This is a genomic window from Lampropedia puyangensis, from assembly GCF_004833285.1.
Classification (GTDB): domain Bacteria; phylum Pseudomonadota; class Gammaproteobacteria; order Burkholderiales; family Burkholderiaceae_C; genus Lampropedia; species Lampropedia puyangensis.
This window is the reverse complement of sequence record NZ_STFG01000002.1, coordinates 57672-115342: the sequence shown is the minus strand read 5'-3', so window position 1 is coordinate 115342 and position 57671 is coordinate 57672. Positions and strand designations below refer to the sequence as shown.

The following is a 57671-nucleotide window of genomic DNA, read 5'->3' as shown; positions in this document are numbered from 1 at the left end:
AGTGCGCGTTAAAACAAAAGGAAACCCCACCATGAGTCGATACCTTCCTTTCGCACTTTCCATCGTGTTGGCCACCCTCTCCTTCGTATTGGCCTGGACCTGGCCATGGTGGTGGGCTGCTTTCATGTTTTTTTCGGCCACATTCTTGCTGGGCTTACTGGACATGCGGCAATCGAGCAGCTCGCTACGCAGGAACTACCCGATATTGGCGCACTTTCGCTACGGACTGGAATCCATTGGCCCCGAGATTCGCCAATACTTTGTGCAAACAGACAAAGAGGAAGTGCCTTTTTCGCGGCTGGACCGCGCCATGATTTACCAGCGTTCCAAGAATCTCAATGACGTGGTGCCATTTGGCACACAGATGGATGTCTTCAGCACAGATTACGAGTGGATCAACCACTCTCTGGCACCAGCACACAACCCATCGCATGATTTTCGCGTGCTGGTAGGCGGCTCACGTTGCAAGCACAAATACTCAGCCAGTGTGCTCAATATCTCGGCGATGAGTTTTGGTTCGCTTTCAGCCAATGCCATTCGTGCGCTCAACAACGGGGCGAGAAAAGGCCATTTCTACCACGACACGGGAGAGGGTTCGATCTCGATGTACCACCGCGAAGGTGGGGGTGATCTGGTCTGGCAAATCGCCTCTGGCTACTTCGGTTGCCGCGATGAACAGGGGCATTTCAGCGAGGAGAGGTTCATTCAGAATGCCCAGCTTGAGCAAGTCAAAATGATTGAAGTCAAACTCTCACAAGGGGCCAAACCCGGACATGGCGGCATGCTGCCTGGACGCAAAGTGAATGCAGAAATTGCCATTACACGCGGCATTCCTCAAGGGGTAGATTGCATTTCGCCAGCCGCGCATTCGGCCTTTTCAACGCCGTTAGAGTTGCTGCAATTCATTGAAAAACTACGTACTTTGTCAGGTGGTAAGCCTGTGGGCTTCAAACTTGCCATTGGCCACCCTTGGGAGTGGTTTGGTATTGCCAAGGCCATGCAAGAAACCGGTTTACTGCCCGATTTCATTGTGGTCGATGGCGCAGAAGGTGGCACAGGAGCGGCACCGCCAGAATTTAGCAACAGCATTGGCGTGCCCATGAACGAGGCATTGCTGCTGGTACACAACACCTTGGTTGGATTGAATATTCGCGACCAAATTCGCATTGGTGCAGCAGGCAAAATTACCAGTGCATTTGGCATTGCACGCACGATTGCGATGGGGGCCGATTGGGTGAATGCTGCACGCGGCTTCATGTTTGCATTGGGCTGCATCCAGTCACTGTCTTGCCATACAGACAAATGTCCCACAGGGATCGCGACCCAAGACCGCTCACGCTGGAAACACCTGGATGCGACTGACAAGGCAACGCGGGTTTTCAATTTCCACGAAAACACCCTGAAGGCTTTGCGCGACATTTTGGGCGCCGCAGGTTTAGTTGACCCTAGCCAACTGGGGCCTGAACACATCATTCGCCGCATCAACCCGTACGAAGTGCGTTCCTTTGCAACGCTGTATCCCTTTCTGCAACCAGGAGCGCTGCTTTCCGGAGAGCCTGCGATCGCCCATGGCCTTTTTCGTACATTCTGGCACGTTGCTCGCAGCGACAGTTTTGCACCGCCCCCGCAAGTGGCAGAACTACAGCGAAGTAAATTATTTTGAGTTCGCTGGCTAACAGCGTATTCGCGCCAACGAACGCAAACTAACGCTGGCGCACCATGTGCGTGAAGACCCCCAACGCCAATGCGCTATAGACCAGCGCAGGCGTTGCTGCAGTGAGCAGCGGCGACCAACCGCGAATGTTCCCCACATAGCCTAATACGTTGTTCATCAGCAAATAGCTGATGCCCACCAAGATGCCAACAAAAACATAGCCCATGATGCCGCCTGAGCGAAAGTGCAGGTAAGCAAAAGGCAGCGCCAGCACCATCATGACCAAACACCCCAAAGGGTAAAACACCTTACGCCACAACTCCAACTCAAAACGCTGAGTAGACTGGTCATTGGCTTTGAGGTGGCTTACATAGTTGGCCAACTGCAAGGTGGACATGCCATCAGGCTTGAGAATCGCGGCGTTGATCATCTCTCTGTTCATCGAGGTTTCCCAACGCAGTTGAGGGTACTGGGTTACACGCAATGACTCCATCGTGCCAGTCAAGCTGCCATCAGATTCGCGCACCGGGGTCGCACTGGTAACGGGCAGAACCTCTTCACGTGCTTGCTCCAGCAGCCATGCACCACTGTCGACCTGTGCGCTGTTGGCATGAATCTGGCGAGCCAACCGTCCGTCGCGGTCGTATTCAAAAATCCGAATACCAACCACCTCACCATCTGTTTGTAACGCGGCAACACTCACAATCACGGAATGATCGCCTTGGCGCTCGCGCAGCCATGCACCAGTACCGCCTCCGGCCACAATCTGCCCCCCTACATGCTGCGCACGCAGCAGTTGGGCAGAGCGCTCGGCCCAAGGGGCCACATAATCGCCCACAACAAAGGTCAGGCCTGTGAACACGGCTCCAATCGTGAGCAAGATGCCCAATGCCCGTGAAGGGCCTAAACCTGCGGTACGCAAAATCGTGAACTGCGATGTCTTGGCATAGCGTGCCATGACAAACACCGTGCCAATGAGCACACAAATGGGCATCAGCTCGTATACATGCATCGGCGCAGAAAACGCCAAATGTGCCAACGCGTCAGTGATGCCGTAGCTGTCTGCGCCAGCACGGCTGGCAAAGCGGCTTTCGCTGATCAGATCAAAAAACATCAACAAAGCAAGAAATGCGCTGGTTGTCATAGCCACTGCGGCCATGATTTCCTTTTGCAGCATGCGTGTAACAACCTTCATACACGCACCTCCTGCCTGCGCGCCCACAACCGTTTGAGCGACCACTGGGCATTGCGCATCCACAGCCAAGCCAAGCCTACAGCGCACACACCACCGTGCAACACCACCAGCCAAACTGGAGCACTGACAACCCCGCGTCCAACCCAGCTCTCACCCAACGAAAGTAAGTTGAAATAGACCACAAAAACCAGCAACGCTGTCACGATGTGGGTCATGCGGCCTGAACGTGGATTACTGCTGGTCAACGCCAGTGCCAAGATCACGTAATTGATGGCCGCGAAAACCAGCCCCAGGCGCCAAGCCAGTTCAGAGGCATTGGCTAAATCATTGGATTGTTGCAACAAGTCGAGCGATGGCGTTGAGCGCACTGATGATTGCGCCGCCCCCACAGGGTCACGGTGCAGCAAAGCATCGTACTGGTCAAACTCCATCACGCGGATGGCTGGTTTAGCCCCTTGAATTTGCTCTACCCGCTGGCCCGAAGCCAATTGCACCCATGTCTGGCCATCTTGTTGAATCAGACTTGCCTCTTTGGCCACGGTCACAGAGCTTTCTTCACTTTGCATACGGGCAAAAAAGATTTGTTTGGCTTGCTCCAAAGAACTGCTATCACGGTCGACAAAAAACACGCTGTCACCGCTGGATGAGACCTGAAACTCGCCAGGCGCAATGCGGTCAATATCACTGCGTTGCTGAAACTGGTAGCGCAAATCCAGAATCTGTGCCTGCGACCAAGGCCAGCCCACCAATGCCAAGGCAGCAATAGCCACAATCAGCGGCCATGCAAAGCGCGCCAGCGTTGGCAAAATTCCTGCAATGCCCATGCCACTGGCAAACCAAATCACCATCTCGCTGTCTTGGTACATGCGCGCCAAGGTACCTATGATGGCCACAAACAGACTCAAACTCAGCACAATCGGCATATAGCCAAGCACGGTGTAGCCCATCACCAGCATAATGTCAGACGGACTGACCGAACCTTTGCTAGCTTGGCCCAGCGTGCGAATCAGCATTAGCGTGACGACCACCGTGAGCAACACGGTCAAGGTGCCAATGAAACTGCGGGATAAATCCTTGCGTAAAGAAGCATCAAACAACATGGGTTTGGACGAATCAATTGTTCTATTTATAGGCCGTATTGACCAAAGGAAAGCACATCATGCCAACAACGTTGGAACTCAAAAGCCTGAATTTACTGTCTGCTGCAAAAGAAAAAGTAGACCTTTTAGTGGTGTTACTGCCAGACGCAGACAGCGTAAAAACAGCCACAGGCAAAACCACATCGGGCTTGGAAACGGCCATTACACAGGCACTTGCTGCCAAAGACCTTGACTTGACCCAAACGGGCAATCATTTGTGGCTCTACAGTGTCGCACAAGTTGCTGCCCGCCGCGTTCTGCTGATCGCATCTGGTGCTGGCAGTGCAACCGATATCAGCAAAGCCCTGGCCAGCGCTACCAGCGCGTTGCGCCAAAGCACAACCGAGAAGGCCGCAGTTGTCAGCTTGCATGCGACCTTGGATGACTGCGCAGTGCATGCACTGGTACAAAGCTTAAGTGACAGTGGCTACCGTTATACCGCTACCAAACCAAGTGAGAAAAAAATCGCCTTGCAGAAATTGGTAGTTGGCGTAGCCGATAAAGCCAAAATCCAGCGCAGCTTTGTCCAGTCTGTAGGTATTGCTGCAGGTGTGGAATTGGCCAAGGAACTGGGCAACCTACCGGCAAACCATGCAACACCCACCGAGCTGGCAAAAACCGCACAAGAATTGGGCAAGGCCAAAGGCATCACCGCCAAAATCCACGGCCCACGCGACATTGCAAAACTCAAAATGGGCGCATTCCTTGCCGTAGCCCAAGGCTCCACTCAGCCCCCGCAGTTTATTGAACTGCATTACCAAGGTGCAGCCAAGTCAGAGCAACCGATTGTGTTGGTAGGCAAAGGGGTAACGTTTGACACCGGCGGCATTTCCATCAAACCAGCAGCTGGCATGGACGAAATGAAATTCGACATGTGCGGTGCTGCCAGTGTGTTGGGCGTCTTCCAAGCGCTAGCCAAACTACAACCGCGTGTGAATGTGGTGGGTTTGATTGCCGCGACCGAAAACATGCCAGGCGGCAAAGCCATCAAGCCAGGCGATGTGGTCACCAGCATGAGCGGCAAGACCATTGAAATCCTCAACACCGATGCCGAAGGTCGCTTGATTCTGTGCGACGCACTCACTTACGCCGACCGTTTACAGCCCAAAGCTGTGATCGACATTGCCACATTAACAGGCGCATGCGTCATTGCACTGGGCGGTGTGCGCAGTGGCGTATTCGCCAGTGACGACGCCTTGGCCCATGATTTACTGAAAGCTGGCGAACAAACGCAAGATCTAGGCTGGCGCATGCCTTTGGATGCTGAATATGGCGGCGGCCTGAAAACCAATTTTGCCGATATGGCCAACGTGGCCGGTCGCGAAGCTGGTGCAGTTACAGCAGCCAAGTTCTTGCAAAAATTCATTGGCAGCTGGCCCTGGGCCCATCTGGATATTGCCGGAACAGCATGGAAAAGCGGCGCCGCAAAAGGAGCAACTGGCCGCCCGGTTGGCTTACTAACCCAATATATCCTCAACCAAGCACTGCCGTTGCCTGCAGCAACGAAAACGTCTCGAAAAACCACCGGAACAAGCACCAGTAAAAAGGGATAACTCATGCGCCACGCATGTGCAGCGATCTCCTTCGCAAAGCATACGCGGCGCACTAGGGAAGGTCTGCAAAAGCTTAGCTTCCTGTACCCAAAAGGGGTGACAACGGCGCCAATAGGCACCGTTTTTGGAGTCATGAAGCATCAATCAAACTTCACACGCGGGTCAACCCACACGTAGCACAGGTCGCTTATTAGTTTGGCCACCAAGCCAATCAAAGTAAATAGATACAGCGTACCAAGCACCACTGGGTAGTCGCGCCGAATAATGCTTTCATAGCCCAACAGCCCTAAACCATCCAGCGTAAAGAGCGTTTCAATCAGCAACGAACCGGCAAAAAAAGCGCCAATGAATGCAGCAGGAAATCCCGTCACAATCGGAATCAAGGCGTTGCGAAACACATGGCGCCACAGCACCTGACGCTCGCCTAGGCCTTTGGCTCTGGCAGTCAACACGTATTGCTTACGAATTTCTTCCAATACGGCATTTTTGGTCAGCAAAGTGGTCACGGCAAAACTACCTGCCACCATGGACACGACGGGCAATGTGATGTGCCACAAATAATCCCACACACGCTGGGCAATGCTCATGTCCTCCCAACCGGAAGAAGTCAGTCCGCGCAGCGGGAACCATTCCAACTGCCCGCCAAAAACCACTAAGAGCACCACCCCCAGCACAAAGCCGGGCACGGCATAACCAATCAGCACCAGCAGCGTAGTCGCAAAATCAAATCGGCTGCCTGCTCGAACGGCTTTGGCCACGCCAAGCGGGACGGCAATCAAATAACTGATCAAGAACGTCCACAACCCTAAGCTGATAGAAACCGGGAGTTTCTCTTTGATCAGTTGCCACACGTCTTTGTTGTACATGAAGCTGCGCCCTAAATCAAAGCGCGCGAATTGACCCAACATTTGAAAAAAACGTTCGTGTGCAGGCTTATCGAAACCATACAAGGCCTTGATTTCTTCAAGGCGCTTAGCATCAATGCCTTCGTTGCCTCGGTAGCTGAGCCCGCCGCCCTCAATGCCGGCACCTGCGCGCGCTTCTGCCAAGTATTGCTCGACGGGCCCGCCAGGAACAAACTGCACAATCACAAACGTGATGAGCAACACACCCAACAGAGTGGGAACCATCAACAGCAGGCGTTTGAGGATGTATCCGAGCATGAAGGTGTCTCAATGGGTTGGCAAGAGGGCGCATCGCACGATGCGCCTCGCGAGGCTAGTCTTGCGTCTGCATGGTCACACGCGGGGCCACAGCACACATCAGTTCGTACCCGAGGGTTTGCGCATGGGCGGCCACCTCATCAATAGGCAACACAGTGAAGCCATGGCTAGCCGATGCCTGCCCCCACAAGGTAACTTCGCTACCAAAATCGGCAGGTTTACCCTGCGCTTTGGCCGCCGTCAAGTCCACAGCCAGCATATCCATACTCACGCGGCCAATGGTGCGTGTGCGTACACCGTCGACCAACACTGGTGTGCCAGTATCACAAATCCGGGGATAACCATCGGCATAGCCGCACGCCACAACGCCAATAGTCATAGGTGAATCAGCCACAAACCGTGAACCATACCCAACGGTATCGCCCGGCTGCAAGTGTTGCACGCCAATGATCGCGCTGCGCAAACTCATTGTTGGCAACAAATTCCAGTCCTGCACCGTTGCACTGGGGTAATTGGGTGAACTGCCATACAGCGCGATGCCAGCGCGCACCCAGTCTTGCCGTGCCTGCGCATCGCTTGCGGCAAACCGCAATGTCGCAGCACTGTTGCAAATGCTGCGCTCACCCGGCAAACCTTCTGTAGCGGCTTCAAACACCGCAAGTTGTTGGGCAATGCCTGGTGCGCCGTCTGCATCGCTGAAATGCATCATCAACGAAATTTCTTCGACCTGTGGCAAGGCATTCAGCCGCGACCATGCTGCGCGATAACTTTGAGGTTTGAATCCCAGCCGGTTCATACCGCCGTTGAGTTTGAGAAACACCCGGTGCGGCACATGGGTTTTGTGTGCCGCCAGCATATCAATTTGTGCATCGCAATGCACCGCATGCCAAATGCCTAAGCGCGAACACAGCTCTAAATCACGCAATTCAAAGACGCCCTCCAGCAGCACGATAGGACCGCGCCAACCCAATGCGCGTACACGCTCGGCTTCTTGCAGATCCAGTAAGGCGAAACCATCTGCCGCGCGAAACGCATCAAAAACACGTTCAATACCGTGCCCGTAGGCATTGGCTTTGACGACGGCCCACAATTTGGCATCCGCCGCTCGGGTACGCATGATGTCCATGTTGTGGCGAAGTGCCTGGGTATGGATCACGGCATGAATAGGACGAGGCATGGCAATCAGTCTGAATCAATTGGATGGGCTATTGTCTCACTCCGTAACAGGCTCGTGATATAACGACGCGTTTTGACCAAGAACACCAGTTCCCGCGCCTCATGAAACCCGGTTTTTCCACCATTATGTCTGCCCAGTTTTTCAGCTCACTGGCGGACAACGCTCTTTTTGTGGTGGCCGTGGAGTTGCTGCGGCGCAGCGGCGCGCCTGAATGGCAAAGCGCAGGCTTGGTGCCAATGTTCGCGTTGTTTTATGTATTGCTGGCCCCGTTTGTAGGCGCTTTCGCAGATGCCTACCCGAAAGGGCGCGTCATGTTTCTCAGCAACGCCATCAAGGTCATTGGCTGCGTCATGATGATCTATGGCTCACACCCCCTGCTCTCTTATGCCATTGTCGGCTTGGGTGCGGCCGCTTACTCTCCTGCCAAATACGGCATTCTCACTGAACTCCTACCGCCATCTCTTCTAGTCAAGGCCAATGGTTGGATTGAAGGTTTGACGATCTCATCGATTATTTTGGGTGTTGTTGTCGGCGGGTTGCTGGTCAGCGATGCCTTCTTCGAAGGGCTTCAAGCGCTTTCCATCCCAGGTTTGGACAGCGCTTTCCATACACCAGTGCAAGCGGCCTTGGGGTTGATTGTTCTGCTCTATGCCTTAGCCGCTACCATCAATATGTTCATTCCGCGAACGGCCGTACCCCTGCGCCCCATGTGGAAAGGCACCAACTTGGGGGCAATCGGTTGCACCAAAGCCCTGCTGCACGATTTCATCTCGGCCAACAGCTGCCTTTGGCGCGACAAATTAGGGCAAATTGCCCTGTCTACGACCACCTTGTTCTGGGGCGCTTCGGGCAATCTGCGCTATATCGTGCTTGCATGGAGTGCCGTGGTGTTGGGGCTGAACACCACCCAATCGTCTTCGCTGCTGGGTGTGGTAGCGATTGGCACAGCCATTGGCGCAGTGGCTGCAACCTTCATGGTCAAACTCGAACGTGCCACCAGCGTACTGGCAGTGGGTGCGCTCATGGGCGCCGTGGTCGTCTTGATGCATTGGGTCAATAGTTTGTTCTGGGCGGTGCCTATTTTTGTCTTTGTTGGTGTGCTTGGCGGTTACTTGGTCGTCCCCATGAATGCACTGCTGCAACACCGCGGCCACACGCTGATGGGAGCAGGTCGTTCCATCGCTGTGCAGAACTTCAATGAACAAGCTTGCATCTTGGCGCTTGGCCTGCTGTATGCCTATTCCACCAAAATGGGGCTGGGCGCTAAGGCTGCGATGACATGGTTTGGCATCATCGTTTGCGGCATTACGTTGCTGATCATGTTGTGGCATCGCCGTAATCTGCGCGCGCACGGTGACACCATTGCACGCGACTTAGATGCCATTTGCCAAGACCACCACCGCCAAGACTGAAACGAAAGGGCTGGCCATGACAACCACCTCCGCTGTTGCGGCGCAAGCCATGGTGTTGGCTGCAGGCCGCGGCCAACGTATGCGCCCGCTGACCGACCACACCCCAAAACCACTGCTTCAAGTGCAGGGAAAAGCACTACTGGAATGGCACTTGCAGGCACTAGCCCACGCAGGCCTATCGCAAGTAGTGATCAATACGGGATGGCTGGGGCCGCAAATACCAGCTCATTTAGGGCAGCGCTACCAAGCATCGGAACACGACAGCAGCACGGCATTGAACTTGGTGTATTCTCGCGAAGACTTGGATTTTGGCTCTGGCATTGAAACAGCAGGCGGCATTAGCCGTGCACTCCCCCAATTGGAGGAAGTATTTTGGCTGGTTGCAGGAGATGTGTTTACACCAGCATTTGTGTTCGACGACGCACAGCGCTCTGCCTTACAAGCATCAGATGCTCTTGCACATGTGTGGCTGGTCCCCAACCCAGCCCACAATCCTCAAGGCGATTTCACGCTTCATGGAAACCGGGCTTACCCAGCACTGGACAAGCTGGACGTCTGCAACCCGCAAGCAAAAGTCGCAAGCGAAGGGCCAAGTTATACCTACAGCACCATTGCCCTGCTTAAACGCAGCCTGTTTGAGTTGCCGTGGTGTGCGCTTGTGCCGGGTAATCCCACCGGAGTGGCCGCACCACTGGGGCCGTTGCTGTTCAAAGCTGCCGCCCAAGGGAAAGTCAGCGCCAGCCTGTACCTAGGGCCATGGACGGATGTGGGCACCCCTGAGCGCTTAGCGGCACTGAACCAGCTACGATAAGCACTCCACATACTGCATAGCGTGCAAAAAGTCAGCGCAAACTGCACCGAAATGGCATGAATACGTGAAAAATTGGCATTTGGTAACGTCTCCAAACGTCCGTATCGCACCAAGTTTGTCACATTCGATTAGTATTAGAGCCTGTTAACGGTTTCTTTGCAGGCCGTGCATTGACTGTTAACCGGCGCTTTGCGCTACAACGTTGGTTGACATTGCACAGCGTCGTATACCGCGACCTGCTTTGCACACACCATCGCTGCAGTCCATAACTCCTTCTGTTGTCACCATCGACGCTGTCTCCGAAAGAAAAGGCCACTGACCCATGTGGGATCGCATCAAAAAGCTCTGGCAAAAAGACCCTTCTGCATCGCAGCAAGCCCCGCTCTTGTCTGAAGAGGAGCAACGCCAAATGCTGGATCAAACCAATGAAGCGCTTCGTCAAGGGCAATACGACTCAGCGCAGCACTTAGCCCTGCAGCTAGCTGGCTCCCACTTTGATGATATCGCCATCAATGGCCAGCGTTTTTTAGGGCTGGTGCACTTTCACCAGCAACAATATGCCCAAGCATGGCCTATTTTTGAAAGCTTGGCCTTGCGTACCCACAGTGTGAGCGACTGGTTCAACGTAGTGACTTCTGCGACCTTAGCCGGTGCTATTGCACAAGGCACAAGTGCGTTTGAAAAAGCCATCAAAGCGCACGAAGAAAGTCTGGACACGCCAGGTTTGAGTGTTGCCTCCATGCATTTGTATTACGCCTGTGCCTTGCGCGACCAAAACGCCTTTGCGCAAGCCTTTGAGCACGTACAAATCTTGCGTGCTTTATACGAAAAATTGCCACAAACGGATGCGCGACTGCTGGACTTGCGCAATTTCCCACGGCTCGATGCCGTGCTGGATCTGATGGCCGACGTACTGGCCCAATCCGGCGACATTCCTGAAGCCCAAGAATGGTTGCTGGCATTTGGCTCCAACCTCAAAGGTACGCCCCCTGCCGACATTGACCGAGCCATTGAGCGCATGCTCAGTCAAGCGCCAGCAACTCCGCCCGAGTCAGCCGAAGAACCAGAGCCTTCTGTTCCTGCCGCGCTGACCACCCCACGTGACCGTAAGATCCCATTGCCCGTCGAACTACGTGAAGACAAAGATCCTCGTTTGGATTAAGAGATAACTGCCTGCACCTCTGGAATGACTGCCTGATCTGCTGCACCGATGTGTTATGCCTCAGCTGCGGCATAGCACATGGCCAAGCAGAAACCAATCACATGCTAAGCCTGCAGCGGCTCCCCATCCGGCTTTAACTCCTCCATAAGCACCTCAAATCAGCGTCTTTCCTGCCTGACTCAAATCTCACAAACCATACCTGTTCTTGTGCCCTCTCTTGAAAGGAGTTCCCATGAATCCATCGTTTAGTGAACAGCTTCAAGCTAGCCTCGGTGGCTACTTACCGTTGATGTTAGGAGCAATCGCGATTTTGCTGGTTGGATTGGTCATTGCCTTGCTTGTCAAGGCTGGCATACGCAAGGGACTAACCGCGTTGCGGCTGGACGAGCGGCTGAACCAGCAGGCAGAAACTCCCGTCAGCTTCACCAAAATTGCCGCCAACACGGGGTTCTGGTTTGTAGTACTGCTGACCTTGCTGGCCATGTTCAGCACGCTGCGTTTTGATGCCTTGTACCAACCCTTCTCCAGCCTGGCGTCTGAAGTCATGCTGTACTTGCCACGCATTTTCCTTGCAGGAATTTTGGCACTCACCGCATGGGTACTGGCTGTGGTGCTGAAATTGGGCATCAATAAAATGACTGCATCAACGCAACTGGATGAGAAGTTATCCGAATCGGCTGATGTAAAACCCATCGGGGCGGTCTTAGGCGACGTGGTGTTCTGGTTGATCTTGCTGTTATTTCTGCCCGCGATTGTGGCCGCCTTGCAAATTCAAGGTCTGACTGCACCGTTGACCGATTTAACCCAGCGGCTGACAGGCAGCTTGCCGAACATTTTTGCCGCAGCCGTTATTGGGTTTGCAGGCTGGTTGCTGGCCAAGGTGTTACGCGGCCTAGTCACAAATCTCTCTGGGGCTGCTGGTGCAGACCGTTTTGGTCAAAGTTTAGGACTACCTGCTGAAATTCGCGTCTCTCGCCTGCTTGGCACGCTGACATTCACCTTCATCATCATTCCCACCATCATTGCAGCCTTGGATGCATTGCAAATTTCTGCTATCTCCGACCCTGCCGTTGGCATGCTGTCGCAATTCATGGACGCAGTGCCCAATATTTTCGCCGCAACATTGATTGTGCTCGTCGCTTGGTGCGTCGGACGTGCTGTGTGCAACTTGATTGTTCGCTTACTGGACAATCTAGGCTTTGATAGGCTCCCCTCCCGCTTAGGTTTGAAGTGCCAGCAAGCCAATACACCGGCTGATAACAACCCGCGCTGCACACTGCGTCCCGCAACCCTCATTGGGCGACTGGCTTGGTTTTTTGTGATGCTGTTCGCAACAATGGAAGCTGCCAATCAACTCGGTTTCGATGGCTTGCGTGACTTGTTGATGGTCTTCATCGACTTTGGCAGCGATGTTCTACTGGGCAGCGTCATCTTACTGGTCGGTTATTGGCTTGCAGATGTGGTGGGCAAAGCGATTGTCCAAGCCAACGCTGGTGCAGGCCGCTTGCCAGCGCGCATTGCACGTGTCGCCATCATGGCACTGGTGCTGGCCATGGGCCTGCGCGCCATGGGCATTGCCGATGACATCATCAACTTAGGCTTTGGCCTTGTGCTTGGTGCTGTGGCTGTTGCCGTTGCGCTTGCTTTTGGTTTGGGTGGGCGTGAAGCAGCAGGCCAATTAGCCCAACGCTGGGTAGACAAGTACCTGAATAAAAAAGACGAATAAGCAAACACCCGCTTTCTTCACAAGCCCGGCCTAACACGCTGGGCTTTTTACTGTAAATCCGCAAGCCCAAACGCAGACTTGATGGCACCTGCACAATACAGCCTCCCAGACTACGGCGGGACTGTACTCTTACAGCGCACCACACACGAAAGACAAAGGAATGTGCATGGCCTCTGCACAAACCCCAACTGGTGCGAAGACCAACTCAGGCGCACAATGCGAGCTTTCATCGCACAACATCCATCGCAGCATTCACCGTGAAATTCTGGTCTTATTGGCGGCGCGCCCGGTATCTCTCGGGCCGCACACGTACCGCTCGCAATAATTTACACCTGAGCCTCATGCTGACTTTTGTAGCCGGGGCCACCAATGCAGGTGGTTTTTTAGCGGTGGCGCAATACACCTCACACATGACAGGCATCGTGGCGCACATGGCTGACTCCATTGTGCTGGGCGCGTATGACTTGGCCTTGGCCGCTTTGGGTGGGCTGCTGTCATTCCTGTGTGGTGCCGCATGCACCGCCGTGATGGTGAACTACGCACGCCGCCATCGGTTAGAGAGTGAATACGCCATGCCTTTACTGCTGGAGGCGGCGCTGTTGATGGTTTTCGGTGCCATTGGGAGCCAACTGCAACAAGTGCTCTCGCCCATGCTGGTGCCGATGACCGCCGTGCTACTGTGCTTCATCATGGGGTTACAAAATGCCGTTGTGACCAAGCTCAGCGGCGCACAAATCCGCACCACGCATGTGACCGGCACCGTCACAGACCTTGGCATTGAATTAGGAAAAATGCTGTATTGGAATCGCGCCCGTTTTCAAGATGACCGCGAAGCTGTTACCGTCAACAAGCGCCGGTTGGCAACCTTAAGCGCATTGCTCACTTGTTTTTTCACGGGCGGTCTTACCGGCGCATGGGCCTTCAACCGCATTGGCTATGGGTTTACAGTCGCGCTCGCGCTGATACTGGTTTTACTGGTCATTGCGCCACTGGCTTACGATGTACGAGTGGTCTGGCGACAGTGGATGCACACACACGCCAAATCGCGCTGAACAGCAACACGGACCTGCAAATTTCTCGCTCAAACCTCGCCATCTGGCGACTGGACTTTGCGTGCGGTCAGGTCAAAACGAAACAAGCGGCAATCGATCGGGCCGTTCCACATGGGAACCCGGCGCGACTCCTTCAAGCGCAGCTTGCCCGGCAGCTTCATATCAGGCGTCAACAGCCAAGCCGTCCAGCCGGCGTAATGGCTCTTCCAGTGCGCGGACAGCTTCTGAAAGAAAGCGCCACCATCATCACCATCTGCAAAGTCGCGCGCAGAAAACCCCACGTTGCGCCGCTCCTGCATATTGCGCCCACCCTCGCCTGCTGCAGCAATACGTGTGCCATACGGCGGATTCAATAGCATGACACCGGGCACGTCAGAAGGTGGCATACGCTGCAAGGCATCGCCTCCGCGCAATTGCACAGCATGGCCTACACCTGCACGTTCTGCATTGCGTTTTGCAAAGTCCACCATGCGGTGAGCAATGTCGCTGCCAAAAACAGGAGCCAACGGTTTTCGCTGCGCATCACGCGCCTCATTGCACAGCGTTTGCCAGGCTTGGCGATCAAACCCGAGCAGCTTTTCAAAAGCAAAACGACGCTGCAAGCCCGGTGCAATGCCACACGCCATCTGAGCGGCCTCCACCACAATAGTGCCGCTACCGCAACAAGGGTCGTACAGGGGCAAGGGTGTCGATCCCAGTGGGTCCCAGCCTGTGGCTGCAATCATGCTCGCAGCCAGCGTTTCCTTCAATGGCGCATCGCCTTTGTCCTCACGCCAGCCCCGCTTGAACAAAGGCTCTCCGCTGGTATCGAGCGAAATGAAGGCATGCTCTGCATCCAAGTGCAAGTGAATACGCACATCAGGCCTGTGCGTATCAACGCTGGGCCGACTGCCGCTGAGGGATCGAAAGCGATCTGCCACCGCATCTTTGAGACGCAGGGCCACGAAGTTCAAACTTTTAAGCGGGCTTTTGTGCGCGGTGACATCCACCTTGATGGTCTTGGCTACGTTAAACCACTGTTCCCAAGCAATGCTGGAGGCCAGCGCATAGACATCGTCCTCACTGCGATAGCTGCCTTGCGCCAGCGCCACCAAAACACGTTGCGCCATTCGGCTATGCAGGTTCAGACGCATCACCGCATTCATCAGCGTATCTGGCTTCAAGGCAATACGAATGCCACCACGCTGCACCTGGATGGCAGTATCAGGTGCAGTCAAAATACGCCGCACTTCATCGCCAAGGAACTCCTCAGTCTGAGCGGCGCATGGCAAAAACAAGGTCAAACCAGCAGTCTGACTGCCCGAGGCCATGGGGGATACCGAAGATAAACTCACAAACTCTTTCTCAAATTAGCGGGTGCGATGCGCATGGCTTCGCGGTATTTGGCCACTGTCCGGCGGGCGCACTCGATGCCTTGGTCCTTCAACAAATCAGAAATTTTGCTGTCGGACAACGGTTTTTGCGGGCTCTCAGCAGCAATCAATTGTTTGATCAAAGCGCGTACCGCCGTACTGGAGGTACTAGTGCCTGAATCGGTTTCCAAGCCCGACCCAAAAAAATATTTCAACTCGAACGTGCCATGTGGCGTATCCATATACTTGGCCGTGGTCACGCGGGAGATGGTGGATTCATGCAAACCTAATTCGTCAGCGATCTCGCGCAACACCAGCGGTCGCATGGCCATTTCGCCACGAATAAAAAAGTCTTTCTGCCGCTCCACAATGGCCTCGGATACCCGCAAGATCGTATCAAAACGCTGTTGGATATTCTTGATGAACCAACGCGCCTCTTGCAAGCGTTGCTGCAGTTCAGGACCACCATGGCTCTTGCGCATGGCATTGGCATATACATCATGTACGCGCAAGCGCGGCATCACATCGGGGTTGAGCCGAACAAGAAACTCACGATTTCCAGTAGTACGTTTGGCAGGCCTGACGATCACATCGGGCACGATGATGTTGCGATCCACATCGGCAAAGCGCCGGCCCGGTTTGGGTTCCAAACGCGCAATCAACAACAACACTTCGCGCATTTGGTCTGCACTGGCTTGCGTTGCCATACAAAGTTGCTTGATATCACGTCGCGCAATCAGCTCCAACGGCTGCGCGCATACCTGCGTTGCCAAATCCAACAAAGCCATATCGCCGTCATACTCTTCTGAGCGCTGCAACGCGCGCAGTTGCAGTTGCAGGCATTCAGCCAGATGGCGGGCGCCAACACCTGCAGGCTCCATCGTATGCAACAAATTCAGCGCCATTTGGAAATGATGGAGCAACTCATCGACCTCGTCCATATTGCGCGCTAAGGGCAAGGCCAAATCTTCTAGCGCATCTTCCAAATAACCATCTTCGTTGAGAGATTCAATCAGGAAATCCAACGCTGAACGCTCCACCGCAGAGAGAAAAAATTCCCCCGCTTGGGTGTGCAAAAAGTCGGTCAAAGAGATATGGGCACTGTTGATATCAGCGGCATCAACGTCGTCATCGGCTTGGCCACTACCGCGCCCAGGGGCATCCCCGCCCCACTCGCCATCATTGGGCGACAGATCAGAAGTACCATCGCCGTCCCAGTCGGTTGGCCCTGATTCAAATTCAGCAGTCTCCGCTGCGGGGTTATCTGCAGACTCTTCGCCAACACGACTTTGCTCATCGCGCTCAAGCACCCGATCGCCCGTTGAAATAGGGGTATCAGCGCGCTCAACGCCAAACTCCTCGGCCTCGGCGCCCTCTTCCTGCACTTCGAGAAAGGGGTTCTCGTCGAGCATCTGTTCGACCTCTTGTTGCATCTCCAGCGTAGAGAGCTGCAGCAGTCGAATCGACTGCTGTAATTGGGGCGTCAAAGCCAGATTTTGCGAAGTGCGCAGCGACACTCCAAGTTTGATACCCGCCATTACATTCGGAAGTTTTCACCCAGATACACACGACGCACATCAGGGTTGTCAATGATCTCCTGGGCCGAACCTTGGGCCAGAACGGAACCCTCACTGATGATGAACGCTCGGTCGCAAATACCCAGCGTCTCTCGCACGTTATGGTCGGTAATCAAGACACCGATGCCCCTGTCTTTCAAGAAAGCAATGCTGCGTTGAATCTCCATCACCGCAATCGGGTCCACGCCAGCAAACGGCTCATCCAGCAAGATAAACCGCGGACGTGTAGCCAGCGCTCTGGCAATCTCAACACGGCGTCGCTCGCCACCCGACAAGGCCAAAGCAGGCGAATGGCGCAAATGGTCTACGCGTAATTCAGTCAACAGTTGCTCTAGGCGTGCATCAATTTCAGTGCGAGGCAATGGTTTATTGTCTTCCCCCACTTGCAATTCCAGCACAGCGCGCACATTGTCCTGCACGGTCAAACGGCGAAAGATCGAGGCCTCTTGCGGCAGGTATGACAAACCCAAGCGTGAGCGCTTATGAATCGGCATATCGGCAATGGAATGTCCATCGACAAAAATATCGCCGCCATCGCTGCGCACCAAGCCCACAATCATATAAAACGATGTGGTTTTACCTGCACCGTTCGGGCCAAGCAGCCCCACCACTTCGCCTTTATTGATGTCCAGTGATACATCTTTGACAACTTTGCGCCCGCCATACGACTTTTGCAAGTGCTTGGCCTGCAGGCTCGATGTCTCGACCAATGCCGAGCCTGCAGCCTTGGCGCCTACCCTTGTCGCTACACCCAATCCCATAGCAACTCCCACCCTTACCGGTCCAGATCAGGACTGGTCTTTAACTCAATTGAACTGCGACCAGCAGCGCTAGGCGCAGAACTTGACGGTTGTGCAGTCGCCCCTTTGGAGCCACTAGTGGTATTGGCACCAATCACGGCGCGCACACGCCCTGACGATTTGGCTGATTCTGGCGCCTGCCTTGCCGCGCCATCCACCGTAAACATCCCTGTGGCGTTGTAATAGATGATCTCGCCACCTGTAATTTCATCGTTAAACTTGCCACCAACCAGCCTGCGCAATTGGGTTTGTCCCACCAATCGCACACGATCAGCCTTGGTATCGTACTCAATGCGCTGGGCCTGCGCCTCCATCGTTTCTTGTGGAGCCCCCTTGGCTGTGTCGCGCTCCTGACTGAAAAAGGCCCGCCGCCCATCTTCAGCCTGTGCCACGCCAAATTGGCTACCATCGGCGCGCTGTTCCACGGTAACTGTGTCGCCACGCAGCACCATAGAGCCCTTGGTCACCACCACAGCCCCGGAAAACACCGTGACCTGTTTGGCATCGTCGTGGCGCATCGTATTGGCCTCAATATTCATCGGCTGGTCACGATCGCTCTCAAGCGCATGGGCACTGCCCAAGCACAAAGCGAATACTGCAGCACAAAGGGCAAGAGTGGGAAAATTTTGTCGCATAACGGCATGATTCTTGCTGTATTGAGTCGCCCATTCTAGTATGGGAATGCCGCCCAGCAATGCGTTGGACATAAAAAAACCCCCGCTGGGGAGCGGGGGTGAGAGGGGATCTTGGATAGTTCTCGCAAATTTTCAAACGATTCTTTTAGGAATCCGTTACTCACTTAGAGTTCCGCACTGTACTGTCTCCACAATGGTACTTACATAAGCAGAACCTACGACAAAACCATTCGTGTAGGCACAGCAAACCATTCCTACACTGTCCAGTGACCACATTTTAGCCGACTTTAAACAATTTCGCACTATTTTTCTACAGAAACTTCCATTTGCGATTTTTTCAAATCACTGATGACCGTCTCCAGATGCGCCAAGCCTCGGGTTTGTAGCACCAACTCGATTTCGACGTTTTGCGCCGTCAGGGCAGTGAATGCTCGCTGGTGGATAACCTCTTCAATATTAGCTCCACTACCAGCAACAATCGTTGCAATTTTTGCCAATGCACCCGGCACATCGCGTGAACCGACACGAATTCGCGCCAAACGTCCTGTCTTGACCATGCCTCGCTCAATGATGGACGCCAACAACAACGGCTCAATGTTGCCGCCTGACAACACTAGTCCGATCTTTTTGTCTCTCCAATGCTCAGGATGTCGCAAAACGGCCGCCAGTGACGCGGCACCAGCGCCTTCCACAAGTGTTTTCTCAATTTCAAGCAGCATCAGCACCGCTTGTTCGATATCGGACTCCTCCACCAACAGCAAACGATCCACCAGTTGCGAAAGTACAACTCGTGTCATTTGCCCTGGCACGGCCACCGCAATGCCTTCAGCCATGGTATTTAGCCCTTGTGGGTGCTGCGTACCTTGGATGGCGTTGACCATGGCCGGAAACCGACTGGCCTGCACCCCCACAATTTCCAAATCAGGCTTGAGATGCCGTGCCGCCGTGGCAACGCCCGCCAACAATCCTCCACCACCTACTGCTGTAATCAACACATCCAGGTCTGGTTCTTCCTCCAGCATTTCCAGAGCCAACGTCCCTTGCCCTGCAGCGACTGCTTCGTCGTCATAGGGGTGAACAAAGGTCAGCCCTTGCTCTTGCGCTATTTGAAATGCTCTGGCACTGGCTTGCTCCAAGTCATCACCGTGCAAAACCACTTGTGCCCCAAAACCTCGGGTGCGCTCCACTTTCACACTTGGGGCAAATGTAGGCATCACGATGACAGCACGTATTCCTAAACGCTGGGCGTGGTAGGCCACCCCTTGCGCATGGTTGCCCGCACTCATGGCAATCACGCCACGTGCGCGCTCTTGCGCAGTCAGCATGACCATCTTGTTGCAAGCGCCCCGCTCTTTAAACGATGCCGTAAATTGCAGATTCTCAAACTTCAAGAACAGTTGCGCTCCCACGATCTGCGACAAGGTGCGCGACTCAACAAATGGTGTGCGTAACACCTGCCCTTGCAGGTTGTCTTTAGCCGCCAGGATGGCTTGAAAGTCAAGCATAGACGCTCTTTTGAAACGAATAAAACTGCACTGTAGCGCACAGTGTGGCAGCAAAGCCCTGCGCTATATGCTGCGCGAAGAATAGCTAGCCCGCGTTGTGTGCAGGTTATGGATGGTGATTTTGCGCACCTCCGCTTTACTGACCTCAATATGGGCTTTGAGCATGCTGCAAGCCTCTGCCTCTCGGCGTTTCAAAATCGCCTGCAAAATCGCCCCATGCTCATCGTATGTGCTATCGATGCGGGCTTGCTTGGTGAAATCCAAACGCCGCACGATGCTGATTTTTTCAGTCACATCGCGGTGCACTGCTGCCATTTCCATATTTCCGGTCGCCTCCACCAATGTGCAGTGAAATGCCTCATCCAACAGCGCGGCATCACGCCCAACCGGCAAACGCTGATGCGGTGCTACGCCCCAAGCTTGCAGCAAGGCTTCGATGGCAGGTGACTGCACCAACTCAGGCTGTTTGCACAAGCGCGCCACGGCCGCCAACTCCAACACAATACGCAAATCGTACAACTGCTCAAAGCGCTCAAAATCAAAAGGCCGAACACGCCAACCACTGCGACTGGTGACCTGAACAAATCCTTCACGTGCCAAGCGCTGCAAGGCTTGGCGTACAGGTGTGCGACTGACCCCGGTGACAGCCACAATATCTGCCTCTGCAAATGCATCGCCAGGCAATAGAGCCAAATCAAATAGCTCGTTTTTGACGTGCGTGTACACCTGATCAGCCAGGCTGGGCGGCACTGCGGCACGGGCTTGCGTTTTTATATGCATATTGCTGGCGAGACCGGTAGACATGCTGAACAACCAATAAAGAGTAGAAAAAGAAGAGTCGCCAACGCCACTCTCGCTTCACGAGAATTTGCACCCAAGGCGCTTACAAGCGCCCACGACGCATCCAACTCAGGCAGCATGGTCTTTGTGCCGTCAAGACCATGCACACAAACAAAATCAGTGCGGCGTCAAAACCAGTAATGCATCGCCACTGTTGACTGCTCGACCTGTTTGGCAAGCGATGCGATCGACCTTGGCAGCCGCTGGCGCGGTGATGTGCACCTCCATTTTCATGGCCTCCACGATCACCAAAGTCTCCCCTTCGCCCACGCTTTGTCCTGGCTCCACCAAAATCTTCCAAATACTTCCTGACAAATCGGCCTCCACCAGCAATTGCCCCTCTTGTACAGCGATGCTGGGCAGCTCTGGTGCCACGGGCTCTTGCGTAGCAACCACTTCGTCTTTCCAGAGTGCAACCTCAGCCTTAAACGCCTGTGCCTGCTTGTCTTTAAACGTACTGATGCTGTCGGCGTTGTCTTGCAGAAATTGCTGGTAAGCAGCGTAGTCAAACACCTCCTGCTCAATGCACACGGTGGCACGCCCTTCGCGAAAATCGTCCCGAAACTGGTTCAACTCAGCCTCGCTAACGGGATAGAAGCGCACTTGGTCAAAAAAGCGCAGCAACCACGGTTGCCCCTGATGAAACACGGGGTTCTTCAAGAACTTGTTCCAGATGGGCACAGTGCGGCCCACCAGTTGGTAACCGCCTGGCGAGTCCATACCGTAAATACACATATAAACCCCGCCAATGCCCACTGCACCTTCGGCCGTGTAAGTGCGCGCCGGGTTGTATTTGGAGGTGAGCAAACGGTGGCGAGGATCAAGCGGAACCGCACAAGGCGCGCCCAAATAAACATCCCCCAACCCCATCACCAAATAGCTGGTTTGGAAGAAAATGTCCCGCACCTCATCGCGATGATCCAGTCCATTGATTCGCTGAATGAAGTCGACGTTATTAGGCAACCATGGCGCCTGCGGCTTCACCGTCTCCTGGTAGCGCTGTACTGCACCCAGCGTGCTGCTGTCTTCCCATGCCACAGGTAAATGCACCACGCGTGTAGGCACTTTGACGGTACTCACATCGGGCAATTGCTGCTCAATCTCCAGCAATTTCTCCACCAGTTCTGTCTGGCTGATCACCAGACTGTCGTAGTGCACTTGCAACGACCGCACACCGGGAGAGAGCTCGGCCACACCTGCAATCGGATGGGCTTTGACATGTTGCATCAGCAAATGGATGTGCAAACGCGAGGCGATATCGAGCTCGTTCTCGCCATACTCCAACAACAAATAGCTGTCGCCCGCCTGGCGGTATGTGATCAGCGGTTGGTGGCCGTTGGCGGGGACTTGGGCCACGATCGTGCTGACCAAGGCCTTGGATGCGGCCACTGGCAAACTGGCAATCCCCTCAGCGGGCGCTTTGAGGCTCGCAATAGCCTCTTCCTGACGGTGCTGCAAAGCCAAGGCTTGCTCGTAGCTCAAGGCATGAAAACGGATGGTGTCACCCGGCTTGAGCTGCCCCACTTTCCACAATTCAGCCTTGACAATGGTGACAGGACAAACAAACCCGCCAAGGCTGGGGCCGTCTTTGGCCAGAATGATGGGCGTGTCGCCAGAGAAGTTGATGCTGCCAATCGCATATTCGCAATCGTGCACGTTCGAGGGGTGCAAACCCGCCTCGCCACCATCGCTGCGGGCCCAGGTTGGCTTGGGCCCCACCAGGCGAATCCCCAAACGGTTGGAGTTGTAATGCACCTGCCAGTCAGTGCCAAAAAACATCTCAATCGCTTCAGGCTGCAGAAAATCAGGCGCGCCATGTGGCCCGTACATCACACCAATATTCCAATGACTTGGGTAGGTTGGTACCAGTTGGGTGTCGATCTTGGCCGGTTCAGCAACCGGGGCTGGTGTGGTGCAGGCTGGCAACGCAGGTTGCGAAATCGCCAGCATATCGCCATTGCGCACGTTGCGCCCTGCATGGCCGCCAAACTGCCCCAACGCAAAAGTCGAACGACTGCCCAGATACACCGGCACATCCAAACCATTACGCACAGCCACGTAGGTACGGCACCCCGTGGTCACTTTGCCCAATTTGAGGATTTGACCTGCTTTAACGGGCACTGCGCTCCACATAGGAAACTGATCGCCATCCAGCGTGGCGGGCGTTAATGCCCCTGTAATGGCCACGATCGCATCGGCATGAAACTTCAATGTTGGGCCACTCAAGGTGCATTCCAATGCGGCCGCTTGCGGTGCATTGCCTACCAAACGGTTGGCGATACGGAACGCCAGATCGTCCATTGGGCCCGATGGTGGCACCCCGATATCCCAATACCCTTCGCGGCCCGGGTAGTCTTGCACGCTAGTGGCGGTACCTGCGGCCATCACTTCAATCGTGGGTGGCGCAAACACGAACGTATTCAGAAACTGGGTACTGACATCTCCTTGCAAGAAACGTGGTTGCGCCACAATCTGGCGCAGGTATTCCAGATTGGTCGCAATACCGTGGATGCGCGTTTCTGACAACGCTTTTTGCAAACGGGCCAGCGCATCGGCCCGGTCAATGCCTTTGACGATAATTTTCGCAATCATCGGATCGTAAAACGACGCGACTTCGGTGCCTGTGCTTACCCAGCCATCGACCCGCACATCCTCCGGAAAATGCACATCCATCAGCGTGCCGGGCGAGGGCAAGAAATTCTTCAGCGGGTCTTCTGCATACACACGCACTTCAATCGCCGCACCTTCTGGCTCGCGGCTCAATGCATCCCAGTCCAGTGGGTCACCTGCAGCCACTTGGAGCATGCACTCCACCAGATCCAGCCCTGTCACCGCCTCGGTCACAGGGTGCTCCACCTGCAAACGGGTGTTGACTTCCAAAAAGTAAAACGCATCACGTGCGGCGTCATACACAAACTCCACCGTGCCCGCACTGCGGTAGTGGATCGACTCGCCCAAACGCACAGCCGCATCCAGCAAGGCTTTGCGGGTAGCAGCCGGCAACAAAGGCGCGGGGGTTTCTTCAATGATCTTCTGGTTGCGCCGCTGCACCGAACAATCGCGCTCTCCCAATGCCGCCACGCGGCCTTTGCCATCCCCAAAAATCTGCACTTCTACATGGCGGGCGTTGTCCACAAAGCGCTCAAGAAACACGCCACCATCTCTGAAAAATTGCTCTCCCAAACGCTGCACGCTCTCGTAGGCTTTGGTCAACTCTTCAGCACTATTGCAGCGTGTCAGGCCAATGCCGCCGCCACCAGCCGTGGTTTTGAGCATGACCGGGTAACCAATGCGCTGCGCCTGCGTAAGGGCTTCGTCCACGCTTTGCAGCAAGCCTGTACCAGGCGTCATAGGCACGCCTGCAGCAGCGGCCAGCTCGCGCGCACGGTGCTTGAGGCCAAACTCTTCAATCTGTACCGAGGTTGGGCCAATGAACACGACGCCATGGTCCTCACACACCTTGCCAAATTCGGTACTTTCCGACAAAAAACCATAGCCGGGGAACACCGCCTGCGCCCCAGACTCTTGGCATGCAGCCAGCACCTTGTCAATGCGCAAATAACTCTCAGAGGGTTTATCCCCACCCAAGGCGATGGCCACATCGGCCATGCGTACATGTTCAGCATTGCGGTCGGCATCCGAGTAAATCGCCACGCTTTTAATGCCGAGTTTCTTCAAGGTGCGGATCGCACGAACGGCAATCTCTCCTCGGTTGGCAATCAATACGGTATGGAACATCGTTAAGGCCTTTGAATCGTCGAATAAAGTTGGAGGAGAGCACCTCAAGCGCACTAGCGTGCAACTCAAGCCGCAAGAGGCGTTGGAGTGACTGGCGGCGCGTTCAACCGGTACATGTCAACGCACTTTTCAAGCGCTGCCCCACTGCGGCTGTCAGTGTTGGTCAGCACCGGCTGATGGCTTACTGGGCCTTGAGGCTGGCGATGTAGGCGCGCCACCCCCCAAGGTGGCTGATGTCGGTGGCAGTCTCCAGCGCTGCAGGCTCACAAATAAAGCCTTTAACGGTGCGCCCATCGGCTAGCACCACATTGCCAATTCCCAGTGGAGCGGGCACCTCAGCGGTGAACTCACCAAACGCATGGGGTGTCATTGCCCACAGTTCCAGCACAATCGTTTCGCCCGCGGAAGGGGCATACTTCAACCCTGGTTTCGGCGGCACCGTACCGGGCAAAGCGTAGAGACGGTAGTCACCCGCCGCAGTCGCTGTCTCTTCCAAAAAGCGGGCATGGCGGCTGGTGAGTTGGTGGTTCAGCGGCATGCCACGTAAATGCGCCCCCACCACAGCCACCACGATTTCATCGCTGGCCTTTTCCTGTATTGGTGCAGGCAAGCGATCGACCACACCAGGCGCCCCCGGCGGCAGGCTTTGTGCCGCTTGCCAGCGGCGGCCAAAATCAGCCAAGGCCATGTCGTGCCAGGCAGGTGCAATCAGTGTCACACCTGCGGGCAATCCATCACTGCGCAAACCAGCCGGCAAAGCCAAGGCAGACAAATCTGCCAAATTGGTGAAATTGGTGTACGTGCCCAGCTCTGAATTGCGTTTAACCGGCTCTTGGCGCAATTGCTCCATCGTGAAGATAGAGGGCGTGGAGGGCACAACCAACGCATCGACCTGAGCCAGCACATCGTTGATTTGGCGCGCCAAGACAGCACGGCGGTATTCCGCTTCGAAGGCGTCGCGGGCACTGTAGTTCAGCGCTTGTTCGACCACTTTTCGCACTGTAGGGTCAATGCCATCAGGGTTACGGTCGAACATGGATTCAATGGCCACATAGCGTTCAGCCACCCAGGGGCCGTAATACAGCAACTCAGCCAATTGCGCAAAAGGCGCGAAATCAATTTCGACCAAGGTGGCGCCTTGCGCCTTCAAGTCACCCATAGTCGCATGGAAATGCTGCTGGGCCAGCGCATCTCCAAAAAATTCCAATTGTTTAGGCACCGCCAAAGTGGGTTTCACCGGAAAATGTGTTGGCGCACCAGCCGGGCGTTGGCGGCTATAGCCATCGGCAGCGTCATACCCTGCATACAAGCCAATGGCCCGTTGCGCATCAGCCACTGTCAGCGCAAAAACAGAAATGCAATCGAGCGTGCGGCAAGCAGGCACCAAACCACTGTTGCTGGCCCAGCCCTTGGTGGGCTTAAGGCCCACAATATTGTTGAAGGCAGCAGGCACGCGGCCAGAGCCAGCCGTATCAGTACCCAATGCGAATGGCACCAAGCCACGGGCCACCACGCTGGCAGAACCGGAACTGGATCCCCCACTGACATAAGCGGGGTCAAACGTATTGGGCACGGCGCCGTAAGGCGAGCGGGTCCCCACCAGCCCGGTGGCAAATTGGTCAAGATTCGTTTTTCCCATCAAGATCGCACCAGCAGCGCGCAACTTGGCGACCACAAATGCATCGCTTGACGCGACGTACGCGAACTCAGGGCATGCGGCTGTCGTGCGCCAGCCTGCAGCGTCAATATTGTCCTTGGCTGCAAACGGCACGCCATACAAAGGCAGCTTGCTGGTGTCCCCAGCCACACTCTCTAACAAGGTTTGCAAGTGCAGCAACTGTTCAGCCAACTGCTCAGCGCTAGCGATACTGATCCATGCAGGATCATCGCCTTGCAGCGCAGCCTGCAAGGCTTGCAGCAACGCACTCGGGCTAGCTCCCTCACGGTAAGCGCTTTGCCAGTCTTGAAGCGTCCAGCCCAAGGTTGAAAGAGACGGTGTTGCTTGCGCCATAAAAAGGAATCCTTTGTTGTATACCAGATGGAATTCCTTCTCTTAAAGCAAATTCAATGCCATGCCTTGTGGGGTATACCAACCGTTCCAACCTAGCCTGAATCGGCGCTCTCTGCCTTCTTGCCTGTAAGCCCATTGCCACGGTTTGGTGCAGTAGGCACTGCTTTGGGGTGCCCTTGCTTTGTGCATGCACAACGGCAGCGCAAATTGCTGGTACAGGTTACTGTTTCGTGCAAACCAAAACACCTTGCAAAGCACATACCTTGCAAGGTGTTGGAGAGAGGTCGCAGGCTTAGAGCGGCTAACACAACCCAGCAAACCAAAGGTTTGCGGTTGAGACTAGGCGCAAAACCGCAGGCAGTACGAGTAGTACGACAAGGTTTTGCTTTCGACGTACAAGGGTTGTGTTACCCGCTCTTAATGCCTAGGCTTGGCAGCTAGCCGCCAAGAGCCAGCCTTTAAAATTCCCAGTCTTCATCCGCAGTGGCTTCTGCTTTACCCATCACATAGCTGGAGCCTGACCCCGAGAAAAAGTCGTGGTTCTCATCAGAGCCAGGGTTGAGCGAAGCCATGATGGCAGGATTCACATCCGTCATGCTGCTAGGGAATAGCGCTTCAAAACCAAGGTTCATCAACGCTTTGTTGGCGTTGTAGTGCAGGAACTTCTTCACGTCCTCAGTCCACCCCACGCCGTCATACAGGTCTTCGGTGTACTTGATTTCGTTATCGTACAAATCATGCATCAGCTCATAGGCGTAATTCTTCACCTCGTCGCGGCGCGCCTGCGTAGCCAGTTGGTAGCCTTGCTGGAACTTGTAGCCAATGTAGTAACCATGCACCGCTTCATCGCGGATGATCAGGCGAATCAAATCGGCGGTATTGGTCAGCTTGGCGCGGCTGCTCCAATACATGGGCAGGTAAAAGCCAGAATAGAACAGGAACGACTCCAAAAACACGCTGGCAACTTTGCGCATCAGCGGGTCATCACCACGGTAGTGGCCGATGACGATTTTGGCCTTTTTCTGCAGATACTCGTTCTCCAAGCTCCAGCGGAAGGCGTCGTCCACATCCTTCATCTGGCACAGGGTGGAGAAGATGGAGCTGTAGCTCTTGGCGTGCACTGCCTCCATAAAGGAGATGTTGGTGTACACCGCCTCTTCATGCGGTGAGACGGCATCGGGAATCAGGCTCAACGCCCCCACCGTATTTTGCACGGTGTCCAGCAAAGTCAGCCCCGTGAACACACGGATAGTGAGCTGCTGCTCTTGCGGCGTCAACGTCGCCCAAGACGGAATGTCGTTGGAGAGTGGCACCTTTTCAGGCAGCCAGAAATTGGAGGTTAGGCGGTTCCAGACTTCCAAATCCTTCTCATCCTGAATCCGGTTCCAGTTGATGGCCTGCACCAGATTGGGCAACAACGAGGGTTCATTCAAAGAAGGGATGGACATGGGGACACCTAATATTCAAAAATAAAGGACAAAAGCCCTTGTCAACACACACGTCAACAACGGGCTCGCTTCAAACAAAAAAACGCACGCTCAATCAATACTGCACAACAAGCTTTGCCACTGTGGCTTGCGACGGATATACGCCTCCACATACGAGCACGAGGGCACCACGCACTGACCATTGGCCTGAATGTCTTCCAACGCCGTTTGCACCAGTTGCGCAGCCAAACCTTGGCCATTGAATTCGGGTTTGACCACCGTATGCGGCAACTCCACCTGCTTGCCGCGCACGCGGTAATCGGCAAAACCCGCTTCGGTACCGTCGTCTAAATAGATTTCATAACGGCCTGCGGCCGTATTGTTGCGAACAGTAGGCATACCAATCCTTATCAATAACGACTTTAAGCGGCCGCTTGCGGTGTGTTTTTAACGCGGGCATATGTGGCCAGCGTCATCTCTTTCACTTCTGCGCCCAATTGCACCTGCAAAGGCAAGGCATCCCAATCCATCGCTTGCTGCAATGCAGCCAAGCCCGCATCCGCAATCTGCCTGCGGACTTCAATGCTGCGACCATCCAACACGGCAATCTGCAAATGCACAAACGCTTGGTTGGGCAGGTCATCACCGACGGCAAAGACCTCTAAAGCGCGTGCACGACTTTTAATGTCTTGGGGCAGTTTGAACTGACCAGTCGCAAACAACGCCGCATTGACTGCGGTGAGCAGTTTGGCAGGTTGAATCGGGAGATTCGCGGTGTATTCGAGGGTGACTTGGGGCATGGGCAAAAAAAATCAAGGATCAATGTAATAAAAAAATTTAGCCTTCAGTCGGCAATCAACGACCGTATTTTTTAACACGTCCTGATCGATTTTTGTCGTTACCTGCAGTCTGTATTTCAAATCCGGTTCTAGTTCAAACATGTCTTGATTTAAAGACTTGTACAGCGGCCTAGGCTCAGCCTTCACAGAACCGTCATTGACAACAAAAACATTTTCGCGAGGAGGCATCGCATACTGTGATGCTGGCCAATAGATATATCCGTTCGCACGACTCACAGAAGGAATCCTTCCAACAACCGTCACTGAGTAATCAATCCGCACTTTCCGTAGCAGTTCATTGCACTCTTGCGACTGCCCATCAAAGGCAAGCCAATACTTCCCGAGTGGAAAGCCTTCAATTGTGAAAGCCGCAGCACCTCGATCAAAGTCAATAGCACCTATCTCAAATTTTCTGTATGTCCCCAGAGTGGTTGTGCTGACATGTTTCCACTGGCCAAGCCCCAAATGATCTTTGGGACCTTGCATGGCTTTGAAATACGATGCGCAGCCTGAGACAAATAAGCTCAAGCAGGCTATTTGAACGTATCTACCAATAGCCATCTTGCACACTCATCACAACGTGCAAGAAACGCAGCCCTCAACCTCAGTGCCTTCCAACGCCATTTGGCGCAGGCGGATGTAGTAAATGGTTTTGATGCCTTTGCGCCAAGCGTAGATTTGTGCTTTGTTCACATCGCGGGTGGTGGCGGTGTCGCGGAAGAACAGTGTCAGCGACAGGCCTTGGTCCACGTGTTTGGTGGCGGCGGCGTAGGTATCGATGATTTTCTCTGGGCCGATTTCATAGGCATCTTGGTAGTAATCCAAGTTGTCTGCCGCCAGATATGGCGCAGGGTAGTACACGCGGCCGACTTTGCCTTCTTTACGAATTTCGATCTTCGCCACAATCGGGTGAATGCTCGACGTGGAGTTGTTGATGTACGAGATCGAGCCAGTCGGCGGAATGGCCTGCAGGTTCTGGTTGTAGATGCCGTGTTCTTGTACCGAGGCTTTGAGGGCTTTCCAATCGTCTTGCGTGGGAATGGCGATGCCGGACTTCAAGAACAGCTCGCGCACTTTCTGTGTTTTGGGCTCGTACTTCTGGAAGATGTACTTGTCAAAGTATTCGCCGCTGGCGTATTTGGAATCGGCAAAGCCTTTGAAGGTCTTGCCGGTTTCGATGGCGATTTTGTTCGACGCTTTGATGGCGTGGTAAGTGATTGTGTAGAAGTACAGGTCGGTGAAGTCGATTCCTTCTTCACTGCCGTAGTAAATCTTCTCACGCGCCAGATAGCCGTGCAGGTTCATTTGCCCCAAACCGATGGCGTGGGAATCGTCATTGCCTTTCTCGATAGAAGGCACCGAGCTGATATGGCTTTGGTCAGACACGGACGACAGCGCGCGAATCGCCACTTCGACGGACTTGGCAAAGTCGGGCGAATCCATGGTTTTGGCGATATTGAGCGAACCGAGGTTGCAAGAAATATCCTTGCCGATGGTTTCGTAACCCAAATCGTCGTCGTACACAGATGGTTCATTGACCTGCAAAATCTCAGAGCAGAGGTTGCTCATATTGATGCGGCCTTTGATCGGGTTGGCGCGGTTGACCGTATCTTCAAACATGATGTACGGGTAACCGGATTCAAACTGGATTTCCGCCAGAGTTTGGAAGAACTCGCGGGCGTTGATTTTCTTTTTGCGGATGTTGGGGTTGTCCACCATCTCGCGGTATTTCTCGCTGACCGAAATATCGGACATGGGCACGCCGTACACGCGCTGCACGTCATAAGGCGAGAACAAGTACATGTCCTCGTTGTTTTTGGCGAGTTCAAACGTGATATCTGGAATCACCACGCCCAGCGACAAGGTTTTGATGCGGATTTTCTCGTCCGCGTTCTCACGCTTGGTGTCGAGGAATTTCAGAATATCGGGGTGGTGCGCGCTCATATACACCGCACCTGCGCCTTGGCGTGCGCCGAGCTGGTTGGCGTAAGAGAACGCATCTTCCAGCAGCTTCATGATCGGAATCACGCCGGAGGATTGGTTCTCGATGTGCTTGATCGGCGCACCAGCTTCACGCACATTGGTCAGGCAAAACGCCACGCCACCACCACGCTTGGAGAGTTGCAGTGCTGAATTGATGGAGCGGCCAATCGACTCCATATTGTCTTCAATGCGCAGCAAAAAGCACGAAACCAGCTCACCGCGTTGTTTCTTACCGCAGTTGAGGAAGGTGGGCGTGGCGGGCTGGAAGCGACCAGAGATGATCTCCAGCATCAGCTCCATCGCCGTTTGCTCATTGCCTTGCGCCAGTGCCAGTGCGACCATGCACACGCGGTCTTCATAACGCTCAAGATAGCGCTTGCCATCAAAGGTTTTCAGCGTGTAGCTGGTGTAGTACTTGAACGCGCCCAAGAAGGTCGGGAAGCGGAATTTCTGCGCCCAAGCGGCATCCCACAGCTTCTGAATAAAAGCAAAGTTGTATTGCGCAAGCACTTCGCCTTCGTAATAGCCTTTTTCGACGAGGTAATCGAGTTTTTCCTTCAAATTATGGAAAAACACGGTATTTTGGTTCACGTGCTGCAAGAAGTATTGGCGCGCTGCCAGACGGTCCTTGTCGAGCTGAATTTCACCGTTGGGCCCAAACAGGTTGAGCATGGCATTGAGAGCGTGGTAGTCCAGCTCCATTTCCTCTTTGGTGGCAGGCGATTTACCCACCACTTGAGCAACGGGTTCTTCATTCGGACGAAGGGCGTGTACGGTGGCAGAAGACATGTCGCGTCCAATCTTAAAAAACAATAAAAATTCTCAAAAAACAAGAAAATCAGAGCATTTTCTCTAATGCGGAAAAAAATTCACCGAAGGCTGCGTACCTGAGATCAGGAAGCAGCGCAGGCATCTGCGCAGTCGTGCGGGGCAAAAAACGCCAACACCCCTTGACGCACTTTGGCTACATCATCTGGTGTGCCCAGCAATTCAAACTTGTACATCAAGGGCACCTGGCACTTTTGCGCAATGATCGTGCCAGCAATACAGTAGGCGGTACCAAAGTTGGTATTGCCTGCGGCAATGACGCCACGAATCAGGCCACGGTTGTGCTCTTGGTTGAGAAACTGAATAACCGGCTTGGGGACTGCACCTTGAATGCTGCCACCGCCATACGATGGCACCACCAAAATATAGGGCGCATCGACCAGCCACTGGGCAGCCTCATCGGGCTTCAAAGGGATGCGCTTGGCTGGTACATCTAACTTCTGTACGAACCGATGGGTATTCTCAGACACACTGGAAAAGTACACCAACATGGTTTTCGCCTTTTATGTGCAGCAAACACTCTGCAAACCACAAAAAAATTCAGCTTCTTTCGTTATTTCCCCAATTACGGAGAAAAGCCATCAGACAGCGGCCGTCAAGCTGCCGATTTTGTCTGGGCGAAAACCGCTCCAATGCTCGTTACCAGCCATAACGACGGGAGCTTGGGAATAACCCAATGCCTTGACCTTCTCCATTGCAGCCGTATCTTGGCTCAAGTCAACCACTTCATAAGCGATACCCTGTCTATCCAGCGCACGATACGTGGCCGTGCATTGAACGCATGAAGGGGTGCTGTAAACCGTGACCTGCATGAGAAAAGGCTCCTTTGAATGCAATGTAAACAAGGCTTCGCAACCACGGAGGGCCGCGAAAAAGCGCACCAAAAACAGTCTGTGCGCAACGGGATCAATGGTACCACGCCACGCACACAAAACACTACCGGTAGTGTCTGAAAATAACAAAAACACTAAATATAGTGATTTCAAATAATTATTAATTTCCAGGCATGGTAAGGCTTTGCGCAAAGGCTTCGCGCTTTCAGCTTAGTACTGGCGCCAGCCTTCAATGACAAACTCAATGATGGCAAGGTTTACAAGCTAATATGACGACGAAAAAAGCCCCGTCCAACCAAATTCTGTAAGAATTTTTGACATTTCGGCGTGCGCGCTCCGGCCTCAAAAGGGGCGCGAGTATACGCTTGTTCAACAGCCTTAAAAACAAGCGTGATTTTTGCCACTCCCCATGCCCATGCTATCCCCCATTGATCCTGCACCCTACGCCGTCTTGTGCCTTCAATAGCAGTGCAAATGGCCGCCTCCCCACCCCTGCGAAGACAAGCATGCGCGCCTACAATACTGGCCTATGCCATCACTCGCCTACACCCGCGGCCAAGCGCTGCCCTCAATCTTGCAACAGCGCATTGCCATCTTGGATGGAGCCATGGGAACCATGATCCAGCGCTTCAAGCTGGGCGAAGCCCAGTACCGCGGCGAAGGCTACAACGGCCCCCACGCAGCAGGAAGCCGTTTTACCGATTTCCCCCGTGACGTCAAAGGCAATAACGAGCTACTCTCGCTCACCCGCCCGGATGTCATCAGTAGCATCCATGAAGGCTACCTGGCTGCTGGTGCAGATTTGATCGAAACCAACACATTTGGCGCCACCACCGTGGCGCAAGAAGACTACGGCATGGCCGATTTAGCGCGCGAGATGAACCTGCGCTCAGCGCAGTTGGCCCGTGCCGCATGCGACAAATTCAGCACACCAGACAAGCCCCGATTTGCAGCAGGCGCCCTCGGCCCTACCCCAAAAACTGCCAGTATCAGCCCAGACGTGAACGACCCGGGCGCGCGCAATGTCGACTTTGAAACCCTGCGCCAAGCCTATCTGGAACAAACCCTGGCACTGATTGAGGGTGGGTGCGACGTGATTCTGGTCGAAACCATCTTCGACACGCTCAATGCCAAGGCTGCATTGTTTGCGGTAGAACAGGCGTTTGAACAAACAGGCGAGCGCTTGCCCATCATCATCAGTGGCACGGTAACCGATGCGTCTGGCCGCATTCTGTCTGGACAGACGGTGTCGGCCTTCTGGTACAGCGTGCGCCATGTGCAGCCACTGGCCATCGGTCTCAATTGCGCCTTGGGCGCTGCATTGATGCGCCCCTACATCCAGGAATTGGCCAACGTCGCCAAGGATACCTATATCAGTTGCTATCCCAATGCAGGCTTGCCCAACCCGATGAGCGACACAGGCTTTGATGAAACCCCTGAGGTCACCAGCCGTTTGGTGCATGAATTCGCCGCTGAGGGCTTGGTCAACATTGTCGGGGGCTGCTGTGGCACCACGCCTGACCACATAGGCGCCATTGCCAAAGCTGTGTCTACAGAAAAGCGCCGCAAGCTCACACCTGCAGTTGAAACAGCGGGCGGTGCAGATCGGTTTGCAGCCTATAAAGAGACCTCTACTTGAATAACCAACCGTTCGCAAGCAAGCAAGTAAGCAAGTAAAAAAATAAGTGCTATTAAAACAATTTAATAGCACTTAAATAGCATTTCGAAACCATTGAGCTCAACAGGCCTGCAAATTGCGTGCACCAAAATAACGACTCAAGTCGCGGCGTACGACCTCTTTGATGGTCGCGTAATCAGGAAATTCAATGGTATAGACCGTGCTAGGTGCACGCTCGACTTCGACACTGGTACCACGAATACCTTTGCGCTCGATGTCCCGTTTGTGCTGTTGTGCCGCAGCCTCGGAAGAAAAGCGCCCCAAAGAAAAACCAATGCCAACAGGGCTTGAGCGCAAGCGCTCATGCGAAACCCCTTTGCTCTGCAACTCCCCTTTGCGAGCACTGAGCACTAATTCATCACTCGCGCCGCCCCAGAACACCATCCACCGCCCACTGACGGGGCTATCTTCGATACGCCACTGGTTGCGTGCAATGCCTTGCAAGCTTGCACGAATGGGCTCCATTTGTTCAGGCGAAAAGGGGCCAATCGCCATGCATTGCTTTGGCGCTTCAGCAACCGCGACTGGAGACGATCGCTCGGGTTCGGGCTGCGGTTGCGGGCTCTCCTGAGGCTTTTGCTCTTGGGCTACAGACACTTGCTCCTCTGGCCGCACCACCACATCGGCAGACTGCTCTGGCGCAGCCGCTTCAGCCGTTACGGAGCCCGCATCCGCCTGTGGCGCAGCAGTTAGGGATACAGCAACATTCGGCGGAGCAGGCTCTGCAATGGCGGGCGCCGTCGATTGGGCTGCCGATTGCACAGTTGGTTGATTGACCGCTTGCGTAGGCAGCTGCCACTCAATAGCGTCAGGGTTCAAGGGCGTATGGGTCTCTGCGCTGGAATCTGAGATGGGGGCAGATGCCCCTTCCAAAGTCGGAGATGCACCCCACCCCACCATCTGCCCCAATGACGCTAAATGCCCTTGCGCCCACGCAAAATACAGGCCATTGGCCAGTAACAACACCACAACCACCATGCGCAACATTGCCTACACTCCCCTGTAACCGCCCACGGCTGGACGAACACTGACTTCCCCACTGGTCACCGATACGACCTGTCCATCGATTGCCACCAACAACTCGCCTTGCACATCCACCCCCAAACCATCGCCTACACGACCATCGCTTAAAGCCACTGGCCTGCCTGCCAGCAAATCCCAGGCAGCGAAAGCCTGCTGGTAGGCTGCAAAGCCCTCGTGCTCAAATTGCCGCACTGCACTGAGCACAGAGGGCACCAACAACGCCAAGAGGGTCTGTTCTTCGACAGGTGCCCCAGCCCACTCCTGAACGTTGGCTGGCGGCACCGATGTACCTTCAAGTGCCTGGGGGCGTAAGTTGACCCCCATGCCAATCACCGCATAGCGGCTGGATGAAGTTGCCGCTGAACTGAACGAACCTGCCCCAGTGCTTGCAGCAGGTAGCGTTCTGCCTGCCGTTTCAATCAAAATGCCAGCCATCTTGCGACCTTGCCCATCTGGCGCCATGAGCCACACATCATTGGGCCACTTCAAGCCCAAGCGCTCTGCAGGGGATGGCGCAGCAGCCCCCGTTTGGCGTGCCCATTGCGTCAAGGCAGACACGACCGCCAAGCCCACCACCAAAGACAACCCCGACCAGTCACGCGGGTTCAAGGGCACCCCAATGCTCAGTGCCAAAGCCTGCTCTGCATGCATGTGCCAAGGCTTGCCCATGCGGCCACGTCCGGCGGTTTGCTCCTGCGCCATCAGCACGCAAGCCTGCATATCGCCCTGCGAAGCGCGGCGCATTAATTCGGTATTGGTGGAATCGATACTGGGCACCCACTCCACACGGATACCCGACCATTCTGATTGCGCTGCTTGTTCAAGCACGGCTATACCCAAGGGTCTTTGAGAGGGAGGCACGTTGATGTGATGCATGTGCACGCTCCCGTTATAACGCCTTGGGCTGGCGTAAGCGCTTGCGGGCTACTGAAGGCGTTGCCTTCTCGGTTTTTTGCGTTGGCTTGCTTTTTGAAGGCCGCGACTGCTTTGTTTTAGCGGCTTTTTGCGCTTTCTGCACCTCTTTCTCAACCGCCTTTACTGGTGGTTTCACCGTTTTACTCACGGCTTTTTTACGCGGAGCTTGGCGCCGCGTTTTGAGCATGGTGCCACGGCAATGGGCGCTGCCGCAGCGGCACGCATAGTCTTGCTTTAATTCTGCGGTCAGCGGCTCGTCAATTTCCAACGCATAGTCGTAGAAAAATTCTTCGCCCACAGCGATAGGCACAATCGCCGTAATAAACACATGACCGTCATCGTCTTCTTGGGTCTCGCAGTTGGGCTCGCAAGAATGGTTGATCCAGCGGGCCGAGTTCCGCCCCTTTCCACCGCCATCAATCACCTCTCCGCTTTCCGTCTGAAAAAAGAAAGTGTGAAACGGGTCACCCTCTTTTTCTTCATGGCGGCGCTCCATCTCTTCCCAACTGATATGTTCGCCTTTGTACTCGATCACAAAATCGCCTGGCTCAAAGGCCTGCAAGGCGTACACCCCTTTGCCATGCACGCCTGAGCGACGCACTTGCGTGCGGGCACCACGCGGCGTTTTGACCAAGGAAGGCTGCGCCTTCTTCAGGGTGCTTTGTGCAGTTTTTGCCATGACAATTGAAAACTCTGTTAATTTATAAAAAAGAACCTAGACGGTCGCTCGCATGCATCATGCAGCAACCATTGTAGGATGCCACACCGCCTGCTGATGCAACGCCTCTGGCTTTTGCACGGCAGTGCCTCATTCCAAACTACCTGGCCCCTCTGCCCTAACGATTCTCATGTCCAAAGCCTTGGTCATCGCTGAAAAGCCGTCTGTTGCACAAGATATTGTGCGTGCCCTCACCCCTGTTTCCGGTGCTTTCGCCAAGCACGATGAGCATTTTGAAAACGACTCTTATATAGTGACCAGTGCTGTGGGGCACTTGGTAGAGATTCAAGCTCCAGAGGAGTTTGACGTCAAACGCGGCAAATGGAGTTTTGCCAATTTGCCGGTCATTCCTCCGCACTTTGACCTCAAGCCAGTAGAGAAAACCAAATCGCGCCTGAACGCCGTCACCAAATTGGCCAAGCGCGCCGACGTGACCGAACTGATCAACGCCTGCGACGCGGGCCGCGAAGGGGAGCTGATTTTTCGCCTGATCGAGCAATACGCCGGCCCCACCAAAGGTGGCCAACGCCAACCGCTGGGCAAACCGGTCAAACGCCTGTGGCTGCAGTCGATGACGCCGCAAGCGATTCGCGACGGCTTTAACAACCTGCGCAGCAACCAGCAAATGCAGGGCTTAGCCGACGCCGCGCGCAGCCGCTCCGAAGCCGACTGGCTGGTGGGCATCAACGGCACGCGGGCGATGACGGCGTTCAACTCGCGCGACGGCGGCTTTTTCCTCACCACCGTGGGCCGCGTGCAAACGCCAACCTTATCCTTGGTGGTCGAGCGCGAAGAACAAATCCGCAAATTCATCAGCCGCGATTACTGGGAAATCCACGGCGACTTTGCCGTGCAGGCTGGCCACTACCTGGGCAAATGGTTTGACCCAGCGTTTAAGAAAAGCGAGGACGAGCACGCTAGGGCCGACCGCTTGTGGGATGCCGCGCAAGCCGAAGCTATTGCCAAAGCCGTGCGCCAACAACCGGCGACTGTCGAAGAGCAAAGCAAGCCCACCACGCAGGCCAGCCCGCTGCTCTTTGACTTGACCAGCTTGCAGCGCGAGGCCAACAGCAAGTTTGGCTTCTCGGCCAAAACCACCTTGTCGCTAGCGCAGGCCTTGTACGAGCGCCACAAGGCGCTGACCTACCCGCGTACCGACTCGCGCTACCTGCCACAAGACTACGTGAGCGTGGCGCAGGAAACCTTTGCCGCCCTGTCGCAAAGCCGCCTCTCGCACCTGGCGCCACATGCTGCACATGCGCTGAAAAACGGCTTGATCAAACCCAGCCGCCGCATTTTTGATGACAGCAAGGTCAGCGACCACTTTGCGATCATCCCGACCACCCAACCACCGTCTGGTCTCTCTGAGGCCGAGCAAAAAATCTACGACCTGGTCACACGCCGCTTCATGGCCGTGTTCTACCCCAGCGCCGAGTACATGGTCACGACCCGCATCAGCAAGGTCGCCACACCTGCGCTGCCAACAGCCGTTCAGCACTTCAAATCCGAAGGCAAGGTGCTGGTCAAACCAGGCTGGCTGGCCATTTACGGCAAGGAAGCCGAAGGCGAATTGAGCGATGGCAAGAGCAAGGACGAGGGCAAATCCCTGGTGCCGGTGCAACCTAACGAGCCGGTTTTGACTGAGCAGGCCGAGGTCAACGCCCTCAAAACCAAGCCCCCAGCGCGCTACAGCGAAGCGACCTTGCTGTCGGCAATGGAGAGCGCAGGCAAGCACATTGAAGACGAAGAATTGCGCGCAGCGATGCAGGAAAAGGGTTTGGGCACACCAGCGACCCGCGCCGCCATCATCGAAGGCTTGCTGACCGAGAAGTACATGCTGCGCGAAGGCCGTGAGCTGATTGCCACGGCCAAAGCCTTCCAGCTGATGACCTTGTTGCGCGGCCTGGAAGTGCCAGAACTCTCGCAAGCAGCGTTAACCGGCGACTGGGAATACAAGCTCAGCCAGATTGAAAAAGGCGAGCTCAGCCGAGCCACCTTCATGGCCGACATTGCCGCAATGACCGAGCGCATCGTCAAAAAAGCCAAGGAATACGATCGCGACACCATCCCCGGTGATTACGCGACCCTCTCTGCGCCCTGCCCGCACTGCGGCGGAATCGTTAAGGAAAACTACCGCCGCTTTGCCTGTACTGGCCAAGACGGCCACAGCGAAGGCTGCGGTTTCTCGTTCACCAAATCACCAGCTGGGCGCACCTTTGAAGTGGCCGAGGCCGAGCAACTGGTGCGCGAAGGAAAAATTGGCCCGCTGGAGGGATTTCGCTCCAAAGCGGGTTGGCCATTCACTGCGGAACTGGCTATCGTGCCTGATACCGAACGCAATAACTTGAAGCTGGAATTCGACTTTGGCGATGACAAAGCCGTAGAAGAAGGCGATCTGGCCGACTTCAGCGGACAAACGCCACTGGGCAAATCACCAGCCGACGAAGGCCAAGTCTACGAATGGGGCAATAGTTACGTCAGCGAACTGGCGGTGCCTACGCTGCAGAACCCCAAACCCAGCAGCCAGTTCAAGGTGGGCAAAATCATTTTGCAGCAGCCTATTGAGCCCGAACAAATCCGCAAGTTACTGGCCGATGGCCAAACCGATGTGCTGGACAAATTTGTATCCAATCGCACACGCCGCACGTTCAAAGCCCGTTTGACCTGGGATGCGGCAGCGGGCAAAGTGGGCTTTGCGTTTGAGCCGCGTGAAGGCGGCAAGCCCAGCCGTTTTGCAGCCAAAACAGGGGCAGCCGCCAGCAAAGCTGCGACCAAAAAGACAGCCGCAAAAAAAACCACCGCCAAGAAAACGACCACACGCAAGCCTGCAGCAGGCAAGCAACCCAGTGCCGCACTGGCAGCCGTCATTGGCCAAGAGCCGGTAGCCCGCACAGAAGCCATGAAGAAATTGTGGGACTACATCAAAGCCCACAATCTGCAAGATCCCAAAGACAAGCGCACCATCGTGCCTGACGATAAACTGCGCGCCGTTCTGGGGCAAGACCGTGTGGGCATGTTCGAATTGGCTGGCCTGCTGGGCGGCCATTTAGGTGAAGCAGCCCAAAGCTAAGCAGCACTACACCCCCCACACATCCCGGCGCTGTGATGGATATCATCCGCGCCGGTTTGCCTTTTTTACCCTGACACTTGTGAGTTTTTATGTCTTCCAATCAAACAGTTCAAGCCAATTCCGTTGTCACCATCCGCTACCGCTTAGACGATGCCAAGGGCACACCGCTGCAAAGCAAGGCTGAAGAGGTCGCCTACCTGCATGGCGGCTACGACAATCTACTACCCAAAATTGAAGCGGCCCTTGAAGGTCAACCCATCGGTTACAGCACAACCGTTGACCTGCCGGCACAAGATGGCTTTGGTGAACGTGATGAAAGCTTGGTGCGCACCATCAACAAGTCCGAGCTTCCAGCAGGCACCAAAGTGGGTGGCCAACTGCAATCGACCGATGCACAAGGGCAGGAACGTGTTTTCCGCGTCCTCAAGATCAAAGGCACTGAAGTGCAGCTGGATGGCAACCACCCGTTGGCGGGCCAACATGTGCGCTTTGTGGTGCGCGTGCTGGGTCTTCGCCCCGCGACACCAGAAGAAATCCAACACGGTCATGCCCATGGCGAGCATGGACACCATCACTGAAATCTGCCACCGCCCAAGTTCCACTGAAGTGGATTGAGGGCCTGCAACCATCTCAAGCACTGTTTTGCGTGGCATAGAGTACACAGCAGGGCGCAACAGTGCTGCTTAGATCGGAAACACGTTCTTAAATTGGCGAAATCAGCAAAAAAACTCAAACGTCAAAAATATCTAACAACTGCTCACAGCGTTTACAAAGCCATTCACCATAGTATGATCACTTGCTGCATTGCATACTTGGCTTGATTACTTTACGAACAAGACCACTGAGATGCAGCCACGTCACTTGCATTTCGAGTCGCGTTATTGCGCAATTTACTCTTAGGACCTGACACCTCATCGTTATGGCTTCGGAACCTGATACTGAGAATCCTTGGGCAGCTACCACCATTTGGGGTAAAGCTGTCGCAAAAATCTCAGGGCGTGTTCCATTTGTGCATTCCCGCAAAGACTCTTCCAAGGACTTAGACCACCAGTTCCGGCAAGAACTCGAAGCCATTTCGACCCAAATGCCATCGCAGTTCCTCGCCTCCGAGCAGCCTGCCACATCCGAGGCGGGCCATCTCATCATTCATGGTGTCGCAGGGTCCGGCAAAACCCTGATGCTTTGCGCCCATGCGCAAGAACTGGCTGAAGGCTTGCGGGCCAAGCGCAGCCTCACCCCCATTCTGGTGCTTTGCTATAACGAACCACTGGCCGTCTGGCTTCAACAGCAATTGCACAGCAAAGGCCTGCAGTCCTGGATTGTGGTCAGGCACTTTCATCGCTGGTGCCGTGAACAACTGCTTCACTTCCAATTAGAGCTCCCACCAAAAACGCTGACCCCTTCAGCACAGATGAAAGATTTGGTAGATCGCGTCATCCAAGGCCTCTCCAACGGATCCATTCCCACCGGGCAATATTCAGCAGTTTTGGTTGATGAAGCCCATGACTTCTCTGGGCCATGGCTGGCCATGCTGACCCATTTACCCACGCCAGAGACCAATCACCTTGAACTGTATTTTGATGATGCCCAAAGCATGTTCAAGCGCAAGCGCACCAGCCGAATTCAGTTCAAACGGCTTGGCATTCATACACACCAAGTTCAGCGACTGACCATCAATCACCGCAATACGGCCCCCATATTCAATGCCGCACAGCGCATGGCTGGACCCTTGATTGAGCCCCAAGACACTCCAGACAGCGCCATCCCCCGATTGAAACCACTAAGCAGTCAACGCCCAGGGCCTGCTGTACTGCTTTTTCCAATGGCCAACTTGCGCGCGCAGGGCAGGAAAACGACTGAATTGCTACAACAGGCACACCAATCCGAAGGCACGGCATGGGGCAATATGGCAGTTCTATGCAGCAATCGCTTTCAAATGGATGTGTGCAACGGGGCCCTGCGCTACCAACGCATTCCCCATCAACTGCGCAAAGGCTTTGGCGAATTCAACCCACAGGAAGACACTGTCAAAATCATGAGTCTGAATGCATGTTCAGGCTTGGAATTTGACGTGGTGGTGATTGTCGATTCCGGCGAGCCCCCCACCAATGAGGCCGAGCTGGAAGAAAAGCAGCGCCAACTCTACATTGCGGCAACACGCGCCAAACACAGGCTTTACATCGTTGGCTTGGGTCAACCCGAATCGGATAGCTGACCATCCCATCGCGCCACCAGCAAGCTGGCTGTTAAACCAACTCAATCGCCCCAAACCACATATTCATCGTTTTGCTGTGCAGTACGCAGCAACTGCAACAAGGGTTGTGCGCGCTGCTTTAACGTAACCGATGTGGTTTGCGCGCCTGGCTCATCAGCCTCATTGGCGCTTGTATGCTCCGTACTTGCATGCTCCTGCGCTGGCGTGCCTTGTGCCTGCTCCTGAGAAATCGCTTGTTCCAACGCATGCAACGCAGCGGGCAACTGCTCTTGCGTGATGATGCCCTGCACACTGTCTCCATCTTTACCCATGATGTTCAACAATCGCTTGGCATCTGCATTCAAGTATTGAATCGGGGCGCTGGAATGGGCGGTGAATTTGATCATAGAACAGCCTTTGAACTCACAGAAAGTGTGAAATAGGCAGTATCCATGATCCCATCCACACGAGCAAGCCACTTGGAAACGCCTCTAGCAGCCTGCTCAACGTCTTTTCACAAACTCAAGACGCGGCTCACGCCGTGCGCCGTTTTCAGCGGCTGCTGCCAGTATGATCGGGGGGCCATCCTATTTAGAGTGGCTAACACAACCCAGAAAACCGAAGGTGTTGGTTGAGACTAGGCGCAAAACCGCAGGCAGTACGAGTAGTACGACAAGGTTTTGCTTTCGACGTATCAAGAGTTGTTTTAGTCGCTCTTATTCCCGCTCCTTTGCCGCTGGGGGCTCTGTCTAACCGCCAAGCGGCCATAGCGTCAGCATGGTCCACTGAACTTTCCTGCCTACAGCAGACACCATACAACCTGCCAACCCACATTGTTGCCTCATCAATTCCCGGTTTATGCTCCGTCCTGCGTCCACCATTGTTGATACTCTGCGCCAAACGTGGCATCGCCATGCCACGCTTTTCAAAGACCTGAGTCTGGCTGGCGCGTCCTTTGCATTGGACTTGGGCCTATTCGCCCTTTTTCTGCACCTGAGCGGGCATGTCGTGGTCTCGGTCATCTTCGCCCGACTGCTGTCAGCACTGTTCAACTTCATCGGCAACCGGGTTTTCGTGTTCAAAGGGGCGCACCACCATGCATTGCGCACACAATTGATTGGCTATGTGGTTCTGGCCGTGGCTATGATGCTGGCGTCGGCCGCTGCAGTGCAGTGGCTGGTCCACAGTTGGCAATGGCCTGCCGTCCCCACCAAAGCCGGGGTAGATGTGCTGCTGTACATTGCCTCATTCGCCATTCGCAGCACTTGGCTGTTTCGGTTGCAACCTCACCAACCACACCGGTAACAAACCTTTTTTATACCCCCACACATCCTGTACATGGCCCGCGATAAAGTCTCCTATGTCTGCTCCAACTGTGGCGCTAGCTCTGCACGCTGGCTTGGCCGCTGCCCCTCTTGCGAAGCCTGGAACAACCTGATTGAAACCGCCGCGCCCAGCGCCAAGTCTGAAAGCAAAAATCGATTGGCCAGTGCCCACTATGCAGGCGCTACAGCACAAGCCATCACACCATTGGCCCAGATTGATGCGCAAGATGTCGCGCGCTCAGCCACCACACTCCATGAACTTGACCGCGTTCTCGGTGGCGGCATTGTGGAAGGCTCGGTGGTGCTCATTGGCGGTGATCCGGGCATCGGCAAATCAACCTTATTGCTGCAAGCGCTAGATCGTCTGCAGCGTTTGGGTTTGCCTACGCTCTACATCAGCGGCGAAGAAAGCGGCGCACAAGTCGCTCTGCGCGCGCGCCGTCTGGGCCTGCCAGACAGCCAGGTTCCAATCCTGACCGAAATTGGACTAGAAAAAATCACCCAAGCGATTGAAACCCACCAGCCGGCAGTCGCTGTCATTGATTCAATTCAAACGCTCTACTCGGATCAACTCAGCTCTGCCCCTGGCTCAGTCGCGCAGGTGCGCGAGTGCGCAGCCCATTTGACAAGACTGGCCAAAAACACCGGCATTGCGGTTGTACTGGTAGGCCACGTCACCAAAGAAGGCACCATCGCAGGCCCACGCGTGCTGGAGCACATGGTCGATACCGTGCTGTATTTCGAAGGCGACACCCACAGCAGTTTCCGACTCGTGCGCGCCATTAAAAACCGTTTCGGCGCCGTCAATGAAATTGGCGTCTTCGCCATGACCGAGCATGGCCTCAAAGGCGTCTCTAACCCCAGCGCCATTTTCCTGAGCCAGCATACCGAACCGGTACCCGGCAGTTGCGTGTTAGTCACCCTCGAAGGCAGCCGCCCACTGCTAGTGGAAATCCAAGCCTTGGTCGATACCGGCGGCCCCAGTCCACGGCGTTTATCCGTAGGCTTAGACCGCGAACGCTTAGCCATGCTACTGGCCGTGCTGCACCGCCATGCAGGCGTAGCCACTTACGACCAAGACGTGTTCATCAACGCCGTAGGCGGGGTGCGCATTGGTGAGCCCGCTGCAGACTTGGCCATTTTGCTGGCCATCCAGTCTTCGCTGCGCAACCAAGCCCTACCCAAAGGTTTTCTGGCTTTTGGCGAAGTGGGCCTAGCAGGCGAGGTGCGCCCCGCTTCACGCGGTCAAGAACGCCTGCGCGAAGCGGCCAAATTGGGTTTTACCGTTGCCATCGTGCCGCAAGCCAATGCGCCGAAAAAACCGATTGAAGGCCTGACCGTGCACGGCGTAGAGCGCATTGAGCAGGCGTTGGAATGCTTGCGCTCCCTCTGAGCGTGTGCAGCAAAAGCCACATCGCAGTACCAGATGCCAATAGTGGCAAAAGTTAGCTGCAAGCTCCGGCACACAAACCTAGAATGCAGCACACCGGCATTTCCCGGCCATGAAAGATTGATATGGGTATTTCCATCCTCGTGCTGAACGACATCAGTGTCGCCCACCAAACACATCTGCAACAGCATTACCGCCCTACGTTTGCCTTCACGCCCGAGGCCCGTGCCCGTGCGATTGAAACCCAAGGAGCAGACTTTGAAGTGGTGCTAACCATCGGCCTGCTGGGCTTGCGTGCCGACGAAATGGATGCCATGCCGCGTCTGCGAATGGTTTCCAGCATGGGCGCGGGTTACGAGAATATTGATGTGGCCGCGGCCAAGGCACGCGGCTTGATCGTGACCCATGGTCGTGGCGCCAATGACGAATGCGTGGCCGACCACGCCATCGGCATGATGATTGCAGTGATGCGCAATTTCAGCGAGCTCGACCGCCTCTGCCGCGACGGCGTGTGGCGCACGCAAATCGCCTTGCCACCCCAGGTGTCGGGCAAGCGTTTGGGCATTCTGGGCTTGGGTGCAGTGGGCGAACGCATTGCCCAACGCGCCCGTGCGTTTCGCATGGACATTGGCTACCACAACCGCCACCAGCGCCCTGCGTTGGAGTACACGTATTTCGACAATGCAGAAGCCCTCGCCCGGTGGTGCGATGTGTTGGTATGCGCCATGCCCGGCGGCGCTGCAACCAAGCACATGGTCAACGCTAAGGTGTTGGCGCAGCTGGGGCCCGAAGGCTATCTGGTCAACGTGGGCCGGGGCAGCATTGTGGATACAACGGCGTTGGCCACTGCCTTAGAAACACGCAGCATTGCAGGCGCCGCATTGGATGTGTATGAAAGTGAGCCTGCCCCGCCACATGCGCTGATTGGGCAAAACCACTTGCTGCTCTCGCCCCACATGGCCGGCTGGTCGCCTGAAGCCATTCAAGCCCAGTTCGATATCTTCTTGCAGAACCTGGATGCAGTATTTGCGGGCAAAGATCCGGTGACGCCCATCTAAACCAAGACTTGTGTCAGCATCCCTTAAAAACGTATTGCATGGGTCGCGTTGAGAGGGAAATAAACACACCCATTGTCATCAGGTCTGAAGCCGCGAACTTGAAGTCGGACGAGACCTAGCAACCAGACTAGCACCTGCCAGTTTGACTACCGCAATGCGTGAGTCCCCTTACAACTACTTTGGTCGTAAATACTCCATCCGAAATCCGTGCAGACAACCTGAAGGCTGTCTTGCCATCACACGATCTGCACGGAACAGCGGCTTACGCTTTGTAGCGCTTACTGCGATGCAAACCGACCAACATCATCAATACTGACAGCAGCATCAGGCTCCATGCCGCCAACGTTGGCACAGGCTGCGTAGTTATGCCATTGCTGCCAACAGGCATAGTCGGGCCACTAGGATCGGTAATCACGCCGTCATCAGTCCAGTCGTCATCTCCAAGTTGGCCGTCGGTGATGGTGAAAGTCACAGTATTGCCATGAATGCTCATGTTTTCAGGGGCAAAGTAACTCAGTGTTCCACTTTGCTGGTCTGCTGCGCTGGCGTAACCGTGTTTGGTATAGCCGTTGACGGCATCTGGCCAAGTGGTGGTCATCGTGACCGTGCTACTGTCATCACAGTCCATCAGCCGGAAACGGAACATACCTTGCGGCAGTGTCTGGCCAGCAGGGGCCACAGTAGGCGCGGCCTCGAACGCAGTGGCACCGGTATCAAAACGGCAGGTCTCCCCCCCACCTGTGAAGCTGGCACTGGCAACGCCTCCTTGCCCCGAAGTAGGCACGGTAATGCCCTCAAAATACGGCGCGAATTGCGCAGTGACAATGGTGTCACGCTGTACATCGTCGAGCTCACAAACTGACTGGCCTGTGCCACTGGTGTGTGTACAGAGGCTCGTCGCTGCAAAACCTGTGAAGCGCCAGCCGGCCTCAGCTGTGGCCGTGCATTGCGCCTGGTTGCCATGGGTAATAGGCTCAGTGGGGCAGCTCACCGTACCGGCAATTCTTGGCTCAGCCACGCCATTGACAGCGTATTGATTGGCACATGCCACCGCGACATTCACATCGCCCGTAGCAGTACCTGCGTCTTGCGAGAGAGAGCAAATCTGTCCGCTTGGCTGTGGCAATTTGACGGTAACCGCATAGTTCTGGCCGTGCTCTACCGGTGTCGTGAAGTCGAAGCTGCCATCCAAAACCACATTCAAATCATCCGCGCCATTGTTTTGCAGTGTCAAAGTGTTGCCGCTCGCTAGGCCAGAGACGTTGGCTGTGATCGTGTAACGTGCCGCCTCACAAACAATGGCCACACCGGTTACATCGGCACTGGCAGTACCGCTCCCAGTGGCAGAGAGGGTACAGACCTGGCCAGTCGGTTGGGTCTTCACTGTCAGTGCATAGCGTTGGTCATGGCTTAGGCCATCAACAAATGCAAAGGTTTGTTGCGCATCGGTATCGCGCACGGTTTGCGTCGCGCTGCCCATTTGCAGTTCCACCTCGCCAGTCAAACCGCTAACTGCACCGCTCAACGTATACGTGTTAGCCGTACAGGTTATATCCGCGTTGGTCACATCACCTTCGCTGACGTTGCCTGTGGCAGTACTACAAGAGTAGCCCGTGGCAGTAGCCGATGCAGTAAAGGGGTTGGGATAAGTCATGCTGTTGGCCAAGTTGAATGCGCCATTCGCTCCAATGACCGTGGAGGGCCCCCCTTGCATGGAGCTTAATTGGACAGTGCCTGATGTACCGGTAGCCAAACCAGAGACATGTCCGCTGATGCTGTATTGATTGGGCGCGCAGACGATGCTGAGGCTTGACTGGTTGGCCACAACTTGGTCATTGACAGGTGTACAACTATGGTGCGGGGCAGTGGCGACCAAACTGTAGGAACTGCCCCGCTCCGCGTTGAAACTGAACGTGTTGCCTGTGCCCACGGTAGCACTATTGTTGCTGACAGTAGCGCTTTGCCCATTCACCAAGCCAGTGACTGTGCCCGAGACCGTGTAAACGGGTGGTTTAACAGTGATTTGGACCGGCTCGCTGGTATTGCTTTGCAGGTTGGTACTGCCACTGCGGCTGGCTTTGACAGTGCAAACACCTGCCGCCCGGCCCGTTACCACACCGGTTGCGGACGCGACGGAGCAGATGTTGCTAGGTGTGGCTGTATAAGAAGTCGTTTCGCCTGTATCCGCCAAAGGTTCCAGGTTAGTGGGTATCTGAATGGTCGCCCCCTCGTCCACATTGACTGGGCTGAGTGCAATGGTCGTTGGCTTCTTTGCAATCGTCACCGAGCAGGTTTTGGGATCGGACGCATCCAGCGCAGCCGTTTGCGCAGCGGTCACTTGGTAAGTACACGTGCCAGCGCTGAGAATATGCAGCTTGCTGCCTTCCAGCGAACAAGCACCGCTGACGTTGCTGTAGCTCAAAGCCCCTGCGGGGTCACCAGTGCTGGTGGTAACGCTGGCTGTCGGAATGTCAAAATCAGCATCCCCATAGGTATAGTCGGCTGTTGCGCCGCAGGAGATAGTTTGGGTGCCGTAGACCTCGGTTGCAGTCCAGCTGAAGCTGACCGAACCATCGCTGCCTGCACTGCCGCCACTGTTGCGTCCACCGCCACTCCCACCCGATCCTCCGCCAGCTGAGCAGGTGGAGTTTTCTTCTGGATACTTACTGGTGCCATAAGAATAGTTCGAACCGCCACCAACCTTGCCCGCACCACCACCACCATGGAAACCGCCGCCTGATGCGCCATCTACCCCGCCGCCGCCAGCAACGCCGTTAGGCGCGCCCTTGCCACCGTTGACATTGCCAGTGTAATTACCAGTAAAGCGTGTGCAACCGCTAGCGCCGTTGATACCCGGATAGGGAACGGATTGACCTGAGGGCGTAGTTGCGATGGACGCAGCGCCGCCACCTGCCCCGCCCCCCGCCAAAATCAGCGGCACGGTGTTGCTTTCACTCTGCCGGTATACCCCAGCACTGCCACCGCCAGCACCTGAAGAATAAGCGGCAGAGGCTTTCCCCCCCGAACCGATTTGTACGCGAAAGGCCTCCCCCGGCGTCACAGATAGCGTATGGACCACCTGAGTCCCATTCCCGCCACGGCCACCGCCATGCGTGCTGTGGCCACCACCACCGCTGCCCCCCGCACCTTTGACGGTAACTTTGACTTCCGTGACCGAGCGCGGTACCGTCCAAACGCCATCTTTAGAAAAGCTTTTGGTTTGCGGCGTTTGTGCCAACGTGGGTGTGCTAATACCCATAAGCACACAAGAAAGTAAGGCGGCTGCCGATGCCATACTGCGAATGGCATGCGAGGGGGGATGAAAATTCATCAGGATGCATCCTTAGGAAGCGAACAGAAACACCAAGGGTGATGCGCCCCCATACCTTGGACCGATAGACAAGCGCACACCCGGATCGATAGGGCTTGATGATTGCCATAAAGCCCATCGCCAAGCCCATTAGGGTGAGCCATCGTAGAGAAAATTGACAATGCCGCATATCACTGAAAATGGTGATTTTTCAAGGCTAATTTGTAACAATTTTCTACAATTCACATAATAGAATGTGGTTGCGCTGTGGATACAAGGACTGCAAACACAAGCTTAAAGCGCATTTTTCGGCCTTTATCCGGACAAATCGGTCAAAGCGCGATAGAGCAATGGCAAGCTGCGGCTGAGTCGTCCCTCTCAGTTTTCCAAAAGCCTGCGATGTGTCTCCATCCAACCCAAACAAAACCGGGCTGGGGGTTATTCATACAACCCAATAAGCTGGCAGCTTGCGATTCAAAATAAGCGCAAAGCCACAAGCAGTACAGGTGACGCAGCAAGGCTTCGCCACGACGTACCAAGCTTGCATGAACCGTTCTTAACCATGCATCAATACGCAATGGCTACAAAAGCAAGCCCACTGCCTTGCCTGCTTAAACGCCTGCACAATTTCATAGCAACGCAGGCGACGTGCAGGCAAGACTGTTGTACTCAACGCATAAAGCGCTCAGGGCTATACGACTTAGGATCGACATAAGTGCCCTCACCATGCATCAGTTGCGCCAGCAATTTCGCCGTGGCAGGCCCCAAGGTAAAGCCTTGGTGGGCATGGCCAAAATGGAACCACAAGCCCTTGTGCTTGGGTGCAGCGCCAATGACGGGTTTCATGTCGGCAGTGCATGGGCGCGCACCCAGCCAGGGTTGCTCATCTACGGCTGGGCCCAAGTCCACCATGTGGCGAGCAATCGCCTCGGCTTTGACTAGTTGCACAGGCGTGGCCGGGCTGCGCAAGCGGGCAAATTCGGCTCCCGTCGTCAGCCGCAAACCGCGTTGCATCGGGGCCAGCATGAAGCCGTTGTCGGCATCGTGTACGGGACGACGCAAAGGAGCCCCTTGGTAATGCATGTGGTAGCCGCGCTTGATGAATAGGGGCAAGCGGTAGCCCAAGGGGCGTGTCAGTTCGGGCGTCCAAGGCCCTAGTGCAACCACGACTTGCTCGGCTGACAGCGCCCCTTCTTGACTTTGCACCTCCCAGCCTGCGCCTTGGGCACGCAGGCTCAATGCATCGCCTTGCACCAGCTTGCCGCCTTGCTGGACGAAATACCGGCTGTATTGCTGCACCAGCGCGCCTGGGTTATTGACCGCCCACGGCTCAGTCCAATGCACGCCACCGGAAAAACCGCGCAATTGCGGCTCAAGTTGCGCCAGCGCTGCAGCATCCAGCGGCTGGTGGGGTACGCCGAATTCGCGCTCCAGCAATTGCGCCTTTAACACCTGCGCAGCCACATCACTGGGTGAGCGAAAAGCCTTGATCCAGCCGTGCTGACTGACCAAATTCTGGCCACCAGCCAGCGTGATCAATTCTTGGTGTGCGGCAATCGCATGAGCAACCAAGCGGCTGAACTCCAAGGCAATCGGTGCGTAGCGCTGCGGCGCCGAATTGTGGCGGTACTGCGCCAGCACCGCCGCCAAACCGGGCAATGCATTGAGGTGGTAGTTCACATCCACCCCGGCTTTGCGCACCACTTTCCAAAACGGCGCAAAGCCCAGAGGAAATCCATAGGGCTGCACGGCTTCGCTTTGGATCAGGCCCGCATTGCCATACGAGGTCTCACGCCCTGGGCTGCGCCGATCCAGCAAGACCACCTGATCGCCACGCATCTGCAAATGCACTGCCGTACTCACGCCGACCATGCCTGCCCCCAGAACAATGACTGTTTTACCCATCTCTGACCTTTCAAAACAATACCTGCGCGCTTGCATCGTCGAACAAATGCGGTCACTTCATGCATGTTAGCGGCCCGTGCTGACGGGTGAGAACCGGCATCCAGCCAAGCACACTTTTTGGCCAATTTATTTGCATTTCCATCCCTAACTTCCCTATCTCTGCCAAGAGGTGAGCCATGCTAATGTCCAGTCGCAACACTGCACTGCAACATAACGCATGCTGCACTTGAACAAGATGGAGAGACCGTGACCCCCCGTGAGCCCGACCACCAGGCTGTATCACCCAGCAACGCGCAACAAGACGATTTGGAAATCATCCAAATATCCACAGAGCCGAAAACCAAAGTGCCGCTGGCCATTGAGGACTGCCTGTCCGTGGGCTTGCTGGCGCTGCTGAGTTTGATCACTTTGGCCAATGTGCTCACGCGCTACTTCACCAACACCTCGTTTGCATGGACTGAGGAGATTTCCATTTTTTTGATGATGGTGCTGGCGCTGGTCGCTGGCAGCGCGGCAGCGGCGCGCAACAACCACATTCAGATTGACTACCTCTGCAGCCGCGTTGGCCCCGGCCCGCGCCGCTTTCTGGCGGTGTTCTCTGCCTTGGCCGTGGTGGCCATGTTTGTGCTGATGGTCTGGCTCGGCGGTCAACTGGCCTGGGATGAGTTCCGCTTTGAAGAAACCTCGCCAGGACTGGGCCTGCCCAAGTGGATTTACACCGTGTGGCTACCAATTCTGTCACTGGCCATTGCCCTGCGCGCGTTTGGCGTGGCTTGGCGTGCTTGGCGCGCACCCACTGACTCCACCAACAACAGCAAAGAGGCCGTATGACCGAAATCGCCTTGCTGATGTTTGCGGTGTTCACCGTGCTGATGGTGGTTGGCGTGCCAATTGGCGTCGCTTTGGGCTTTAGCGGCGCAGCCGCGATTGCGATGGCCAACTGGGATGCGCCGATGTTTGGCCTGATGGCCATTCCGCAAAACTTTTATGCTGGTATTGCCAAGTACCCGCTGATGGCCATTCCCATGTTTGTGCTGGTCGGCTCAATCTTTGACCGCTCAGGTGTGGCAGCGCGCCTAGTCAACCTGGCCGTGGCCATTTTTGGTCGCGGCCCCGGCATGCTGCCGATGGTGGCGATTCTGGTGGCGATGTTTTTGGGCGGCATTTCGGGCTCCGGCCCGGCCTGCGCCGCAGCCGTTGGCGGCGTGATGGTGGTGGCCATGCGCAAGGCGGGCTACCCCGCACCATTCAATGCCACGGTGATTGGCGCGGCCGCCTCCACCGATATTCTGATTCCCCCATCGATTGCCTTCATTGTCTACAGCGTGCTGGTGCCAGGTGCATCCGTGCCAGCCTTGTTTGCTGCGGGCGTGGTGCCGGGCATTCTGGTGGGCCTGGCCTTGATTGTGCCGGCCATCTGGCTCTCACGCCGCCATGGCATGGGCGCGGGCGAAGCCAAAATGCCACGCCCACCGTTCTGGCGCAGTTTGCGCGAAGCCTCGTGGGGCATTGCCGCGCCGTTTTTGATTCTGGGCGGCATGCGCATGGGCTGGTTCACGCCCACCGAAGCAGCGGTGGTCGCGGTGTACTACGGCTTGTTTGTCGGCATGGTGGTCTACCGCACAATCAAGATCAAGGACCTGTTTGCCATCTTCCGCGAAGCGGCCGAGTTGTCGGCGATCATTTTGATCATCGTTGCGCTGGCCAGCATTTTTGCCTACGCGCTCTCAACCATGAGCATCATCGACCCGCTGGCCCGCGCGATCACCGCCAGTGGGCTGAGCGAATACACGGTGCTGGCACTGGTCGTCTTACTGCTGGTGGTGTTTGGCATGTTCCTCGATGGCATTTCGGTTTTCCTGATTTTTGTGCCCCTGCTGCTGCCGATTGCCCAGATTTTTGACTGGGATCTGGTCTGGTTTGGTGTGTTGCTGACGCTGAATGTGGCGCTGGGCCAATTCACTCCGCCGCTGGCCGTGAACCTGATGGTGTCTTGCCGCATGGCGGGTGTGCATATCCAAAGCACGATGCCGTGGGTCGGCTGGTTCCTGCTGTCGCTATTGGCGGTGATGCTGATGGTGATTGTCTGGCCCGGCTTGGCCACAGGGTTGCCCCGCTATTTGGGATATTGAGCAACGCGCATCCACTGCCCCACAACGATTTTTATTTTTTGCACACACCACAAGGAGACAAAGCCATGAAATTACGCAATCTGATCCTCAGCCTCTGTGCTGTAGCTGGCCTGGGCATGACACTGCATGCACCAGCAATGGCACAAGCGAATTACAAATCAGAATACAAAATGTCGCTTGTACTGGGCCCGGCGTTTCCTTGGGGCAAAGGCGGAGAGATCTGGGCTGACCTGGTCAAGGAGCGCACCAATGGTCGCATCAATATCAAGCTCTACCCTGGCACGTCCTTGGTGGGCGGCGACCAAACCCGCGAGTTCACAGCCCTGCGCCAAGGCGTGATTGACTTGGCCGTGGGCTCGACCATCAACTGGTCGCCCCAAGTCAAGGAGCTGAACCTGTTCTCCATGCCATTTCTGATGCCCGACTACCCAGCTATTGACGCGCTGACCCAAGGCGAAGTCGGCAAGGACCTGTTTGCGCAATTGAGCAAGCGCGGCGTTGTGCCACTGGCCTGGGGCGAGAATGGCTTTCGCGAAGTCTCCAACTCCAAGCACCCAATCAAGACCCCGGCTGACCTCAAGGGCCTGAAGCTACGCGTGGTCGGCTCGCCGCTGTTCTTGGATACCATGACCGCCTTGGGCGCGAACCCAGTGCAAATGAGCTGGGCCGATGCACAGCCCGCAATGGCTTCAGGCGCGGTCGATGGGCAAGAGAACCCGGTGTCCGTGTTCGCCGCAGCCAAACTCGAAAGCGTGGACCAGAAGCACCTGACGGCCTGGGGCTATGTGGCCGATCCGCTGATTTTCGTTGTAGCTGAAAACATCTGGAAAACATGGACCCCAGAGGACCAAGCGATTGTGCGTCAAGCTGCGCTGGATGCGGCCCAGCAGCAAATCGCGATTGCCCGCAAAGGCATGACTGGCGATGACCAAAGTCAGTGGAAAGACCTGGAAGCCAAGGGCGTGCAAATCCACCACCTGAGCGAAGCCGAGCGCCAACAGTTTGTCGATGCCACCCGTGGCGTCTACGACAAGTGGAAAAAGCAAATTGGCGAAGAGCTGGTGAGCAAGGCCGAGAGCGCGATCCAAGCGCGTAAATAAGCACAGCAGCGGTGCTGCAGGCTGGCGTACCACCATCAATGCAGAGGCCAGCCTTGTGACGGGCTCCAACACTGGCGCGAACGCAATGTTTGCTGCCACCCAAGCTGAAATTGCCGCAGCCTTGGGCGTTGCGCCGCTGCCTTTTATGGCAGTGCATAACGTCAGCGCGGCCCTGTTTCTGATGGCCTCACCAACCACAATAGAAATGGCCTGCCAATTGGCAGAAACACCTGCGCAGCACCGGTGGGTGCAAACGCGGGTGCTGATGATTGACGTAGTGGCTGTGCTGTTACTGGCCGCCCTGAATGTAGCAGTGGCCTATTGGTAGGTCTCCAATAAAACACTACCCGGCCGAGAGGATTACTCGAATGCGCGGTGATAGCTGCCCGTGCCGCGTGTGAATAAGCGGTCTTGCGCCAGCACATCGCCGGGCTGCAATTCGCTTTGCGTGGCGATGCGTTGGTACAGCGGTGCAAAGTCGATCTGGGCCAGCTCCAGCAATTCGTTCAAATCGCGGAGAACGAAGTAGCTTTCCTGAAAGTCGTCGATGCGATAGTGGGTGCGCATCACGCGCTCCAAATCGAAGCGAATGCGGTTGGGTGAAGCGTCATCGAGCGAGAACACTGTTTCTGTGCGCGACGAGGCAATGCCTGCGCCATAGATACGCAACTGGCCCTCTTCCTGCACCAAGCCAAACTCCACCGTGTACCAGTAAACGCGCGCCAATTTGTCCAGCACGCCTAGCTCCTTGGCCCGCATGCCGCCCATGCCGTAAGCCTGAATAAAGTCGGCAATCGCCGGGTTCATCAGCATCGGCACATGACCAAATACGTCATGAAAGACATCAGGCTCTTCCAAATAATCAAGTTCATGCGGTTTGCGGATGAATTGGCCTGCTGGAAAGCGCCGGTTGGCCAGATGGTCAAAAAATACATCGTCGGGCACCAAGCCCGGCACAGCCACTACCTGCCAGCCTGTGTGCTGCATCAGTACTTCGGAGAGTTGGTGAAAATCAGGTATTTCATCGGCTCGCATCGGCAACTGCTGCATGCCGGCCACAAACTCTTTGCAGGCGCGTCCTGGCAATAGCTTACTTTGCCGCTCAAACAGCGTTTTCCATACGCCATGCTCTTCGGCGGTATAGCTTTCCCAACCTTGATCGATCGTCCAATCAGCATTGTCTGGAGCAGCCGCATCCGTGGCGGCAAAACCGTGTTTGAGGTTGCTCTGCTGGCCTGTGGGATATTCGTTGACCATCATGCTTGTCTCCTTGCAACCGCTAGCTTGCGGCTGCTATTGGCCACAGCGTGTGTGCAAGCCGTGCACCACACTGGATTTCTGATGTATTCAAAAAAACGCCTTAGCGTCAGGGCCGTTGCATACCTTCTGCAATACGGTCAATCACTTGTGCCAGCGCCACGTCCCGTTGGCTCAAACCATCCGCATCATGGGTGGTCAAGGTAATATCCACCCGGTTGTAGACGTTGGCCCACTCGGGGTGGTGGTCTGCCTTTTCTGCATGGAACGCGACTTGCGTCATAAAGGCAAAAGCCTGAGTGAAATCCGCAAAGACAAACACCCTGCGGATCACACCGCCACGCAGCGCCCCATACTCCCACTGCGGTACGGTAGAAAGTGCTGCGTCGCGCTCGGCATCTGTGAGTCGTTTCATGGACCTGCTCCTATAGCTTTCTATCGTCACGCCTCATGCAGCGCAAGGGGGGCTCTACAGCATCAAGCCGATGTGGGCTCAACCTGCAGCACTCCACGGTTAATCTGATCACGCTCCAAAGACTCAAACAAAGCCTTGAAGTTGCCCTCACCAAACCCTTCGCGGTAATCGCCCTTGCGTTCAATGAACTCAAAGAACACAGGCCCCAGTAGCGCTTCAGAGAAAATCTGCAGCAACAGTCGCGGCTGTCCACCTTCGGTCGTTCCATCAAGCAAAATACCCCGCGCCTGCAGCTCGCCTACCGGTTGGCCGTGACCCGGCAAACGCTTGTCAAGGTTTTTGTAGTACACATCATTGGGCGCGGTCAACAGCGGCACACCGGCCATTTGCAGTTTGTCGATCGCCTCAATCAGGTTGTCACACAGCAGCGCGATATGCTGGATGCCTTCTCCATTGAACTGCATGAGAAACTCTTCAATCTGGCCACCACCTTGCTTGGCTTCCTCATTCAACGGAATACGGATTTTGCCATCTGGAGCGGTCATGGCTTTAGACGTAAGGCCGGTGTATTCGCCTGAAATATCGAAGTAACGAATTTCGCGAAAGTTGAACAGCTTCTCGTAAAAATCAGCCCAATACGCCATGCGGCCACGGTACACATTGTGCGTGAGGTGGTCCACCACTTGAAAACCATGTCCAATAGGGTTACGGTCCACTCCATCGACCCACTCAAAGTCGATGTCATAGATAGACTTGCCCTCTTCATACCGGTCAATCAGGTAAATCGGCATGCCGCCAATGCCCTTGATGGCTGGCAAATTCAACTCCATCGGGCCTGTAGCGATATGGATGGGCTGCGCGCCTTTGGCAATCAATTGCTCGTAAGCCTTATGCGAATCTTTGACGCGAAAGGCCAAGCCACAAGCCGAGGCACCATGCTCTGCAGCAAAGTAACCTGCCAAGCTTTTAGGTTCGCGGTTCACAATGAAATTGATGCCTCCTTGGCGGTAGAGCGAGACATCTTTAGAGCGGTGTTTGGCCACTTCAACAAAGCCCATTTGTACAAACAAAGGCTCCAACACACCCGTTTGGGGCGCAGCGAATTCCACAAATTCAAAGCCATCAAGGCCAGCGGGGTTCTCAAACAGGTCAGCCATGGCAGGTCTCCGTGGGTAGATAAGTGAAGGCAAAAGCCAGTGCGTTGATGCTACTGGGCGGCACTTGCAGCATTACTGCAAACGCTCCTCACGTAAACCCTAGCAAATGCAATAATCATGCAAAATATAGTATATGAATACAGATTCCCATCTTGATGCGATTGATACCCGCATCATTCGTGTACTACAAACGCATGCTCGCGCAACATTTGATGAAGTGGGCGAGCAGGTCGGTCTCTCAGCCTCCACCGTGCTGCGGCGCATCAAACGCTTGGAAGAAGCTGGCGTCATCACCCGCTATGCGGCAATCATCAATGCAGAAGCAGTCGGTTTAGGGCTGACAGCTTATTTGAATGTGCGCCTAGAGAAGCACACCACATCGCACAAGCGCAGCCCGATGGATGCCTTTCGCGCCTCAGTCCTGACCTGGCCTGAAGTGGTCGAATGCAGTTCTTTAACCGGGGAGATGGACTATTTGCTGCGAGTAGTGGTGCGCGACATGGCGCACTACTCTCGCTTTGTGATGGACACGCTGCTGCGCCACCCCAGCGTGCAGGATTGCAAAACCAGCTTTGTGCTTGACCGCGTTAAGCACACCACCGCCTTACCGCT

Annotated in this window: 48 protein-coding genes (1 of these 48 only partly in view); 20 read left to right on the top strand and 28 right to left on the bottom strand. The window is 55.2% G+C overall.

Annotated elements, in window-relative coordinates:
- Positions 1 to 31 precede the first annotated feature (31 nt).
- Positions 32 to 1663, top strand: coding sequence for an FMN-binding glutamate synthase family protein (locus E9531_RS03445; RefSeq protein WP_136572352.1), 1632 nt, complete (start codon positions 32 to 34; stop codon positions 1661 to 1663).
- 40 nt (positions 1664 to 1703) lie between these two features.
- Here E9531_RS03445 and lptG read toward each other — a convergent pair whose 3' ends face one another.
- Both lptG and lptF read right to left on the bottom strand, forming a co-directional pair.
- A complete protein-coding gene (gene lptG / locus E9531_RS03440; protein ID WP_136572351.1) occupies positions 1704 to 2849 on the bottom strand; it encodes an LPS export ABC transporter permease LptG in 1146 nt (381 codons plus the stop codon).
- A complete protein-coding gene (gene lptF, locus E9531_RS03435) occupies positions 2846 to 3949 on the bottom strand; it encodes an LPS export ABC transporter permease LptF (protein WP_136572350.1) in 1104 nt (367 codons plus the stop codon). Before lptF ends, lptG begins: the two co-directional genes overlap by 4 nt.
- Before the next feature lie 59 nt (positions 3950 to 4008).
- Between lptF and E9531_RS03430 the strand changes: the two genes are divergently transcribed.
- The gene (locus E9531_RS03430; RefSeq protein ID WP_136572349.1) at positions 4009 to 5541 is read left to right on the top strand and encodes a leucyl aminopeptidase; all 1533 of its coding nucleotides are present in this window, start codon (positions 4009 to 4011) and stop codon (positions 5539 to 5541) included.
- 140 nt (positions 5542 to 5681) lie between these two features.
- Here the strand turns inward: E9531_RS03430 and E9531_RS03425 are convergent, their stop codons facing one another.
- Both E9531_RS03425 and alr read right to left on the bottom strand, forming a co-directional pair.
- Positions 5682 to 6704, bottom strand: coding sequence for an ABC transporter permease subunit (locus E9531_RS03425; RefSeq protein ID WP_136572348.1), 1023 nt, complete (start codon positions 6702 to 6704; stop codon positions 5682 to 5684).
- Between the two features lie 55 nt (positions 6705 to 6759).
- Complete coding sequence (gene alr, locus E9531_RS03420) at positions 6760 to 7881, bottom strand: alanine racemase (protein ID WP_136572347.1); 1122 nt, start codon at positions 7879 to 7881, stop codon at positions 6760 to 6762.
- Positions 7882 to 7982: 101 nt separating this feature from the next.
- Between alr and lplT the strand changes: the two genes are divergently transcribed.
- The 6 genes from lplT (at position 7983) to E9531_RS03395 (ending at position 14044) form a co-directional block, all read left to right on the top strand.
- The gene (lplT, locus tag E9531_RS03415; RefSeq protein ID WP_136572346.1) at positions 7983 to 9293 is read left to right on the top strand and encodes a lysophospholipid transporter LplT; all 1311 of its coding nucleotides are present in this window, start codon (positions 7983 to 7985) and stop codon (positions 9291 to 9293) included.
- Positions 9294 to 9309: 16 nt separating this feature from the next.
- On the top strand, positions 9310 to 10104 hold the full coding sequence (locus E9531_RS03410; RefSeq protein WP_244609961.1) for a nucleotidyltransferase family protein: 795 nt from the start codon (positions 9310 to 9312) through the stop codon (positions 10102 to 10104).
- 322 nt (positions 10105 to 10426) lie between these two features.
- Positions 10427 to 11266 (top strand): tetratricopeptide repeat protein, encoded by an 840-nt coding sequence (locus E9531_RS03405; RefSeq protein ID WP_136572345.1) that lies wholly within the window; start codon positions 10427 to 10429, stop codon positions 11264 to 11266.
- 232 nt (positions 11267 to 11498) lie between these two features.
- Complete coding sequence (locus tag E9531_RS03400; RefSeq protein ID WP_136572344.1) at positions 11499 to 12992, top strand: mechanosensitive ion channel; 1494 nt, start codon at positions 11499 to 11501, stop codon at positions 12990 to 12992.
- A gap of 166 nt (positions 12993 to 13158) precedes the next feature.
- Positions 13159 to 13317 (top strand): hypothetical protein, encoded by a 159-nt coding sequence (locus E9531_RS17440; RefSeq protein WP_158291710.1) that lies wholly within the window; start codon positions 13159 to 13161, stop codon positions 13315 to 13317.
- A 16-nt stretch (positions 13318 to 13333) separates the two neighbouring features.
- Positions 13334 to 14044 carry a YoaK family protein gene (locus E9531_RS03395; RefSeq protein WP_136572343.1) on the top strand — a complete coding sequence of 237 codons (711 nt, stop codon included), beginning with the start codon at positions 13334 to 13336 and terminating at the stop codon, positions 14042 to 14044.
- Positions 14045 to 14073: 29 nt separating this feature from the next.
- Here the strand turns inward: E9531_RS03395 and E9531_RS03390 are convergent, their stop codons facing one another.
- From E9531_RS03390 to nrdH, 15 genes are all read right to left on the bottom strand, one after another.
- The gene (locus E9531_RS03390; RefSeq protein WP_136572517.1) at positions 14074 to 15354 is read right to left on the bottom strand and encodes a THUMP domain-containing class I SAM-dependent RNA methyltransferase; all 1281 of its coding nucleotides are present in this window, start codon (positions 15352 to 15354) and stop codon (positions 14074 to 14076) included.
- Between the two features lie 20 nt (positions 15355 to 15374).
- Positions 15375 to 16925, bottom strand: coding sequence for an RNA polymerase factor sigma-54 (gene rpoN, locus E9531_RS03385; protein WP_136572516.1), 1551 nt, complete (start codon positions 16923 to 16925; stop codon positions 15375 to 15377).
- An 8-nt stretch (positions 16926 to 16933) separates the two neighbouring features.
- The gene (gene lptB, locus E9531_RS03380; RefSeq protein WP_136572342.1) at positions 16934 to 17734 is read right to left on the bottom strand and encodes an LPS export ABC transporter ATP-binding protein; all 801 of its coding nucleotides are present in this window, start codon (positions 17732 to 17734) and stop codon (positions 16934 to 16936) included.
- A gap of 14 nt (positions 17735 to 17748) precedes the next feature.
- Positions 17749 to 18408, bottom strand: a complete 660-nt coding sequence (lptA, locus tag E9531_RS03375; protein ID WP_136572341.1) for a lipopolysaccharide transport periplasmic protein LptA — start codon at positions 18406 to 18408, stop codon at positions 17749 to 17751.
- A 302-nt stretch (positions 18409 to 18710) separates the two neighbouring features.
- A complete protein-coding gene (locus E9531_RS03370) occupies positions 18711 to 19913 on the bottom strand; it encodes a threonine ammonia-lyase (RefSeq protein WP_136572340.1) in 1203 nt (400 codons plus the stop codon).
- A gap of 63 nt (positions 19914 to 19976) precedes the next feature.
- Positions 19977 to 20717 carry a GntR family transcriptional regulator gene (locus E9531_RS03365; protein WP_211343359.1) on the bottom strand — a complete coding sequence of 247 codons (741 nt, stop codon included), beginning with the start codon at positions 20715 to 20717 and terminating at the stop codon, positions 19977 to 19979.
- 153 nt (positions 20718 to 20870) lie between these two features.
- Positions 20871 to 24491, bottom strand: coding sequence for an urea carboxylase (uca, locus tag E9531_RS03360; RefSeq protein ID WP_136572339.1), 3621 nt, complete (start codon positions 24489 to 24491; stop codon positions 20871 to 20873).
- A 181-nt stretch (positions 24492 to 24672) separates the two neighbouring features.
- Entirely contained in the window at positions 24673 to 26502 is a 1830-nt protein-coding gene (atzF, locus tag E9531_RS03355; protein ID WP_136572338.1) for an allophanate hydrolase, read from the bottom strand.
- Positions 26503 to 26960: 458 nt separating this feature from the next.
- Positions 26961 to 27950, bottom strand: a complete 990-nt coding sequence (nrdF, locus tag E9531_RS03350; RefSeq protein WP_211343358.1) for a class 1b ribonucleoside-diphosphate reductase subunit beta — start codon at positions 27948 to 27950, stop codon at positions 26961 to 26963.
- A 90-nt stretch (positions 27951 to 28040) separates the two neighbouring features.
- Positions 28041 to 28328 (bottom strand): GNAT family N-acetyltransferase, encoded by a 288-nt coding sequence (locus E9531_RS03345; protein ID WP_136572337.1) that lies wholly within the window; start codon positions 28326 to 28328, stop codon positions 28041 to 28043.
- A 23-nt stretch (positions 28329 to 28351) separates the two neighbouring features.
- Positions 28352 to 28729, bottom strand: a complete 378-nt coding sequence (locus E9531_RS03340) for a 5-carboxymethyl-2-hydroxymuconate Delta-isomerase (protein WP_136572336.1) — start codon at positions 28727 to 28729, stop codon at positions 28352 to 28354.
- 12 nt (positions 28730 to 28741) lie between these two features.
- The gene (locus E9531_RS03335) at positions 28742 to 29329 is read right to left on the bottom strand and encodes a hypothetical protein (protein WP_136572335.1); all 588 of its coding nucleotides are present in this window, start codon (positions 29327 to 29329) and stop codon (positions 28742 to 28744) included.
- Positions 29330 to 29341: 12 nt separating this feature from the next.
- Complete coding sequence (gene nrdE, locus E9531_RS03330; RefSeq protein ID WP_136572334.1) at positions 29342 to 31540, bottom strand: class 1b ribonucleoside-diphosphate reductase subunit alpha; 2199 nt, start codon at positions 31538 to 31540, stop codon at positions 29342 to 29344.
- Between the two features lie 104 nt (positions 31541 to 31644).
- Complete coding sequence (nrdI, locus tag E9531_RS03325) at positions 31645 to 32070, bottom strand: class Ib ribonucleoside-diphosphate reductase assembly flavoprotein NrdI (protein WP_136572333.1); 426 nt, start codon at positions 32068 to 32070, stop codon at positions 31645 to 31647.
- A gap of 90 nt (positions 32071 to 32160) precedes the next feature.
- Complete coding sequence (gene nrdH, locus E9531_RS03320; protein ID WP_136572332.1) at positions 32161 to 32391, bottom strand: glutaredoxin-like protein NrdH; 231 nt, start codon at positions 32389 to 32391, stop codon at positions 32161 to 32163.
- 550 nt (positions 32392 to 32941) lie between these two features.
- On the opposite strand from nrdH, the gene E9531_RS03315 reads away from it, so the two are divergent.
- On the top strand, positions 32942 to 34051 hold the full coding sequence (locus E9531_RS03315; RefSeq protein ID WP_136572331.1) for a homocysteine S-methyltransferase family protein: 1110 nt from the start codon (positions 32942 to 32944) through the stop codon (positions 34049 to 34051).
- A 99-nt stretch (positions 34052 to 34150) separates the two neighbouring features.
- Here the strand turns inward: E9531_RS03315 and E9531_RS03310 are convergent, their stop codons facing one another.
- The 3 genes from E9531_RS03310 to E9531_RS03300 are packed head-to-tail and all read right to left on the bottom strand — an operon-like array spanning position 34151 to position 36707.
- Complete coding sequence (locus tag E9531_RS03310; protein ID WP_136572330.1) at positions 34151 to 35077, bottom strand: hypothetical protein; 927 nt, start codon at positions 35075 to 35077, stop codon at positions 34151 to 34153.
- A 3-nt stretch (positions 35078 to 35080) separates the two neighbouring features.
- Entirely contained in the window at positions 35081 to 35989 is a 909-nt protein-coding gene (locus E9531_RS03305; RefSeq protein ID WP_136572329.1) for a biotin--[acetyl-CoA-carboxylase] ligase, read from the bottom strand.
- Between the two features lie 13 nt (positions 35990 to 36002).
- Positions 36003 to 36707 (bottom strand): SET domain-containing protein, encoded by a 705-nt coding sequence (locus tag E9531_RS03300; RefSeq protein WP_136572328.1) that lies wholly within the window; start codon positions 36705 to 36707, stop codon positions 36003 to 36005.
- 169 nt (positions 36708 to 36876) lie between these two features.
- Between E9531_RS03300 and E9531_RS03295 the strand changes: the two genes are divergently transcribed.
- From E9531_RS03295 to E9531_RS03285, 3 genes are all read left to right on the top strand, one after another.
- Complete coding sequence (locus E9531_RS03295; protein ID WP_136572327.1) at positions 36877 to 39816, top strand: DNA topoisomerase III; 2940 nt, start codon at positions 36877 to 36879, stop codon at positions 39814 to 39816.
- Positions 39817 to 39905: 89 nt separating this feature from the next.
- Positions 39906 to 40394: an FKBP-type peptidyl-prolyl cis-trans isomerase gene (locus tag E9531_RS03290; RefSeq protein ID WP_136572326.1), complete on the top strand. Its 489-nt coding sequence runs from the start codon at positions 39906 to 39908 to the stop codon at positions 40392 to 40394.
- Positions 40395 to 40735: 341 nt separating this feature from the next.
- Complete coding sequence (locus E9531_RS03285) at positions 40736 to 42031, top strand: 3'-5' exonuclease (protein ID WP_136572325.1); 1296 nt, start codon at positions 40736 to 40738, stop codon at positions 42029 to 42031.
- 41 nt (positions 42032 to 42072) lie between these two features.
- Here the strand turns inward: E9531_RS03285 and E9531_RS03280 are convergent, their stop codons facing one another.
- On the bottom strand, positions 42073 to 42417 hold the full coding sequence (locus E9531_RS03280) for a DUF1840 domain-containing protein (protein ID WP_136572324.1): 345 nt from the start codon (positions 42415 to 42417) through the stop codon (positions 42073 to 42075).
- A 451-nt stretch (positions 42418 to 42868) separates the two neighbouring features.
- Between E9531_RS03280 and E9531_RS03275 the strand changes: the two genes are divergently transcribed.
- From E9531_RS03275 to E9531_RS03265, 3 genes are all read left to right on the top strand, one after another.
- The gene (locus E9531_RS03275) at positions 42869 to 43315 is read left to right on the top strand and encodes a GtrA family protein (RefSeq protein ID WP_136572323.1); all 447 of its coding nucleotides are present in this window, start codon (positions 42869 to 42871) and stop codon (positions 43313 to 43315) included.
- A 33-nt stretch (positions 43316 to 43348) separates the two neighbouring features.
- Positions 43349 to 44728, top strand: a complete 1380-nt coding sequence (gene radA / locus E9531_RS03270; RefSeq protein WP_136572322.1) for a DNA repair protein RadA — start codon at positions 43349 to 43351, stop codon at positions 44726 to 44728.
- A gap of 122 nt (positions 44729 to 44850) precedes the next feature.
- On the top strand, positions 44851 to 45783 hold the full coding sequence (locus E9531_RS03265; protein WP_211343357.1) for a 2-hydroxyacid dehydrogenase: 933 nt from the start codon (positions 44851 to 44853) through the stop codon (positions 45781 to 45783).
- Positions 45784 to 46045: 262 nt separating this feature from the next.
- On the opposite strand, the gene E9531_RS17435 is transcribed toward E9531_RS03265, so the two are convergent.
- Positions 46046 to 49114, bottom strand: a complete 3069-nt coding sequence (locus tag E9531_RS17435) for a choice-of-anchor U domain-containing protein (RefSeq protein ID WP_158291709.1) — start codon at positions 49112 to 49114, stop codon at positions 46046 to 46048.
- Between the two features lie 648 nt (positions 49115 to 49762).
- Positions 49763 to 50998 carry an NAD(P)/FAD-dependent oxidoreductase gene (locus E9531_RS03255; RefSeq protein ID WP_136572320.1) on the bottom strand — a complete coding sequence of 412 codons (1236 nt, stop codon included), beginning with the start codon at positions 50996 to 50998 and terminating at the stop codon, positions 49763 to 49765.
- A 246-nt stretch (positions 50999 to 51244) separates the two neighbouring features.
- On the opposite strand from E9531_RS03255, the gene E9531_RS03250 reads away from it, so the two are divergent.
- The 4 genes from E9531_RS03250 to E9531_RS03235 all read left to right on the top strand — a co-directional run bounded on the left by E9531_RS03250 (position 51245) and on the right by E9531_RS03235 (position 54558).
- Complete coding sequence (locus E9531_RS03250) at positions 51245 to 51829, top strand: TRAP transporter small permease (RefSeq protein ID WP_244609960.1); 585 nt, start codon at positions 51245 to 51247, stop codon at positions 51827 to 51829.
- Complete coding sequence (locus E9531_RS03245) at positions 51826 to 53130, top strand: TRAP transporter large permease (RefSeq protein ID WP_136572319.1); 1305 nt, start codon at positions 51826 to 51828, stop codon at positions 53128 to 53130. The genes E9531_RS03250 and E9531_RS03245 overlap by 4 nt, the downstream gene beginning before the upstream one ends.
- A 65-nt stretch (positions 53131 to 53195) precedes the next feature.
- Complete coding sequence (locus tag E9531_RS03240) at positions 53196 to 54230, top strand: DctP family TRAP transporter solute-binding subunit (protein WP_136572318.1); 1035 nt, start codon at positions 53196 to 53198, stop codon at positions 54228 to 54230.
- Positions 54231 to 54285: 55 nt separating this feature from the next.
- Entirely contained in the window at positions 54286 to 54558 is a 273-nt protein-coding gene (locus E9531_RS03235; RefSeq protein WP_280177170.1) for an L-lactate permease, read from the top strand.
- 32 nt (positions 54559 to 54590) lie between these two features.
- Here E9531_RS03235 and phhA read toward each other — a convergent pair whose 3' ends face one another.
- The 3 genes from phhA to hppD form a co-directional block, all read right to left on the bottom strand.
- Complete coding sequence (gene phhA / locus E9531_RS03230; protein WP_244609959.1) at positions 54591 to 55490, bottom strand: phenylalanine 4-monooxygenase; 900 nt, start codon at positions 55488 to 55490, stop codon at positions 54591 to 54593.
- 106 nt (positions 55491 to 55596) lie between these two features.
- Positions 55597 to 55902, bottom strand: a complete 306-nt coding sequence (locus E9531_RS03225; RefSeq protein ID WP_136572316.1) for a 4a-hydroxytetrahydrobiopterin dehydratase — start codon at positions 55900 to 55902, stop codon at positions 55597 to 55599.
- 62 nt (positions 55903 to 55964) lie between these two features.
- Entirely contained in the window at positions 55965 to 57059 is a 1095-nt protein-coding gene (gene hppD, locus E9531_RS03220) for a 4-hydroxyphenylpyruvate dioxygenase (RefSeq protein WP_136572315.1), read from the bottom strand.
- A 133-nt stretch (positions 57060 to 57192) separates the two neighbouring features.
- On the opposite strand from hppD, the gene E9531_RS03215 reads away from it, so the two are divergent.
- Positions 57193 to 57671 carry the 5' portion of an Lrp/AsnC family transcriptional regulator gene (locus E9531_RS03215; RefSeq protein ID WP_136572314.1) on the top strand. The gene runs 4 nt beyond the window's last position, so 479 of the gene's 483 nt are visible here — the first part of the coding sequence; it begins with the start codon at positions 57193 to 57195; the stop codon falls past the right edge of the window.

Coding starts and splice junctions, on each gene's coding strand:
- E9531_RS03445 (WP_136572352.1), top strand. CDS start 32: ATGAGTCGATACCTTCCTTTCGCACTTTCCATCGTGTTGGCCACCCTC.
- lptG (WP_136572351.1), bottom strand. CDS start 2,849: ATGAAGGTTGTTACACGCATGCTGCAAAAGGAAATCATGGCCGCAGTG.
- lptF (WP_136572350.1), bottom strand. CDS start 3,949: ATGTTGTTTGATGCTTCTTTACGCAAGGATTTATCCCGCAGTTTCATT.
- E9531_RS03430 (WP_136572349.1), top strand. CDS start 4,009: ATGCCAACAACGTTGGAACTCAAAAGCCTGAATTTACTGTCTGCTGCA.
- E9531_RS03425 (WP_136572348.1), bottom strand. CDS start 6,704: ATGCTCGGATACATCCTCAAACGCCTGCTGTTGATGGTTCCCACTCTG.
- alr (WP_136572347.1), bottom strand. CDS start 7,881: ATGCCTCGTCCTATTCATGCCGTGATCCATACCCAGGCACTTCGCCAC.
- lplT (WP_136572346.1), top strand. CDS start 7,983: ATGAAACCCGGTTTTTCCACCATTATGTCTGCCCAGTTTTTCAGCTCA.
- E9531_RS03410 (WP_244609961.1), top strand. CDS start 9,310: ATGACAACCACCTCCGCTGTTGCGGCGCAAGCCATGGTGTTGGCTGCA.
- E9531_RS03405 (WP_136572345.1), top strand. CDS start 10,427: ATGTGGGATCGCATCAAAAAGCTCTGGCAAAAAGACCCTTCTGCATCG.
- E9531_RS03400 (WP_136572344.1), top strand. CDS start 11,499: ATGAATCCATCGTTTAGTGAACAGCTTCAAGCTAGCCTCGGTGGCTAC.
- E9531_RS17440 (WP_158291710.1), top strand. CDS start 13,159: ATGGCCTCTGCACAAACCCCAACTGGTGCGAAGACCAACTCAGGCGCA.
- E9531_RS03395 (WP_136572343.1), top strand. CDS start 13,334: ATGCTGACTTTTGTAGCCGGGGCCACCAATGCAGGTGGTTTTTTAGCG.
- E9531_RS03390 (WP_136572517.1), bottom strand. CDS start 15,354: ATGGCCTCGGGCAGTCAGACTGCTGGTTTGACCTTGTTTTTGCCATGC.
- lptB (WP_136572342.1), bottom strand. CDS start 17,734: ATGGGATTGGGTGTAGCGACAAGGGTAGGCGCCAAGGCTGCAGGCTCG.
- lptA (WP_136572341.1), bottom strand. CDS start 18,408: ATGCGACAAAATTTTCCCACTCTTGCCCTTTGTGCTGCAGTATTCGCT.
- E9531_RS03370 (WP_136572340.1), bottom strand. CDS start 19,913: ATGCTTGACTTTCAAGCCATCCTGGCGGCTAAAGACAACCTGCAAGGG.
- E9531_RS03365 (WP_211343359.1), bottom strand. CDS start 20,717: ATGTCTACCGGTCTCGCCAGCAATATGCATATAAAAACGCAAGCCCGT.
- uca (WP_136572339.1), bottom strand. CDS start 24,491: ATGTTCCATACCGTATTGATTGCCAACCGAGGAGAGATTGCCGTTCGT.
- atzF (WP_136572338.1), bottom strand. CDS start 26,502: ATGGCGCAAGCAACACCGTCTCTTTCAACCTTGGGCTGGACGCTTCAA.
- nrdF (WP_211343358.1), bottom strand. CDS start 27,950: ATGTCCATCCCTTCTTTGAATGAACCCTCGTTGTTGCCCAATCTGGTG.
- E9531_RS03345 (WP_136572337.1), bottom strand. CDS start 28,328: ATGCCTACTGTTCGCAACAATACGGCCGCAGGCCGTTATGAAATCTAT.
- E9531_RS03340 (WP_136572336.1), bottom strand. CDS start 28,729: ATGCCCCAAGTCACCCTCGAATACACCGCGAATCTCCCGATTCAACCT.
- E9531_RS03335 (WP_136572335.1), bottom strand. CDS start 29,329: ATGGCTATTGGTAGATACGTTCAAATAGCCTGCTTGAGCTTATTTGTC.
- nrdE (WP_136572334.1), bottom strand. CDS start 31,540: ATGTCTTCTGCCACCGTACACGCCCTTCGTCCGAATGAAGAACCCGTT.
- nrdI (WP_136572333.1), bottom strand. CDS start 32,070: ATGTTGGTGTACTTTTCCAGTGTGTCTGAGAATACCCATCGGTTCGTA.
- nrdH (WP_136572332.1), bottom strand. CDS start 32,391: ATGCAGGTCACGGTTTACAGCACCCCTTCATGCGTTCAATGCACGGCC.
- E9531_RS03315 (WP_136572331.1), top strand. CDS start 32,942: ATGCCATCACTCGCCTACACCCGCGGCCAAGCGCTGCCCTCAATCTTG.
- E9531_RS03310 (WP_136572330.1), bottom strand. CDS start 35,077: ATGTTGCGCATGGTGGTTGTGGTGTTGTTACTGGCCAATGGCCTGTAT.
- E9531_RS03305 (WP_136572329.1), bottom strand. CDS start 35,989: ATGCATCACATCAACGTGCCTCCCTCTCAAAGACCCTTGGGTATAGCC.
- E9531_RS03300 (WP_136572328.1), bottom strand. CDS start 36,707: ATGGCAAAAACTGCACAAAGCACCCTGAAGAAGGCGCAGCCTTCCTTG.
- E9531_RS03295 (WP_136572327.1), top strand. CDS start 36,877: ATGTCCAAAGCCTTGGTCATCGCTGAAAAGCCGTCTGTTGCACAAGAT.
- E9531_RS03290 (WP_136572326.1), top strand. CDS start 39,906: ATGTCTTCCAATCAAACAGTTCAAGCCAATTCCGTTGTCACCATCCGC.
- E9531_RS03285 (WP_136572325.1), top strand. CDS start 40,736: ATGGCTTCGGAACCTGATACTGAGAATCCTTGGGCAGCTACCACCATT.
- E9531_RS03280 (WP_136572324.1), bottom strand. CDS start 42,417: ATGATCAAATTCACCGCCCATTCCAGCGCCCCGATTCAATACTTGAAT.
- E9531_RS03275 (WP_136572323.1), top strand. CDS start 42,869: ATGCTCCGTCCTGCGTCCACCATTGTTGATACTCTGCGCCAAACGTGG.
- radA (WP_136572322.1), top strand. CDS start 43,349: ATGGCCCGCGATAAAGTCTCCTATGTCTGCTCCAACTGTGGCGCTAGC.
- E9531_RS03265 (WP_211343357.1), top strand. CDS start 44,851: ATGGGTATTTCCATCCTCGTGCTGAACGACATCAGTGTCGCCCACCAA.
- E9531_RS17435 (WP_158291709.1), bottom strand. CDS start 49,114: ATGAATTTTCATCCCCCCTCGCATGCCATTCGCAGTATGGCATCGGCA.
- E9531_RS03255 (WP_136572320.1), bottom strand. CDS start 50,998: ATGGGTAAAACAGTCATTGTTCTGGGGGCAGGCATGGTCGGCGTGAGT.
- E9531_RS03245 (WP_136572319.1), top strand. CDS start 51,826: ATGACCGAAATCGCCTTGCTGATGTTTGCGGTGTTCACCGTGCTGATG.
- E9531_RS03240 (WP_136572318.1), top strand. CDS start 53,196: ATGAAATTACGCAATCTGATCCTCAGCCTCTGTGCTGTAGCTGGCCTG.
- phhA (WP_244609959.1), bottom strand. CDS start 55,490: ATGATGGTCAACGAATATCCCACAGGCCAGCAGAGCAACCTCAAACAC.
- E9531_RS03225 (WP_136572316.1), bottom strand. CDS start 55,902: ATGAAACGACTCACAGATGCCGAGCGCGACGCAGCACTTTCTACCGTA.
- hppD (WP_136572315.1), bottom strand. CDS start 57,059: ATGGCTGACCTGTTTGAGAACCCCGCTGGCCTTGATGGCTTTGAATTT.